Source organism: Candidatus Rokuibacteriota bacterium, from assembly GCA_030647435.1.
GTDB lineage: Bacteria > Methylomirabilota > Methylomirabilia > Rokubacteriales > CSP1-6 > AR37.
Genome location: JAUSJX010000065.1, coordinates 56,151 through 106,674, shown reverse-complemented (window position 1 = coordinate 106,674; position 50,524 = coordinate 56,151). Strand labels below are relative to the sequence as shown.

At 69.4% G+C, this 50,524-nt stretch carries 55 protein-coding genes and 2 riboswitches (1 of these 57 running past the window's edge); of the genes, 17 read left to right on the top strand and 38 right to left on the bottom strand.

The genetic code is table 11. The features are described from left to right. The 3 genes from Q7W02_12290 to Q7W02_12280 all read right to left on the bottom strand — a co-directional run. A partial coding sequence (locus Q7W02_12290; GenBank protein MDO8476946.1) for a methyltransferase type 11 occupies nt 1-221 on the bottom strand: 221 nt, incomplete at its 3' end. A gap of 133 nt (nt 222-354) precedes the next feature. Continuing rightward, the gene (locus Q7W02_12285; GenBank protein ID MDO8476945.1) at nt 355-768 is read right to left on the bottom strand and encodes a hypothetical protein; all 414 of its coding nucleotides are present in this window, start codon (nt 766-768) and stop codon (nt 355-357) included. Then, nucleotides 768-1,931, bottom strand: coding sequence for an acyl-CoA dehydrogenase family protein (locus Q7W02_12280; GenBank protein MDO8476944.1), 1,164 nt, complete (start codon nt 1,929-1,931; stop codon nt 768-770). The genes Q7W02_12285 and Q7W02_12280 overlap by 1 nt, the downstream gene beginning before the upstream one ends. 83 nt (nt 1,932-2,014) lie before the next feature. Here Q7W02_12280 and Q7W02_12275 point away from each other — a divergent pair, with 83 nt between their 5' ends. The 3 genes from Q7W02_12275 to Q7W02_12265 are packed head-to-tail and all read left to right on the top strand — an operon-like array spanning nt 2,015 to nt 4,791. Next, nucleotides 2,015-2,737: a metal-dependent transcriptional regulator gene (locus Q7W02_12275; protein MDO8476943.1), complete on the top strand. Its 723-nt coding sequence runs from the start codon at nt 2,015-2,017 to the stop codon at nt 2,735-2,737. Continuing rightward, on the top strand, nt 2,738-3,670 hold the full coding sequence (locus tag Q7W02_12270; protein ID MDO8476942.1) for an N-acyl homoserine lactonase family protein: 933 nt from the start codon (nt 2,738-2,740) through the stop codon (nt 3,668-3,670). It abuts the gene before it with no gap. Further along, nucleotides 3,601-4,791 carry a CaiB/BaiF CoA-transferase family protein gene (locus tag Q7W02_12265; GenBank protein ID MDO8476941.1) on the top strand — a complete coding sequence of 397 codons (1,191 nt, stop codon included), beginning with the start codon at nt 3,601-3,603 and terminating at the stop codon, nt 4,789-4,791. Before Q7W02_12270 ends, Q7W02_12265 begins: the two co-directional genes overlap by 70 nt. 182 nt (nt 4,792-4,973) lie before the next feature. Here the strand turns inward: Q7W02_12265 and Q7W02_12260 are convergent, their stop codons facing one another. Together Q7W02_12260 and Q7W02_12255 are read right to left on the bottom strand one after the other, a co-directional pair. Continuing rightward, nucleotides 4,974-6,029, bottom strand: a complete 1,056-nt coding sequence (locus tag Q7W02_12260) for a YncE family protein (protein MDO8476940.1) — start codon at nt 6,027-6,029, stop codon at nt 4,974-4,976. Nucleotides 6,030-6,197: 168 nt separating this feature from the next. After that, a complete protein-coding gene (locus Q7W02_12255; GenBank protein MDO8476939.1) occupies nt 6,198-7,007 on the bottom strand; it encodes a creatininase family protein in 810 nt (269 codons plus the stop codon). Between the two features lie 83 nt (nt 7,008-7,090). Between Q7W02_12255 and Q7W02_12250 the strand changes: the two genes are divergently transcribed. From Q7W02_12250 to ccrA, 8 genes are all read left to right on the top strand, one after another. Beyond that, nucleotides 7,091-7,852, top strand: coding sequence for an SDR family oxidoreductase (locus tag Q7W02_12250; protein ID MDO8476938.1), 762 nt, complete (start codon nt 7,091-7,093; stop codon nt 7,850-7,852). A gap of 37 nt (nt 7,853-7,889) precedes the next feature. After that, complete coding sequence (locus tag Q7W02_12245; GenBank protein MDO8476937.1) at nt 7,890-8,678, top strand: methyltransferase domain-containing protein; 789 nt, start codon at nt 7,890-7,892, stop codon at nt 8,676-8,678. Between the two features lie 3 nt (nt 8,679-8,681). Further along, nucleotides 8,682-8,858, top strand: coding sequence for a hypothetical protein (locus tag Q7W02_12240; GenBank protein ID MDO8476936.1), 177 nt, complete (start codon nt 8,682-8,684; stop codon nt 8,856-8,858). Beyond that, a complete protein-coding gene (locus Q7W02_12235) occupies nt 8,855-10,048 on the top strand; it encodes a CoA transferase (GenBank protein MDO8476935.1) in 1,194 nt (397 codons plus the stop codon). The genes Q7W02_12240 and Q7W02_12235 overlap by 4 nt, the downstream gene beginning before the upstream one ends. Nucleotides 10,049-10,090: 42 nt before the next feature. Next, nucleotides 10,091-12,040: an AMP-binding protein gene (locus tag Q7W02_12230; GenBank protein MDO8476934.1), complete on the top strand. Its 1,950-nt coding sequence runs from the start codon at nt 10,091-10,093 to the stop codon at nt 12,038-12,040. Continuing rightward, complete coding sequence (locus tag Q7W02_12225) at nt 12,037-13,053, top strand: TIGR03617 family F420-dependent LLM class oxidoreductase (GenBank protein ID MDO8476933.1); 1,017 nt, start codon at nt 12,037-12,039, stop codon at nt 13,051-13,053. The genes Q7W02_12230 and Q7W02_12225 overlap by 4 nt, the downstream gene beginning before the upstream one ends. Before the next feature lie 114 nt (nt 13,054-13,167). Further along, entirely contained in the window at nt 13,168-13,974 is an 807-nt protein-coding gene (locus Q7W02_12220) for an enoyl-CoA hydratase/isomerase family protein (GenBank protein MDO8476932.1), read from the top strand. A gap of 19 nt (nt 13,975-13,993) precedes the next feature. Continuing rightward, nucleotides 13,994-15,232, top strand: coding sequence for a crotonyl-CoA carboxylase/reductase (ccrA, locus tag Q7W02_12215; GenBank protein ID MDO8476931.1), 1,239 nt, complete (start codon nt 13,994-13,996; stop codon nt 15,230-15,232). A gap of 16 nt (nt 15,233-15,248) precedes the next feature. Here the strand turns inward: ccrA and Q7W02_12210 are convergent, their stop codons facing one another. Next, nucleotides 15,249-16,049 (bottom strand): NUDIX domain-containing protein, encoded by an 801-nt coding sequence (locus tag Q7W02_12210; protein ID MDO8476930.1) that lies wholly within the window; start codon nt 16,047-16,049, stop codon nt 15,249-15,251. A 335-nt stretch (nt 16,050-16,384) separates the two neighbouring features. Here Q7W02_12210 and Q7W02_12205 point away from each other — a divergent pair, with 335 nt between their 5' ends. Together Q7W02_12205 and Q7W02_12200 are read left to right on the top strand one after the other, a co-directional pair. Beyond that, on the top strand, nt 16,385-16,711 hold the full coding sequence (locus Q7W02_12205) for a PilZ domain-containing protein (GenBank protein MDO8476929.1): 327 nt from the start codon (nt 16,385-16,387) through the stop codon (nt 16,709-16,711). Nucleotides 16,712-16,779: 68 nt separating this feature from the next. Then, on the top strand, nt 16,780-17,241 hold the full coding sequence (locus tag Q7W02_12200; protein MDO8476928.1) for a RidA family protein: 462 nt from the start codon (nt 16,780-16,782) through the stop codon (nt 17,239-17,241). Nucleotides 17,242-17,276: 35 nt separating this feature from the next. Here Q7W02_12200 and Q7W02_12195 read toward each other — a convergent pair whose 3' ends face one another. After that, nucleotides 17,277-18,086, bottom strand: coding sequence for a cobalamin-binding protein (locus Q7W02_12195; protein MDO8476927.1), 810 nt, complete (start codon nt 18,084-18,086; stop codon nt 17,277-17,279). 18 nt (nt 18,087-18,104) lie between these two features. Between Q7W02_12195 and Q7W02_12190 the strand changes: the two genes are divergently transcribed. Together Q7W02_12190 and Q7W02_12185 are read left to right on the top strand one after the other, a co-directional pair. Then, nucleotides 18,105-19,109, top strand: coding sequence for a hypothetical protein (locus Q7W02_12190; protein MDO8476926.1), 1,005 nt, complete (start codon nt 18,105-18,107; stop codon nt 19,107-19,109). 293 nt (nt 19,110-19,402) lie between these two features. Beyond that, entirely contained in the window at nt 19,403-19,645 is a 243-nt protein-coding gene (locus Q7W02_12185; GenBank protein ID MDO8476925.1) for a hypothetical protein, read from the top strand. A gap of 151 nt (nt 19,646-19,796) precedes the next feature. On the opposite strand, the gene Q7W02_12180 is transcribed toward Q7W02_12185, so the two are convergent. The 24 genes from Q7W02_12180 to Q7W02_12065 form a co-directional block, all read right to left on the bottom strand. Further along, complete coding sequence (locus tag Q7W02_12180; GenBank protein MDO8476924.1) at nt 19,797-20,240, bottom strand: VOC family protein; 444 nt, start codon at nt 20,238-20,240, stop codon at nt 19,797-19,799. Continuing rightward, nucleotides 20,237-20,923 carry a DNA repair protein RadC gene (gene radC, locus Q7W02_12175; protein ID MDO8476923.1) on the bottom strand — a complete coding sequence of 229 codons (687 nt, stop codon included), beginning with the start codon at nt 20,921-20,923 and terminating at the stop codon, nt 20,237-20,239. Before radC ends, Q7W02_12180 begins: the two co-directional genes overlap by 4 nt. A 47-nt stretch (nt 20,924-20,970) precedes the next feature. Next, on the bottom strand, nt 20,971-21,405 hold the full coding sequence (gene tsaE / locus Q7W02_12170) for a tRNA (adenosine(37)-N6)-threonylcarbamoyltransferase complex ATPase subunit type 1 TsaE (protein ID MDO8476922.1): 435 nt from the start codon (nt 21,403-21,405) through the stop codon (nt 20,971-20,973). Further along, nucleotides 21,402-22,955 carry an NAD(P)H-hydrate dehydratase gene (locus Q7W02_12165; GenBank protein ID MDO8476921.1) on the bottom strand — a complete coding sequence of 518 codons (1,554 nt, stop codon included), beginning with the start codon at nt 22,953-22,955 and terminating at the stop codon, nt 21,402-21,404. Before Q7W02_12165 ends, tsaE begins: the two co-directional genes overlap by 4 nt. Before the next feature lie 2 nt (nt 22,956-22,957). Continuing rightward, complete coding sequence (locus tag Q7W02_12160) at nt 22,958-23,749, bottom strand: hypothetical protein (protein MDO8476920.1); 792 nt, start codon at nt 23,747-23,749, stop codon at nt 22,958-22,960. Continuing rightward, nucleotides 23,724-24,140 carry a holo-ACP synthase gene (gene acpS / locus Q7W02_12155; GenBank protein MDO8476919.1) on the bottom strand — a complete coding sequence of 139 codons (417 nt, stop codon included), beginning with the start codon at nt 24,138-24,140 and terminating at the stop codon, nt 23,724-23,726. Before acpS ends, Q7W02_12160 begins: the two co-directional genes overlap by 26 nt. Further along, entirely contained in the window at nt 24,137-25,486 is a 1,350-nt protein-coding gene (gene glmM / locus Q7W02_12150; protein ID MDO8476918.1) for a phosphoglucosamine mutase, read from the bottom strand. The genes acpS and glmM overlap by 4 nt, the downstream gene beginning before the upstream one ends. Then, nucleotides 25,486-25,860, bottom strand: a complete 375-nt coding sequence (locus tag Q7W02_12145) for a CdaR family protein (protein MDO8476917.1) — start codon at nt 25,858-25,860, stop codon at nt 25,486-25,488. Before Q7W02_12145 ends, glmM begins: the two co-directional genes overlap by 1 nt. A gap of 157 nt (nt 25,861-26,017) precedes the next feature. After that, nucleotides 26,018-26,842 carry a diadenylate cyclase CdaA gene (gene cdaA, locus Q7W02_12140; protein MDO8476916.1) on the bottom strand — a complete coding sequence of 275 codons (825 nt, stop codon included), beginning with the start codon at nt 26,840-26,842 and terminating at the stop codon, nt 26,018-26,020. A 2-nt stretch (nt 26,843-26,844) separates the two neighbouring features. Then, on the bottom strand, nt 26,845-27,705 hold the full coding sequence (folP, locus tag Q7W02_12135) for a dihydropteroate synthase (protein ID MDO8476915.1): 861 nt from the start codon (nt 27,703-27,705) through the stop codon (nt 26,845-26,847). A gap of 64 nt (nt 27,706-27,769) precedes the next feature. Then, the gene (gene ftsH / locus Q7W02_12130) at nt 27,770-29,584 is read right to left on the bottom strand and encodes an ATP-dependent zinc metalloprotease FtsH (GenBank protein ID MDO8476914.1); all 1,815 of its coding nucleotides are present in this window, start codon (nt 29,582-29,584) and stop codon (nt 27,770-27,772) included. 129 nt (nt 29,585-29,713) lie between these two features. After that, the gene (hpt, locus tag Q7W02_12125) at nt 29,714-30,259 is read right to left on the bottom strand and encodes a hypoxanthine phosphoribosyltransferase (GenBank protein ID MDO8476913.1); all 546 of its coding nucleotides are present in this window, start codon (nt 30,257-30,259) and stop codon (nt 29,714-29,716) included. A 23-nt stretch (nt 30,260-30,282) separates the two neighbouring features. After that, nucleotides 30,283-30,966: an SPOR domain-containing protein gene (locus tag Q7W02_12120; protein ID MDO8476912.1), complete on the bottom strand. Its 684-nt coding sequence runs from the start codon at nt 30,964-30,966 to the stop codon at nt 30,283-30,285. 156 nt (nt 30,967-31,122) lie between these two features. Further along, nucleotides 31,123-32,796: an arginine--tRNA ligase gene (gene argS / locus Q7W02_12115; GenBank protein MDO8476911.1), complete on the bottom strand. Its 1,674-nt coding sequence runs from the start codon at nt 32,794-32,796 to the stop codon at nt 31,123-31,125. Nucleotides 32,797-32,976: 180 nt separating this feature from the next. Next, nucleotides 32,977-33,891 (bottom strand): adenosylcobinamide-phosphate synthase CbiB, encoded by a 915-nt coding sequence (gene cbiB / locus Q7W02_12110; GenBank protein MDO8476910.1) that lies wholly within the window; start codon nt 33,889-33,891, stop codon nt 32,977-32,979. Between the two features lie 5 nt (nt 33,892-33,896). Then, nucleotides 33,897-34,670 (bottom strand): energy transducer TonB, encoded by a 774-nt coding sequence (locus tag Q7W02_12105; protein ID MDO8476909.1) that lies wholly within the window; start codon nt 34,668-34,670, stop codon nt 33,897-33,899. After that, on the bottom strand, nt 34,667-35,320 hold the full coding sequence (locus tag Q7W02_12100) for an adenosylcobinamide amidohydrolase (GenBank protein MDO8476908.1): 654 nt from the start codon (nt 35,318-35,320) through the stop codon (nt 34,667-34,669). The genes Q7W02_12105 and Q7W02_12100 overlap by 4 nt, the downstream gene beginning before the upstream one ends. A gap of 10 nt (nt 35,321-35,330) precedes the next feature. Next, nucleotides 35,331-37,208: a TonB-dependent receptor gene (locus tag Q7W02_12095; GenBank protein ID MDO8476907.1), complete on the bottom strand. Its 1,878-nt coding sequence runs from the start codon at nt 37,206-37,208 to the stop codon at nt 35,331-35,333. A gap of 49 nt (nt 37,209-37,257) precedes the next feature. Further along, a riboswitch (cobalamin riboswitch) is annotated at nt 37,258-37,391 on the bottom strand. Between the two features lie 33 nt (nt 37,392-37,424). Continuing rightward, complete coding sequence (locus Q7W02_12090) at nt 37,425-38,234, bottom strand: ABC transporter ATP-binding protein (GenBank protein MDO8476906.1); 810 nt, start codon at nt 38,232-38,234, stop codon at nt 37,425-37,427. Then, complete coding sequence (locus Q7W02_12085) at nt 38,231-39,250, bottom strand: iron ABC transporter permease (protein ID MDO8476905.1); 1,020 nt, start codon at nt 39,248-39,250, stop codon at nt 38,231-38,233. The genes Q7W02_12090 and Q7W02_12085 overlap by 4 nt, the downstream gene beginning before the upstream one ends. Further along, nucleotides 39,247-40,164 carry a cobalamin-binding protein gene (locus Q7W02_12080; GenBank protein MDO8476904.1) on the bottom strand — a complete coding sequence of 306 codons (918 nt, stop codon included), beginning with the start codon at nt 40,162-40,164 and terminating at the stop codon, nt 39,247-39,249. The genes Q7W02_12085 and Q7W02_12080 overlap by 4 nt, the downstream gene beginning before the upstream one ends. Then, entirely contained in the window at nt 40,161-41,219 is a 1,059-nt protein-coding gene (cobT, locus tag Q7W02_12075) for a nicotinate-nucleotide--dimethylbenzimidazole phosphoribosyltransferase (protein ID MDO8476903.1), read from the bottom strand. The genes Q7W02_12080 and cobT overlap by 4 nt, the downstream gene beginning before the upstream one ends. Then, nucleotides 41,194-41,775: a bifunctional adenosylcobinamide kinase/adenosylcobinamide-phosphate guanylyltransferase gene (cobU, locus tag Q7W02_12070; protein MDO8476902.1), complete on the bottom strand. Its 582-nt coding sequence runs from the start codon at nt 41,773-41,775 to the stop codon at nt 41,194-41,196. Before cobU ends, cobT begins: the two co-directional genes overlap by 26 nt. A 44-nt stretch (nt 41,776-41,819) precedes the next feature. Further along, nucleotides 41,820-41,953, bottom strand: a riboswitch (cobalamin riboswitch). Nucleotides 41,954-42,077: 124 nt separating this feature from the next. Then, entirely contained in the window at nt 42,078-42,443 is a 366-nt protein-coding gene (locus Q7W02_12065) for an RNA-binding S4 domain-containing protein (protein MDO8476901.1), read from the bottom strand. 115 nt (nt 42,444-42,558) lie between these two features. Here Q7W02_12065 and Q7W02_12060 point away from each other — a divergent pair, with 115 nt between their 5' ends. Both Q7W02_12060 and Q7W02_12055 read left to right on the top strand, forming a co-directional pair. After that, a complete protein-coding gene (locus Q7W02_12060; GenBank protein ID MDO8476900.1) occupies nt 42,559-43,230 on the top strand; it encodes a DUF3047 domain-containing protein in 672 nt (223 codons plus the stop codon). Between the two features lie 28 nt (nt 43,231-43,258). Next, nucleotides 43,259-43,657 (top strand): DoxX family membrane protein, encoded by a 399-nt coding sequence (locus tag Q7W02_12055; GenBank protein MDO8476899.1) that lies wholly within the window; start codon nt 43,259-43,261, stop codon nt 43,655-43,657. Between the two features lie 2 nt (nt 43,658-43,659). Here the strand turns inward: Q7W02_12055 and Q7W02_12050 are convergent, their stop codons facing one another. The 7 genes from Q7W02_12050 to Q7W02_12020 form a co-directional block, all read right to left on the bottom strand. Then, nucleotides 43,660-44,631, bottom strand: a complete 972-nt coding sequence (locus tag Q7W02_12050; GenBank protein ID MDO8476898.1) for an alpha-ketoacid dehydrogenase subunit beta — start codon at nt 44,629-44,631, stop codon at nt 43,660-43,662. Then, nucleotides 44,631-45,578, bottom strand: a complete 948-nt coding sequence (locus tag Q7W02_12045; GenBank protein ID MDO8476897.1) for a thiamine pyrophosphate-dependent dehydrogenase E1 component subunit alpha — start codon at nt 45,576-45,578, stop codon at nt 44,631-44,633. The genes Q7W02_12050 and Q7W02_12045 overlap by 1 nt, the downstream gene beginning before the upstream one ends. Before the next feature lie 78 nt (nt 45,579-45,656). Further along, the gene (locus tag Q7W02_12040) at nt 45,657-46,412 is read right to left on the bottom strand and encodes a tetratricopeptide repeat protein (protein MDO8476896.1); all 756 of its coding nucleotides are present in this window, start codon (nt 46,410-46,412) and stop codon (nt 45,657-45,659) included. Nucleotide 46,413: 1 nt separating this feature from the next. Beyond that, complete coding sequence (locus Q7W02_12035) at nt 46,414-47,907, bottom strand: hypothetical protein (protein MDO8476895.1); 1,494 nt, start codon at nt 47,905-47,907, stop codon at nt 46,414-46,416. A 98-nt stretch (nt 47,908-48,005) separates the two neighbouring features. Further along, the gene (locus tag Q7W02_12030; protein ID MDO8476894.1) at nt 48,006-49,499 is read right to left on the bottom strand and encodes a hypothetical protein; all 1,494 of its coding nucleotides are present in this window, start codon (nt 49,497-49,499) and stop codon (nt 48,006-48,008) included. A 10-nt stretch (nt 49,500-49,509) separates the two neighbouring features. Further along, nucleotides 49,510-50,160 (bottom strand): prepilin-type N-terminal cleavage/methylation domain-containing protein, encoded by a 651-nt coding sequence (locus tag Q7W02_12025; GenBank protein MDO8476893.1) that lies wholly within the window; start codon nt 50,158-50,160, stop codon nt 49,510-49,512. Further along, nucleotides 50,157-50,524, bottom strand: partial view of a prepilin-type N-terminal cleavage/methylation domain-containing protein gene (locus tag Q7W02_12020; protein MDO8476892.1) — the 3' portion only. 100 nt of this gene lie beyond the right edge of the window; 368 of the gene's 468 nt are visible here — the last part of the coding sequence; its start codon lies beyond the right edge, outside the window — the gene reads right to left on this strand; it ends in the stop codon at nt 50,157-50,159. The genes Q7W02_12025 and Q7W02_12020 overlap by 4 nt, the downstream gene beginning before the upstream one ends.

Below are 50,524 nucleotides of genomic sequence, written 5' to 3'. Positions count from 1 at the left end.
GCGCCGGGCGGGAGAGAGGCGAAGACGGCCACGTTGGAGACTCCGGCAAAGGCCTCGACCGCCATGGCCGGCAAGCTGTCCAGAAGTTCGGCTGGGTATCCGAGTCGCTCGGCCAGGACTCGTCCAACGGGGAAGGCGTGTTTTTCCTCGGGTCGTGCCGCGGCTGCGGAATAGGCCCGCTGGACGGCGCTTCGCAACCGCAGGCCCCGATCAGCCGGCATTCGGACCACAGGGCCACCCCCCTACCCATGGGAAACGGCGGCGCGCCCACTACCAAGCTATCGGACAGAACGATACATTGATCTCCTATGGATGGCAACTCCCTATAGGTTCGTTACTGGCAGCAACCGGCAGCTACCACCAACCCCGCCACCAGACGAAGAAACCGGTGATCACGAGCAGCGCCACGAGGTAGATCCACCAGCTCTCGTACCAGGTCGTGACCTCGAGCCTCTCCCGATCCTCTTCCCAGCGGAGACCCTCGCGCCAGCCCGGCTCGCCGCGAAAATACTGGTGAAAGGCCTGGCTCACCCGCGCGAGCGGCAGCGTCGTCTCGGCGCTCCGGTAGCGGTGCTCGAGTGAGCCGTCCTGGTAGACGAGCGTGAAGCCCGTCGCGGCGCTGCCGCTGGCCTGGAGATACGTCGCCTCCTCGCGCGCCAGCGTCGCGACGAGGTTGCGCTTCCCGTCGAGGCCGGCCAGCACCTTGCTGATCGTACTGCCGTCGGGCGCGTCGTCGGCGTAGTCGAGGGTGCTGAGCGTAAAGGACATCAGTACGAGCGGGGCAGGCCCAGCACGTGCTCGCTGAGATAGTTCAGCGCCATCTGCTGAGAGATGGGCGCGATCTTGTAGAGGCGGATCTCGCGCCACAGGCGCTCGACGTAGAACTCCTTGGCGTAGCCGTAGCCGCCGAAGGTCTGCAGCGCGGCGTCGCAGGCCTGGAAGCCCGCCTCGGCGGCAAGGAGCTTGGCCGCGTTGGCCTCGCGGCCGCAGGGCCGGCCCGAGTCGAAAAGCCACGCGGCCTTGAGGCACATCAGCTCGGCGGCGTCGAGCTGGGCCATCGCCAGGGCCAGTGGATGGGCGATCGCCTGGTTCTTGCCGATGGGCCGGTCGAAGACGATGCGCTCCTTGGCGTACTGGACGGCGCGCTCGAGGGCCGCTCGCCCGATACCGACGGCCTCGATGCCGACCACGATGCGCTCCGGATTGAGCGAGTCGATCAAGTGGTAGAAGCCGTCCCCCACGGTGCCTACGACATCCGCCTCGGGCACTTCCATGTTGTCGATGAAGATCTCGTTGGAGTCCACGGCCGCCCGCCCGAGCTTCTCGATCTCGCGCACCGTGATCGCCTTGCGATTGAACTCGGTGAAGAACAGCGTCATGCCCTTCAGCGGCTTGGCGGGGTCGCGGTCGCTCGTGCGCGTGAGAAGCAGGATGCGGTTGGCGTGCTGGGCGTTGGTGGTCCAGACCTTGCGGCCGTTGACGACCCAGCGATCGCCCTTCTTCTCGGCGCGCGTCTGGATGCGGGAGGTGTCGGTGCCCGAGTTCGGCTCGGTGACGCCGAAGGACATGATGGTCTCGCCCGTCACGATCTTCGGCAGCTCGCGCCGCTTCAACTCCTCCGTGCCGTAGCGCACGACCGGCTCGGGCGGAAAGCAGTAGAAGTGGATGGGCGAGGCGCCGGAGGTGCCGGCGCCCGACGCGCAGATCTCGTGGAGCATGATGGCGGCCTCGGTGACGCCGAGCCCGGCCCCGCCGTAGGCCTCGGGGATCATGAGCCCGAGCCAGCCGTTGTCCGCAAAAGCCTTGACGAACTCGTCCGGGTACTCGTGCTTCCTGTCCTTCTCGAGCCAGTAATTTAGCGAGAAGTTCCGCGCCAGCGCGGCGACCTCTTTGCGGATCAGCTCCTGCTGCTCGGTGAGCGCGAAGTCCATCGTGGCCTCCCTGTGCGTCTAAGGGCTGGCGGAAGGATAGCACGGACTTGCTCGCGCGAGAGCCTCGGGGGTATCCTCCAGGCGTGGAAACGACCCACGCCATCCAGGACTACCTGGGCGCCATCTACGATCTGGCCGGCAGCGACAAACCGGTGATCGGCGCGCGCCTCGCGCGGCACATGCGCCTCTCGGCGCCCTCCATCACCGAGGCGCTCCGGCGCATGCAGCGCGAGGGCTACGTCAAGGTGGCGGGCAAGAAGGAGATCCGCCTCACCACCAAGGGTCTCGACATCGCGCGCACGATGGCGCGTCGCCACCGCCTGCTCGAGCGCTGGCTGACCGACGTCCTCGGGCTCGACTGGTCGCGCGCCCACGACGAGGCGCACCGGCTCGAGCACGCGCTCTCCCCCGTCGTCGAGGAGCGCCTGGCCGTGATGCTCGGGATGCCCTCGACCTGCCCGCACGGCAACCCGATACCCGGTATGCCCCAGCCCGAGGCGCACAACCCGATCCCGCTCTCGCAGGCCACGAAGGGCCAGGCGCTCGTGGTGGAGCGCATCACGGAGGAGGCCGAGGCCGACCGCCAGCTGCTCAACTTCCTGTGGGAGAGCGGCGTCCGGCCCGGCAGCCGTCTGACCGTGTCCGAGGTGGCGCCCTACGCCGGCACCATCTCCGTGCTGCTCGACGGGCGGACCGTCACGATGGGGCTCGCCGCCTCGCACAAGATCTGGGTCTACGACCCGCAGCAGCTCACGCCCCCGCGCAAGCCCGTGCGCGCCCAGAAAGCGCGAAAGGTTGCCCCGTAGATGGCCGTCAAGGGGCTCTACGCCCTCCAGAACGGCTTCATGGGGTTCGAGAAGACCGGCCTCTTCTTCGGCGAGCGATCGGCCGACAAGGTGCGCATCCCCGTCACGTGCTATTTCGTCCGCACGGGGGACACGACGATCCTCTTCGACACGGGCGTCTCCCCCCGCGCCGTGCCGGGGCTCCTGCGCACCGATCCCATGGCGGGCTTCACGGAGGCCGACCTCCTCGTCCACCGCCTCGATTCGATCGGGATCGAGCCCAAGGACGTGGACCTGGTGGTGCTCTCGCACCTGCACTACGACCACGCCGGCGGCGCCTTCCTCTTCCAGAACTCGGAGCTGGCCGTCCAGCAGGACGAGTACTCGTACGCGAACTACCCCGCGGGCTTCTTCGCGGGCTTCTACTACAAGAAGAACTTCGACCTGCCCGGCTACCGCTGGCGGCTCCTCGACGGCGACGCGGAGATCGTCCCGGGCGTGACCGTGCTTCGGAGCGACGGCCACACGCCGGGGCACCAGTCGCTGCTGGTCGAGCTGCCGCAGACGGGCCCCGTGATACTCGCGGGCGACTGCTGCTACTGGCAGGAATCGATCGACAAGGAGATCCCGCCCGGCGTCGTGTGGGATCCGACGCGGGCCATGCACTCGATCAAGCGGCTCAAGACCGTCGCCCGGCTCATGGGCGGCCGAATTTTCCCGAGCCACGACCCCGTGTTCTGGGCGTCCGCCGTCAAGGCGCCCGACGCGTCCAGGGAACCACCCCTCCCCCTGCCCTCTCCCCTGAGGGGAGAGGGGTCCGAATCTTCCCTCTCCCCCACCGGGGGAGAGGGTAGGGTGAGGGGGCATCGTCCAAGGAGGAACACATGGGAGTCCTCGACGGCATCAAGATTCTGGAGCTCGCCCGCGTGCCGCCGGCCGAGCTGCCCGGCATGATGTTCGCGGACATGGGCGCCGACGTCCTCAAGATCGAGACACCGTCCGAGACGCAGGAGGACCCCGACTGGCAGCGGCGCTCGGCCTTCGTCTACGTCAACCGCAACAAGCGCTCGCTGGCGCTCAACATGAAGGCGCCCGAAGGGCAGGCGCTCTTCAAGAAGCTCGCGGCCGGGGCCGACGTGATCATCGAGGGATTCCGCCCCGGCGTGATGAAGCGGCTCGGCGCCGACTACGAGGCGATCCGCGCAATCAACCCGCGCATCGTCTACTGCTCCCTCTCGGGCTTCGGCCAGAACGGCCCCTACCGCGACTACCCGGCGCACGACATGAACTACCTCTCGCTGGCCGGCATCCTCGCGCTGATCGGCGAGCCCGACCGCAAGCCCGCGATCCCGCTCAACCTCGTCGCCGACTACGCGGGCGCGAGCATGCACGGCGCCCTCGGCGTCATGTACGCGCTCTTCGCCCGCGAGCGCACGGGCAAGGGCCAGCACGTGGACGTCTCCTACCTCGACACCTCGGTCGCGCTCCTGGCCGCCACGCCCAACATGCGCTTCTTCTTCAGCGACGGCCTGGCGCCCAAGCGCGGCGAGGGCTTCCTCGGCGGCTCGTATCCCTACTACGCGATCTACGAGACCAAGGACGCCAAGCTCCTCACCATCGGCTGCACCGAGCCCTGGCTGTGGGAGAACTTCTGCAAGGCGCTCGGCCGCCCCGACTTCGTGCGCTTCGCGCGCAAGCACGACCAGTTCGTCCGCGCGGCCAACGCGGAGGAGGTCAAGGCGCGCGACGAGATCGAGGCCATCATCCGCACCAGGAACCGCGACGAGTGGTACGAGCTCCTCGTCAAGGCCGACGTCTGCGTGGGCAAGGTCTACGACCCCGAGGAGATGGTCGCCGACCCGCAGGTGCAGGCCCGCGAGATGGTGGTCGAGGTCAAGCACCCGACCCTCGGCACCATCAAGGAGTTCGGCATCCCCATCAAGCTGTCGGCGACGCCCGGCACCGTGCGCACCGCGGCGCCGCACGCCGGCGAGCACACCGAGGCCGTCCTGCGCGAGCTGGGGCTCTCCGCCGCGGACATCAAGGCGCTGCGGGAGAAGAAGATCGTCGGCTGACCCCGACGAATCCTCGCGCGAGCCGGGTGGGGGCGGGGGCACCTCCCGTGGACCCGTATCTTCTGCGCGCTGCCGAAGCCGGAGACCTCAATCTCGTGGCTCCATCGAGACGTCGCCACGCGCCCGCGAGTCAGCGTGGTCCGCGGGAGGTGCCCCCGCCCCCACCCGGCGTCAGCCGCCAGCTAGCGCATGTTGCCGGTGTGGCCGAGGGAGTAGCGGCCGGGCTGGGGCCAGACCGTGAGGCCGTGGGGCTCCTTGCCAACGGCGATCTTCCGCACCTCGCCTGAGGTGGTATCGATCGCATAGACGACGTCGTCGTACCGGCCTGAGAGCCACAAGACCTTTCCGTCCGCGCTCACATTGCCCATGTCCGGGCTTCCCCCGCCGTGTATGGGCCACGTGGCCACGATGTCCCGGGTGGCGAAATCGACGACGGAGACGCTCCCCTTCCCGTTCGGCTTGCCGCGGATATGGTTCGAGCCGCGGTTGGTGACGTAGAGCTTCGTGCCGTCGCGGCTCGGGTACAGCCCATGCGTGCCGATACCGGTTTGGATGAAGCCGATCTCCTTGAAGCTCTCGCCATCTACCACAAAGACGCCGTCCGCCTTCATGTCGGCCACGTAGAAGGTCTTCCCGTCCGGAGAGACGCGGATGTCCTGCGGCATGCCGCCCCTCGAGAGCTTGAGATAGCCCAGGACCTTGCGCCCGACCAGGTCGATCTTCGCCAGGCTGCCCTGGAACTCGCAGGTAAAGATGACGAAGCGGCCGTCGATGGAGAAATCCGCGTGGTTGATCCCACCGCACTGCGGCACCGGAAGCGAGCTCTGCAGGGCCATGGTATGGGGATCGCGGAAGTCGAGCCGCTTGAGCGCCTCCGCGACCACGATGGCCGAGCGCCCGTCGGGCGAGAAGTACATGTTGTAGGGGTCGTCGACGGCGATAGACTTGCCCGGCTTGCCGGTCGCCGGATCGATCGGCGTCAGGCTCCCGTCGGTGCGCCCCTCGGCGTTGTTGGTGACCCAGAGCGTCTTGAGGTCATACGACGGCACGATGTGCTGCGGGTTGATGCCCACCCGGAACCGATCGACGACCTTGAGCGTCGCCGGATCGATCACGTAGACGTCATTGGATTTTAGATTCGGGACATAGACTCGCGGCAGCGCGTTCGCGACGGCGGGGCTCAGCTTGTCCGGCCGCGTCTCGCTGTAGAGGTTGCTGCGATCGACCACCGGGGGCATACCGGGGATCGTCTCGATGGGAGGGGTGCCCTGCTGAGCGCCGGCGGGGCAAGGCGAAAAACCTACCGTCACCGCGAGCCCGAGTGTGAGACCGGCACGCGCGACGGCAAGACGACGAGCACGATTCGCTACCTGCACCGAAGCCTCCCGGGAATGGGGTTTGCTGCGTCAGCGGCGGGCGATTGACTTTCTGATCGCCTCGGCCGTGCGGGTCACGATCATCTCGACGCCGAGCCGCCCCAGCTCGGCGCTGGCCCGGGTCGGGTCGCCCGACACGCCGCTCGCGCCCGGCGGCCAAGAATCGGGCCGCAGGCGCCCGGGCCGCACCACGCGCGGATCGACGGCGAGCATCAAGGAGGTATCGGTGAGCCCGGCGTGGAGCCCCAACTCCTCTTTCCGATAACCCCGCTCGCTGAGGAGACGCGGAAACTCCACGTCGGCTGCCAGGTAATACTCATCGATCGCGTGGACCCTGACGGGCGCCGCGGCCCACTCGCGATTCAGCCGGCCGGCGACCGTCTTCTGGTCCGCCTGGGTGCCTCCGTGGTCGCCCAGGAAGACGATGTCCCGGAACCCGTGGGCCTTGAAGCTCCGCGCCGCGTACTCGAGGACCTTCTGGAAGGTCTCGTCCGGAACAGTCACCGTGCCGGGAAACCGCATGTGTCCCGTGGCAGGGCTGAGCCGCCCCTCCGGCACGTACGAGATGACCGGCGCCACGAGCGTGCTGCCGAGCGCGCGCGCGACCTTCTCCGACAGAACCTTCACCCGCGCGTTGTGCTTGCCGAGCGTCATGTGGGGACCGTTCTGCTCCGTGCCGCCGACGGGCACGAGGATCGTCGTGCTCTTGGCCCCGATCAGGTCGCGGAGCTCCGTCCAGGTCAATTCCTCGAGGAGCACGGTGTCAGGCGCCTGGGCCCACACTCGACCCGCGCAGATCAGGATCAGGCACACGGCCGCCGCCAGCGCTCTCGATCTCATCGCCACAGCCTAGGTTCGCCCTCGCGTCAAGTCAAGCAGCGCCCGGCCCCCTCTGCTACGCTTGGCGTCCAAAGGAGACACGCATGCGTCTCACGGGCAAGGTGGCGATCGTCACGGGCGCGGGGACGGGCTTGGGCCGCGCCATCGCGATCATGTTCGCCCGAGAGGGCGCGAAGGTGACGCTCAACGGGCGGCGCGCCGAGCCGCTGGAGAAGGCGGCGGCCGAGATCGCGCAGGCCGGTGGCACGGCGCTCGCGTGCGCGGGCGACGTGACCAAGGCGGCCGACGTCAAGAGGATGGTCGAGGCGACGGTGAAAACGTTCGGAAGGCTCGACATCCTCGTCAACAACGTGGGCGGCATCCCCGAGCGCGGTCCGGTCCTGGCCCTGAGCGAAGAGGGCTTCAGGAAGACGCTCGAGGTCAACCTCACGAGCGCCTTCCTCTGCTCCAAGCAGGCGCTGCCCGAGCTCATCAAGACCAAGGGCAATATCGTCAACGTCGCCTCGCTGGCGGGCCTCCGCGGCGCGCCGAACAACACCGCGTACGGCGCGGCCAAGGGCGGCATGGTCATCCTGACCAAGGATATGGCCGTGGACTACGCGCCCCAGGGCGTGCGCATCAACGCCATCTGCCCCGCCTACGTCGAGACGGACCTCAACCGCGATCTCCTGGCGAACATGAAGAAGACGGGCGAGTACGAGGCGCTCGTGAGGATGCACCCGCTCGGCCGCCTGGGCGAGCCCGATGACGTCGCCTACGCAGCGGTTTATCTCGCCTCCGACGAGGCCAAGTGGATCACCGGCCTGCCGCTCTCCGTGGACGGAGGAATCAGCGCGATCCGGTAGCCTTGACTGGGCCCGGCCCGGCTGTTAGCGTGCCCGCGTGGCGACCTTCAGCGCTCCCCTCCTCGAGCGGACCTACTCCACGGCCGATGTGGTGGAGCAGCGCGCCCGCGTCCGGGCCAAGGTGGTGCCCAAGCGCAGCGAGCACGGGCTCGATATCGGCTGCGGCCCCGGCCTCCTGGCCTGCGAGCTGGCGCGCGACGTCGGCCCAACGGGCCGCATGGTCGGCATCGACCAGAGCTCCGATATGGTCTCGATGTCGGGCGAGCGCGCCCGCCGCTCGGCGCTGGCCGGGCGCACGGAGTTCGCCGTCGGCGACGCGGTGGAGCTCCACTTCCCCGCACAGAACTTCGACTTCCTGACGGCGGTCCAGGTCTACGAGTACGTCGCCGACCTGCCGCGGGCTCTCAGCGAGGCGTACCGCGTGCTGAGACCGGGCGGGCGTCTCATCGTGATGGACAGCGACTGGGACTCCTGCGTCTGGCAGGCGGATGACGGCGACCGGCACGCGCGCGTGCTGCGGGCGTGGGAGGCGCACTTCGTCCACCCGCACTTGCCCGCGCTGCTGCCGCGGCTCCTGGGCCAGGCCGGCTTCGCGTTCAAGAGCCTCTCCGTGGTGCCGATGGTCAACCTCCACCCGGACGACACGACCTACAGCGGCAGTCTGATCGACGTGGTCGCGCGCTTCGTGAGCCGCAAGTCGGGCATCTCCAAGGACATGGCGCAGGCCTGGGCGGACGACGTTCGAGGGCAGGATCTCCACGGGCGCTACTTCTTCAGCCTCTCGCGCTTCCTCTTCCTGGCCGAGCGGCCGATGACGGGAGGCTAGCCGGTGCGCATCGAAGTGGACCTGGTCCAGGAGGAGGACGGCCTCTTTCGCGCCACGGCCGTCGCCTACCCGAGTGTCACCGTCACCGGGCGCATCGAGAAGGAGGCGCTTGGCCTGCTCGTCCAGGCGATGGAAAAGCACTTGAAGGAGGAGGCCCGGAAGGCCGCTTCCGGCGCATGAGCGAGCCCGCGCGAGCGCTCTCCGACCTCCGCGTGGTGGACTGCTCGCGCCTCATCGCCGGCGGGGTGCTGGCCACGATCCTGGCCGACCTCGGCGCCGACGTCATCAAGGTCGAGAACCCCAAGGGCGGCGACCCGCTGCGCACTTGGTCCAAATCGCTCGGCGAGCTCTGGTGGAAAGTCTACGCGCGCGGCAAGCGCGCGATCACGCTCAACCTGACCACGCCCGAAGGCCAGGCCCTTCTCCGCCGCCTCGTCACAACCGCCGACGTCCTGATCGAGAACTACGTCCCCGGCACGTTCGAGAAGTGGGGCCTCGGCTGGGACGCGCTCTCGAAGGAGAACCCGCGCCTCGTCATGGTGCGCGTCTCCGGCTGGGGACAGGACGGCCCCTACCGCGACCGCCCGGGCTTCGGCACCATGGTCGAGGCCATGTCGGGCTTCGCCGCGACGACGGGCCCGGCGGAGTCGCCCACCCTGCCCTCCTTCCCCATGGCCGACATGGTCGCCGCGCAGGCGGGCGCCGTCGCGGTGCTCGCGGCGCTCCACCACCGCGACCGCGTCTCGGGACGCGGGCAGATGATCGACGTGCCGCTCTACGAGCCGCTGCTGGCCATCCTCGGTCCAAACGCGCTCGAGTACCGCGCGCATGGAATCGTCCGCGAGCGCATCGGCAACCGCTCCCACAACGCGAGCCCGCGCGGCACGTACAAGACGCAGGAAGGGAAATGGGTCGCGCTCTCGGCCTCGACTCCTGCCTCCGCAGAAGCGTTGTTCAAGGCACTGGGTCTCGAAGGCCTCCTCGCGGACCCGCGCTTCGCCACCAACGACGCGCGCATCGCCAACGGCGAGGCCGTCGACCATGCGATCGCCGAGGCCATCGGCAGGCGCTCGCGCGAAGAAATCGTCCGGCTCTTCGAGACTGAAGGGCTGACCGCGGCGCCCGTCTACGACATTGCCGACATCATGGAAGACCCGCACTTCAAGGCGCGGCGCACCTTCGTGGAGCTGCCGGATCCCGAGCTCGGCACGGTCACCATGAGCGCCCCCACGCCGCGCCTGTCCGAGACGCCGGGCTCCATCCGCTGGGCGGGCCCGGCGCTGGGCGCCCACAACCGCGAGGTCTTTGCTCACGAGCTGGGCCTCTCGGACGCCGAACTCGAGAAGCTGAAGGCCAACGGAATCATCTGACGTCGAGCCCGTAGGGCGAGCCGGAGTGCTAGCATGAGGCCCATGCGGCCGAAGGCGGGCCCCAATCCCTATCTCGACGCGACGGCGGGCCAGATGCTGGCCCGCGTCGCCGCCCGCTACCCCGACCGCGAGGCCATGGTCGCCGCCGCCCGGCGCATCACGTACAAGGAGCTGCTGCGCGAGAGCGAGCGCGTCGCGCGCGGGCTACTGGCGCTCGGTATCGCGAAGGACGACAAGGTCGCGCTGTGGCTGCCCAACCGCCCGGCGTGGCTCTTCGTCCAGCAGGCCTGCGCGATGATCGGCGCCGTCGCGGTCGCGCTCAACACGCGGTACAAGGCGCACGAGCTCGCGTACATCCTCGGCCAGTCGGATGCGACGACGCTGATCCTTGCCGATCACCTCGGGCGGGTAGATTTCCTCGAGACGCTGAACGAAGTGCTGCCGGGCCTGCGCGACGGCGAGCCGGGCGATCTCGCGGTGCGAGAATTCCCGACGCTCAAGCGCGTGATCGTGGACGCGGAGGATCCCTACCCCGGCTGTCTGCGCCTCAGCGACATCCTCGAGGCGGGCGACGAGCCCGAGTGGCAGGCCGCGCTCGAGCGGGCGCGCGCGAGCGTGACGCCGGACGACCCGTGGACCATCCTCTACACCTCGGGCACCACGTCGTTCCCGAAGGGCGCGCTGATCAGCCACCGGAACGCGGTGCCTCACGGCTGGTACTCGGGCGAGGCGCTCCGCGTCACGCCCACCGACCGCGTGCTCCACGCCCTGCCGATGACGGGCACCTGGGGCGGACTCTGCATACCGCTCTCGACCTTCTCCCATGGCGCCTGTCTGGTCGTGATGGAGAGCTTCGACGCGGCGGTGGCCCTCCACCTGATCGAGCGCGAGGGCATCACGATCTGGAACGCGGTGGACGCCATGGCCATCGCGGTCCTGGACCACCCGGACCTCGCCCGCCGCAAGCGCTCGACGCTCCGCACCGGCGGCTTCGGCATGACGGGCGGCGGGCGCGACGGCCTCTTCGAGGAGATCCTGCGCACGCTCGGAGTTCCTCAGGCCTACCAGCCCTACGGCATGACGGAGCTGAACGCGCTCTCCATGCTCCACGACCTCGACGAGAGCGACGCATCCCGCGCGCTGCCCGGCGTCTGGCCCGCCGACGGACTCGACGTGCGCGTCGTGGATCCCGAGACGGGCGAGGACATGCCCGTGGGGCGCGAGGGCGAGCTGTGGTTCCACGGCCGGCTCGTGACGCGCGGCTACTACAAGAAGCCCGAGGAGACGGCCAAGGCCTTCACTCCTGACGGCTGGTTCAAGTCAGGCGACCTCGCCGTGCGCGACGTCGAGGGCCGCACCATCTTCAAGGGCCGCCTGCGCGAGGTCCTGCGGATCAGCCACTTCATGGTGGCGCCGGCCGAGATCGAGGCCTTCATCATGACGCACCCGAAAGTGCTCCAGGCCTTTGTCATCGGCGTCCCCGACCCCAAGCTGAACGAGGCCGCCGTCGCCTACGTCATCCCGAAGCCCGGCGAGCGCCTCACCGAAACCGACATCATCACCCACTGCAAAGGCAAGATCGCCTCCTACGAAGGTCCCCCGCCACGTCCGCATCGTCGCCGACGTCCCCCGCACCCCAGGCCCCCACGGCGACAAAGTCCAAAAAACCAAGCTCCGCGATCTCTTCCTCGCCGAGCACAAGTAGGCCCCTCACCCTACCCTCTCCCCAGAGGGGCGAGGGAAGAGGGAATCGAGAAGCGAACGGGGAGGCGGGGGTGGGGCGTCGGGGATGCCCCCCGAACCCCCGTGCTGTTGGGGGTCGCAGTTCGAGCTGAGCGACCCAGTCGCGAGGCGAGGGCTGGGTGGATCGGCACCCCGAGGCCCCGCCCCCGCCGGCGCATCCCGGCTCCACCACGGTTGAAGCCCCCTCGCGCGTCGCGTATGCTTCGGGGGCACCGCAACCCAGCGCCGAGACAAGGAGACCCACCGTGAAGCTCGACATCGGCATGCTCACCCACGACCTCAAGACCCTCCCCGACTACGCCCGCAAGGTCGAAGCCATGGGCTACGACTGTCTCTGGTCGGCGGAGACCCAGCACGACCCCTTCCTGCCACTGGCCGTCGCCGCCACCGTCACGTCCACGATCAAGCTCGGCACCAACATCGCGACGGTCTTCTCGCGCAGCCCCATGATCACGGCCATGATCGCGTGGGATCTCCAGAAGGCCTCGGGCGGCCGCTTCATGCTCGGGCTCGGCAGCCAGGTCAAGGCGCACAACGAGCGGCGCTTCTCCGTCAAGTTCGAATCCCCCGGGCCCAAGATGGCCGAGGCCGTCCGCGCCATTCGCGCCATCTGGGATTGCTGGCAGACCGGCACGAAACTAAATTTCAAGGGCCAGTTCTACACCTTCGACGTGATGACGCCGTTCTTTAACCCGGGACCCATCGAGCACCCGAAGATCCCGATCATGATCGCCGCGGTCAACGCCTACATGTGCGGCGTGGCGGGCGAGTTCTGCGACGGCATGCACGTCCACCCGTTCAACAGTCCGAAGTATCTTCGGGAGGTTGTGCACCCCACGGTTGAAGCGGGCCTGAAGAAGTCCGGGCGCGCCCGGAAGGACTTCACCTACGCGACCGCCACCTTCGTCGTCGTGGGCGACACTTCGAGCGAACGGAACGAGCAGGCCCAGATGGTCAAGCAGCAGATCGCCTTCTACGCGTCTACGCGCACCTACCAGCCGGTCCTGGATGTCCACGGCTGGGGCGGCCTGACGGGTCAGCTTCACAAGAAGAGCGTCGAGGGGGACTGGAAGGGCATGGCCGAGCTCATCACCGACGAGATGCTCGACACCTACGCGGTGACGGCGACCTACGACAAGCTCCACGACAAGATCATGGAGCGCTACAAGGGACTGCTCGACCGCACGTCCCTCTACCAGCCCTACCAGCCCAACGTCGGCGACCCGCGGCTCCCCTCGCTGGTCAAGCAGTTCAATGGGTAACTCGCGACCCCTCACCCTACCCTCTCCCCGGAGGGGAGAGGGATTCTTGGGATTCCCTCGCCCCCGAAGGGGGAGAGGGTAGGGTGAGGGGGAGATGGACCCAAGGAGGAGCAGATGACAAGCAAGGTGCAGGTCGAGATCAAGGCGCCCGTCGCCACGATTACGCTGAACAAGCCCGAGCGGCTGAACGCGCTCGACATCGAAGTCTGGGAGGGCATACGCGACGCGGCCGAGGCAGTGGACGGGGCCGCGGGCGTGCGCGCCGTGATCCTCCAGGGCGCGGGCGGGGCCTTCTGCGCGGGGCTCGACGTCAAGGCGGGCTCGACGCTCGGCGCGGTCTACGAGGCGCCGCCGGCCGTGGCCATGCAGCAGATCCGCGCGCACATCGAGCACCTCCAGGAGTGCTTCACTCGCCTCGAGCGCGTCCGCGTGCCCGTGATCGCCGCCATAGAGCGCGTTTGCATGGGCGCGGGCATGGAACTGGCGCTCTGCTGCGACATCCGGATCGCCGCCGAGGGCACGCTGTTCTCGATCCCTGAAGTCCAGCTCGGCATCATCCCCGACATGGGCGGCACGCAGCGGCTGCCGCGCACGATCGGCGTCGGCATGGCGAAGGAGCTGATCTACTCCGCCCGGCGCTTCGACGCGGCCGAGGCGCTCAGGATCGGCTTCGTGAACCACGTCTACCCGGCCGGCGAAATCGGGACGCGGGCGGCGGAGCTGGCCGCGGAGATCGCGGCCAACGGGCCGCTCGCGGTGCAGGCGGCCAAGCAGTCCATCGACGGAACCTACTGGCGCGAGCGCGAGGCCTGGCTTCTCTGGGAAGCCGAGCGGGCCGTCGGCCCCCTGCTGTCCGAGGACCGCAAGGCGGGCATGCGGGCCGCGGCAGAGCGCAAGCGCGCCGATTTTCAAGGCAAGTAAGCCCCAACCGGAGGCCTTCATGGCTGATCTTTTCGACCTGGGTGACAAGCCGCCGCTTGGGGAAATCCCGGCACGGATGCACGCGTACCTCGTCCGGCAGAACCGCTTCGGCCAGCCGCGGGACGCGTGGAAGCGCGAGGTCATTCCCACGCCCACGATCGGGCCCGACGAGGTGCTGATCTACGTGATGGCCTCGGGCATCAACTTCAACAACGTCTGGGCCGCCCTCGGCCAGCCGCTCGACGTCATCGCCGAGCGGCAGAAGCTGGGCGAGCCCGAGGATTTCCACGCGGGCGGCAGCGACTGCTCGGGCATCGTGTGGGCCGTCGGCAAGGGCGTAAAGAGCGTCAAGGTCGGCGACGAGGTCATCGTCCACAGCGGCTGGTGGCGGCCCGACGACCCGTGGGTCCTTTCCGGCAAGGACCCGATGCTGGCCGAGAGCACGCGCATCTGGGGCTATCAGACCAACTACGGTAGCTACTGCCAGTTTGCGCGCGCCCAGGCGCATCAATGCGTCCCGAAGCCGAAACGCCTGTCCTGGGAAGCCGCGGGCTGCTTCCTCCTCTGCGCCTCGACCGCCTACCGGATGCTCATGGGCTGGGCGCCGCACACGGTGGAGCGCGGCGACGTGGTGCTGGTCTGGGGCGCGACGGGCGGGCTCGGCAGCATGGCACTCGAGATCACGCGGGCCCAGGGCGGGCGGGTCGTCGCCGTCGTCTCCGACGAGGCCAAGCGCAAGTTCTGCGCCGAGCACGGCGCCGCCGGCGTCATCAACCGAACGCAGTTCGATCACTGGGGACCCATGCCCGACACCAAGGACGCCAAGACCTACGGCACCTGGGCCAAGGGCGCCCGCGGCTTCGGCAAGGCCATCTGGGACGCGCTCGGGGAGAAGACGAGCCCGCGCATCGTCTTCGAGCACCCGGGCGAGGCGACGCTGCCGACCTCGGAATTCGTCTGCGCCACGGGCGGGATGATCGTGATCTGCGCCGGCACCACGGGCTACAACGTCACGCTCGACCTGCGCTACCACTGGATGCGGCAGAAGCGCTTCCAGGGCAGCCATCTCTCGAACGACCAGCAGGCCGCGGCCGTCACCAAGCTCGTCGCCGAGGGCAAGGTGGATCCGTGTCTCTCGCACACCTACGTCTTCGACGACATCGCCCTTTGCCACCAGCTCATGCTGGAGAACAAGCACCCGTACGGAAACATGGGCGTGCTGGTCAACGCGCCCAAGCCGGGGCTCGGCGCGTCGTAGACCTCCTAGGGCGCCCTCAGTACCAGCGCGGGTCGCCCGGCAGGACCGCGAGAGGCTTACCGTCCACCTGGAGGACGCGGGGCCTGATCGTCTGCACCTCGCGCTTGCCCAGGGACTCCACCACGCTCGAGGCTGGAGAGCCTCCTCCCGCCACGAGCTCCAGATTCTTTATGGTCGGGAAGCGCAGGCCGATCTCCTTTCGCTTGAGGGCAGCCGTGGCTTCGGCCGGGGTCAGCCATTTGAGGTCCACGATCTCGTGGCCATCCACGGCGGGCTCCTGCCCGGGCGGCATGAGGGCGGCGAAGAAGCGCGTATCGAAGCGGAGCGGCTGCTCCTCGGGCGTGATCCAGTGGGCGAAGTACGCCAGCCGGTCTGTTGCCAGCGTCAGCTGCTCGGCCCTCAGCATGTCAAAAAAGGCCGGGTTGGCGCCCTGGCACGCGGTCCGGTAGGCCTCGTAGCGGAGCTTGGCCTCCGACGCAATGCGGAGCAGGCGGCCGTCGGCCTCATAGGCCAGAAGCACCCCCACCTCCTCGAAGGCTTCGCGAATGGCTCCTACCCAGTATGAGAGAGCGTCTCGGGGCGCGAGCCCGCCGCCGAGCCGAGCCGCCGCCTGCCCGGCCGTGAGCCCACAGCAGAAGCCTTCGCCGTCGGGGGGCATGTCGTCGGCTTCGACCTTGCCTCCCGCGAAAACGTAGTCTCCGGCTGCAAACTTGCTCTTGGCATGGCGCTGGAGCAGCAGGGCCTCGACATCCGTGGGTGGCCGGTCTCGAAGGAGGACGAGGGTGGCGGCCGGGGACGGGATAACGGGCTGGGTCATGGGGCGAGTCAGTTGGATTGTCACACAGGAGGCCGGGGGCTGTCCAAGCGCATGCTAACCTTTGGGCATCCGCATGAAACCACTCGCTCTGCTAATGGTCGTGGCCCTGGGGCTCCTCCTAGGGGGCTGCGCTTCGAGCCCTCCGCCGGCTCGCCGGGACGCGCCCCCGATCCGCACCCGCTGCCTCAATGACCGGGGCGAGGGATCCACGCGGCCCTTTATCTTCCTGTTCTGCGCGGAGTCGCCCTGAGTCCCCGGCCCGGCCGGGGCCGAAAGAGGCTTGCCAGGGCCCCCGCTCCGGTGAGAGAATTACCAACTAATAGAGGGGGTTGGGCATGAACGAACGCAGGGCCGATCTCAGGCGATACCCCAGGGCCAAGGTAGCTTGGCCGGTAGTCCTCGAGGTCGGAGACCGCCACTTCAACATCCAGACCGTGAACCTGAGCCCCATGGGCACCAAGGTCGGGCTGGTGGAGGCCCCCCTCGAGATCGGTAGCCAGGCCAAGCTCCGCATCCGCCCCCCGAACGGTCGCACCCTCGACGTCAATGCCATCGTCTGGCGCTCGGACCGAGACGGCTCGGCCTTCTTCTTCATCAGCGTGGACGGGGACGACGACGTGTACTCCGAGACCGCTCCACGGCCTGTGCCGCTGCCGTCCTGACCGCTCGGCCCCCAGCAGCCACTCTTCCGCTTCACGCTACCTACCACCGTCACCAGCGAGGATCCCTCATGAGCGCGGAAGCCAGGATCAAGGAGCTCGGCCTCGCCCTGCCCCAGCCGGCCAAGGCCTTGGGTAACTACGTCCCGGGTGTGCGCGTCGGCAACCTCCTCTTCCTGTCGGGCCACGGGCCCATTCGGGTGGACGGCGTGCCGACGGTGCGCGGCAAGGTCGGGCGCGACCTCTCGCTCGAGGACGGCTACAAGGTCGCGCGGGAGGTGGGCATCAACCTGCTGGGCTCGGCCAGGACACTCCTGGGCAGCCTCGACAAGGTCAAACGGGTCGTCAAGGTGCTGGGCATGGTCAACTCCGCCGAGGGCTTCGGCGACCAGCCCAAGGTGATCAACGGCTTCTCGGACCTGATGGTCGAGGTATTCGGCGAGAACGGCCGCCACGCCCGCTCGGCGGTCGGCATGGCCGAGCTGCCCATGGGCATCCCCGTCGAGATCGAGATGATCCTCGAAGTCGAGTAGCGCGGCGACACCGGGCGCGGACACCGTACCCGCGTTTACTCGCGGGCGATGAGACGTGGCAGGACGCGGAACGCCTCGGCGATGCGGGGGCCGTACCAGGTGGCGAGCTTGCCGTCAACCAGGTGGACGCGGCGGTCTCGCACCGCGGGGATGTCGGGATACGCGTCGAAATCCGCGAGGTGGACCTGGCGGAACCGGTACGGCTCGTCGGGCAGCAGGATAATCTCCGGCGCCGTGCGGGCGACATCCTCCAGCGTCACCTCCGGGTAGCGCGTCGCTGACTGGCCGAAGACGTTGTCGCCTCCGCACAGCGCGAGCATGTCGTGGGCGTACGTGTCGCGGTTGATGGTCATCCAGGGCCCGCGCCAGATCGGGTAGAACACGCGGCGTGCGGGCTTTCCCGCGCAGGCGCTGCGCACGTCATCCAGCGCGGCCTCGAGGTCCGCGGCCATCTCTCCCCCCCGCTCCGGCAGCCCCACCACCGCGCCGAGATCGCTCACGAGCCGAATGCCCGCGGCGACGGTCCGGGGATACGTGACGTAGACCGGGATGCCCCAACCGCGCAGGGTCTCGACGTGCTCGCGGACGTTCTCTTCGACGTTGGCGACCACCAGGTCGGCGCCCAGCTCGCGGATCACGTCCAGCTTCGGGTTCTTCTGGCCGCCCACGCGCGTCTTGGTCGCGACACCCTCCGGAGGCTCGGTGCAGTACACCGTGCAGCCCGCCACCGAGGGGCCGGCGCCGAGGGCGAAGAGAATTTCCGTGACGCTCGGAATGAGGGAGACGATGCGTCGGGGCGACGCCGGCAGGACAACGGCAGCTCCCGTTGCGTCGTGGAACTCCATCACGCGCTAGGATACCATGTGGGCGGGACGACCATGGAGCGCACCGCCGATCTCCTCTACCGCCTGCTCTACGGCGGCCTGCTCTCGCGGCTTCCGGAGCGGATCGCCGTGCCGCTCGGCCAGTGGGCGCTGCGACTCGTCCCGCTCGACATGCTGCCGGTGTTCCGCAACGAGGATCCTCGCCTTGCGATCACGCTGGGCGGCGTGAGGCTGCCGAACCCGCTGATCTTGTCCTCCATGTACTACGACACGACCATTCTCAGACGGGCGATGGGGCTCGGGTTCGGCGCCGTCACCGCCAAGAGCATCACACCGAAGCCGCGCCCGGGGCATCCGCAGCCGAACCTCGTGCGCGTCACCACGCCGGAGGGGCCCGGGCTCGTCAACTGCAACGGCTTTCACAATCCCGGCCTCGAGGCCTATCGCATCGCGCTGGCGTCACTTCCCCACCGCGTCCCGCTCATCGTCGCCGCGGCTGGCGAGTCGGCGGAGGACTACGTCGCAGTGGTCGAGGGCTTGGCACCCTTCGGCGATCTCGTCGAGATCAACATCTCCTCGCCCAATACCAAGCTCGTGTACGGTTGGTCCGAGCGGCCCCAGGAGCTGGCGAAAGTATTTCGCGCGGTCCGAAAGGCGACGGACAAGCCGGTCATCGTCAAAGTGTCGCCGGATTTTCGCCAGATCAATGAAGAGACGACGATCCCCTCCGCACGTGACGCGGGCATCACCATCGTCAACTGCGGCAATGCGCACCGCGTGGAGGAGCCGCGCCTCTCGCAGAAGGCCGGAGGACTCTCGGGGCCCGCGCTCTTCACACACACGCTCGAAAACGTGCGACGCCTGCGTGAGAAATTCGGCGACGGCATCGAGATCATCGCCACCGGCGGCATCGACGCGCCCGACAAGGCCCTCCAGACGCTCCAGGCCGGCGCGACGGCGTGCGGCTACTTCACCGGATTCATCACGCGCGGCCCGCTCCTGGCGCGAAGAATCCTCAATGCGCTTGTCAAGGCCCTTCGGTAACCCACACCTTATCCACTTATCCACAGACATCCACACCATGAAAAAATGCACGGTCCGATGCGGTTCTGCGGTCACGTATCGAATATATGACGCTCCGACCGTCCACCGCTTCGATAGGTGGAAAGACACACAGCATTCACGCGTGTCCCACGCTCGAAGAGCGAGAAAACCCGCATCTGGCGCGGCGAAACGAAGCCTTGACATGGTTTGTGCGCGTACCTAAGGTGGACATCTGCGCGGCATTTACGAGGTAGAAAACAGGACGTGAACACGCAGCTGAGGGGACGGTGAGTATGGAGGCCAGCCGGAAGCCACTGGCGAAGGTCGAAGGCAGGAAGCGGATGCGGCTCAGCGGGCTGACAGTGGTGTGGAGGGGGACGCCGAGCCTGGATGACTGGGTCGCCTACATCGCCAACGGTACGAAGTCGAAGAAGCTGATCCTGGCCGATCACACCTCGGAGCGGAAGGTAAAGGGTCTCCTGACGCGCATCCAGGGCCTCTCCAAGAAGGAAGTCGAAAAGCTGGCCAAGGGCTAGGAGACCTCCGTGCCGGCCGGCGCGACGGACTCTCTCACCGTGAATGGCGACGAGATGAGCGGCGCCATTGCGGGCATGAGCGGCGCGAAGGTCACACTCCGGCGGCAGAAGTAACCTCGGCCGCCGCGCGCCTCAGCCGCGCGGGAAGAGGCTAGTCCAAGGTCAGCGGCTTGACGGTGGCCACGGTCGAGGGATCCTCGGCCCAGATGGCCGGATCACCGTCCACGAAGAGCTCGACGGTATTGCCATCGGGATCCTCGCAGTAAATCGATTGGCTCACCCGATGGTCCCGTGTGCCCCGAATCGGCACGTGGTGGGCGTCGAGTTGGGCTTTCGCCTCGCGCAGCAGGTCCAGGGAGTCTCCGATCTTGAGGGCGACGTGGGCCAGCCCCACCGCGTGGTCAGGTGGCGAGGGGGCATCGGCACCCACGGCCATGACCGCCAGGTCATGGTGGTTGCTGCCCGCCGAGAAGAAAACCATCCGCCCCGGAAAGCGCGCGACCTCCTTGAGCCCCAGCACGCCCTCGTAAAAAGCCTTCGAGCGCTCGAGGTCCCTCACCTTCAGCACCACGTGCCCGACTCCCTGGATTTTCATAGCGCTCCCCGTTGGGCCAGGCTGATGAACCGCTCCCGACCGATAATAACGTGGTCGTGGATGCGCAGGTCGAGGAGCTTTGAACACTCCACCAGCTGGCGGGTGAGTCTCAGGTCCTCGCGGCTCGGCGTGGGGTCTCCGCTCGGGTGGTTGTGGAGCAGGATGATGGAGGCTGCGGATTCGAGGATGGCAGGCTTGAAGACCTCCCGCGGGTGGACGAGGCTGGCCGACAGGGTCCCCTCGGAGACGACCACGTCCTTGAGCAGGCCGTTCTGGGCGTCGAGGAGGGCCAGCCTGAAGACCTCCTTCTTGAGGTCTTCCATCAGCGGCCCGTAGCGCGCGAAGACCTGCTCGGGGCTGGACAGCACCGGGCGCGCGTGGCCGTTGCGCGATCGAAGCCGCCGCGTGATCTCGAAGGCGGCCGCCAGCCGGACAGCCTTGGCCCGCCCCACACCTCGCACGCCTGCCACCTCGGCCACTTCGCGCCCCGCCAGCTCCTGGAGCGTGCCGAACTGCGTCAGGAGCCCGTGCCCCACGTCGAGGGCGCTCATCCCCCGGATGCCCGTGCCGAGCTGTATCGCCAGGAGCTCGGCGTCGGACAAGGCCGCCGCGCCTTTGTGATACAAGCGCTCCCTGGGCCGCTCCTCGGCCGGCCACTCCGAGATCCGAAGCTCACGCGCCATGCCGTTCTCGTAGCATGGAGCTCGTCGCGGGAACAATGTCCACTCTCTCAGACGCCCGCCAGGACCTCCGCGGGCCCGACGAGCTCGATCTGGCGGGGCTCGTCGCCCAATCCCGCGATCGTCACGGTGACGGTACGGGGCGGCAGGAGAGGCAAGAGCTTGTCGGCCCACTCGACGACCGTGACGCCCTCCCCGTGGAGCATCTCCTCGAGGCCCAAGTCCACGAGCTCGGTCAGGCTTCCGGTGCGGTACGCGTCAACGTGATAGAGCGTCAGCCTGCCCCGGTACTGGTTGACCAGGACGAAGGTCGGGCTCGTGACATCCGTCATGACGCCCAGGCCGCGCGCGAGGCCCTGGAGGAAGCAGGTCTTCCCCGCCCCGAGCGGGCCGATGCAGCCTACGACGTCGCCCCTGCCGAGCCTCCGCCCAAGCCGGGCACCAAGGGCCTGCGTCTCCTGGGCGCTTCGTGAGACGACCTTCATCGGACGGCCGGGTTGAGCGCCCCCGGAATCGCCTCGATGATGTCGGACGCGATGAGGCCTTCCTCGCCGCGATCGGCTGCGGCAAGGTCCCCAGCCAGCCCGTGGAGGACGCAACCGGCCTGGAGCGCGGCGAGCGGGTCGAAGCGGCGCGCGAGGAAGGCGCCGATCATGCCCGTCAGCACGTCGCCGCTGCCGCCCGTGGCCATGCCGGGATTGCCCGTGTGGTTGATGAAGACGCGCCCGTCGGGGCCACCGAGCACACTGCGCGCCCCCTTGAGCACGAGATGGACGCGGTGGCGGGCGCAGAATTCCCGCACGGTCTCGATCCGATCGGCCTGGACCTCGGCGATCGAGGTCCCGAGCATCCGCGCCATCTCGCCCGGATGCGGCGTGAGGACGCGAGGCGCCGGCGCCTCGTCGAGCAGATCGAGATGGCCCGCCAAAGCCGACAGCGCGTCCGCGTCGACTACCATGGGCCGGTCGAGCTCGGCGACGAGCGCGCGCGCGAGGGCCTGGCTCTCGGGGTCCAGGGAGAGCCCGGGCCCAAGCGCCACGGCGTCGCGCTGGGACGCGAGCTCGAGGACCCGGTCCTTGGCCCTGAACGAGATGGACTGGGCCGCGGTCTCCGGCAGCGCCTCGGTCATGACCTCCATGCTGAAGCCGGCGACGATAGGCTGCTGGGACACCGCGGTCGCCACGGTGCAGAGGCCGACACCGCTCCTGAGCGCCGCGCGGCCCGCCAGCGCCGCGGCGCCGCTCTTGCCGATCGATCCCGCTACGACCAGGAGGTGGCCGTACGTGCCTTTGTGGGCATCGGGCTTTCGCTTGGGGAAGAATCCGCTCACCGAGGTCGGGTCGAGCAGGAAGGTGGTGATGCCGCGCCCGACCTCCGCCTCGGGGATGCCGATGGGGACGACGACCACGCGGCCGGCATGCTCGGCGGCGGGATAGAGGAGGAGGGAGCGCTTGTAGCCCGCGAAGGTCGCCGTAAGCGCGGCACGCACCGCGGGACCGCGGAGAGCGCTGCCGTCCGAGCCCAGCCCCGAGGGCAGGTCGAGCGCGACCACGACACATCCTGCCCGTGCCGCCGACTCGTTCAGCCGTCCGATGACGTGAGCGACAAGCCCGCGGGCCGGCGCGGTGAGCCCGGTGCCGAGGAGCGCATCCACGGTGAGGTCGGTTCCGTCGAGGGCGCTCGGGATCGTCGCGGCCTCCGCTTCGGTGCGGATCTCCTCGACGCGCCCTCGCCATTGGGCGAGCGCGTGGGCCGCGTCCCCCTTCACCTCCGCGCGCGAGCCGAGCAGAAAGACACGGACCTTCGCCCCCTTGGCCTTCAGGTGCCGGGCGACCACGAAGCCGTCGCCGCCATTGTTGCCCTTGCCGCAGAGGACGAGGACCCGCTTCCCCCTGAGCGGCGCCCACTCGCGGGCGATCAGCGCCGCGGCGCCGCGGCCGGCATTCTCCATGAGCCGGGGGCCGGAGATGCCGAGCGTCCCGATCGCGCGGGCGTCCAGGGCGCGCATCTCGGTGGCCGTGAAGACCGGCCACATCGCTACTTGCCTCGCGTGGAGGCCGGGAGATCGGCCCACTGAGTCAGGAAGTCCCCGAGCACGGCCGTGTAGGCGTCCCGGTAGGTCGTGCGCGCCGACTTCGGCAGCTCGATGTGCAGAGACCTCTCCGAGCGGCCGAGGAGGCCGCCCGATTTGGAGGCCGATGCGCTGTAGCGCAGTGTATCCACGGGCTCGACGAAGATCTCGAGCTTCGGCGCTTCGGGCTGGCTGCGCAGATGGGCGTCCCGCACGAGCTCGAGGAGGGTCTTGAGCCGCCAGGCCTCCTCCATGGTGAGGCCGACCGTGGCGATCTCGACGCGCCCCGCCGTATCCTGGTGACCGTTGCCGTGGATCTCGACGTAGAAGCGCAGCGGCCCCTGGGCAGCCTCGGCGACCGAGCGGCCGTAGCTGTCGTAGACGCGCCGGGCGGCCTCGGTCTCCCCTTCCGAGCGCGGCGGATCGCCCGCCACGCTCTCAGTCGGGCGGTTGACGTTGTAGCGGCGCCCCTGGGCGTCGAGCGAGCCCTCGCCCGTGGCGACCACGGCGCCGAAGCCGGTGCTGCGCGCGAGCTCGAGGCCGATCAGGTCGGTGGCGGTGTCGGTGGTGCCGTGAGGGGCCCCGATGACGTAGCCCGGGCGGCCCTTCTGGACGTTGAAGCTGCCCTGCCCCGGCAGGGTCGGGCGCGGCGTATCGCCGACGGACACGGGCTGTTTCCCTCCGATGAGCCCCGCGCAGCCGGACAGGCAGAGCGCGAGGCCGAGTACGACGCTAGGTGCTGTGGCCCGCCCCGGCATCCGGCAGGTCTCCCACGAGCATGGCTTGGGCCATGGCGTAGTCACCGTCGTGGGTAAGCGAGAGCAGCACGCGCGAGGCGCCCTTGGCGCGCGCGATGGCCTCCGAGCGCCCCGTCAGCACCATGGTCGGCGCCTGGCCGCGCTCGCGGCGGACCTCCAGCTCGCGCCAGTTGACACCCATGCGCAGGCCGGTGCCGAGCGCCTTGAGCGTCGCCTCCTTCGCCGCAAACCGCGCTGCCAGGTGGGGAATGGGGTCGCGGCGCCTGCGACAGTAGGCGATCTCCGCCTCGGTGAAGACGCGCCGAAGGAAGCGATCGCTCCAGCGCTCGACGACGCGGCGGAAGCGCGGGATCTGCGCCAGGTCGACACCGATCCCCTTGACGTCCGTCATGCTCCGACCGCCTTTTTGATGATGGTCGACAGCTCCGAGGCGATGCTCTCGATGCGCGCCCTGTCCTCGCCCTCGATCATGACGCGAGCCAGGTTTTCCGTGCCCGAGTAGCGGAGAAGGATGCGCCCCGCCGCGCCCAGCTCGCGCTCGCGGGCCGCGTGGCGATCGGCGAGGCCCGGGATGGATTCGAGCGGAGGCTTCTCGCGCACCCGGACATTGACCAGCACCTGCGGAAACTTGGTCATGCAGGATGCCAGCGCCGAGAGCGGCTGCCCCGTCTCGCGCATCACGGCCAGGAGCTGGAGCGCCGAGACGATGCCATCGCCCGTGGGCGTGTGGTCGAGGAACAGGAGGTGCCCGGACTGCTCGCCTCCCAGGTTGGCGCCGGTCTTGACCATCTCCTCGAGGACGTAGCGGTCGCCCACCTGCGTCTTCACCGTCCGGATGCCCGCCTCGGCCAGCGCCTTGTCGAGACCCAAGTTGGCCATGACCGTGGTCACCACGGTGCCGGTCTTGAGCCGGCCACTCGCCGCCAGGTGCCGGCCGCAGATGGCGAGGGCGTAGTCGCCGTCGCGGATCTCCCCCGTCTCGTCCACGGCGATCAGCCTGTCGCCGTCGCCGTCGAACGCCAGCCCCAGGTCCGCGCCCGCGGCCCGCACTCGGCGCTGGAGCCGCTCGGGGTGCAGCGCACCCGACTTTCGGTTGATGTTGAGGCCGTCGGGCTTCGCGGCCAGGACAGAGACCTTGGCGCCGAGGGCGCGGAAGAGCCGCGGGGCGACGCGGCTGGTGGCGCCGTGGGCACAATCGAGAGCCAGCGTGACGTTGGCCAGGTCGAAGGGGAAGGTCTGGCGCGCGTGAGCAATGTACTCGGCCTCGGCCCGATCGTAGCGGACCAGGCGTCCGACCGAGGCGCCCGTGGGCTTTGGGGCGACGTCCGGGCCGCCCAGGCGCGCCTCGATCTCATCCTCCCAGCTGTCGGGAAACTTGGCGCCCTCGGAAGAGAAGATCTTGATGCCGTTGTCCTGGAAGGCGTTGTGGGACGCCGAGAGCACCACGCCGCCGTGGGCCTCGAGGCTTCGCGTGAGATACGCGATGCCGGGCGTCGGCAGCACGCTCACCTCGAAGACATCCGCCCCCGCCGACAGCGCCCCCGAGACGAGCGCTCCCTCGAGCATGGGCCCAGACAGCCGCGTGTCTCGCCCCACGACGAGGCGGACCTTCGCCACACCGTGATGCTCGAGAAGCGTCGCCACGAGCTGGCGCCCGAGGCGGAAGGCCAGCTCTGTCGTCAGCGGCTCCTCGTTGGCGACGCCGCGGATGCCGTCGGTGCCGAAGAGGCGGCCCATCAGCGCCTGCGGGCCAGCGCCACGCGCACGACGGCAGGATTCACGCGCAGCACGCTCACACCGGGGGGCACGACGATCTGCTCAGCTCCCAGGCTGACCACGAGGTCACCGGGGCCGGCGCCGGCCAGGCTCACCCTCACCCGGAGGGACTCGGGCGACACCCGAGAGAGCACGGATCTCAACCCGTGCAGCTGCACCTCGACGCTCTCGGACCTCTCGCCAGTCACGACGAGCCCCGGCGGCACCGAGTCGAGCTCGAGCGGCAGGGAGACGACGAGATTGGTCTTCTCGGAGGTCATGACGAAGACCCAGAGCCCCGCGGAGAAGGCCAGGGCCAGGAGCTTGAGCTCCCAGTGGCGCGTCAGGATCGCCATTGTCCGGTCCTGGGGGGGAGCGGCGCCGTTTGTTCGTCTTTGCTCGCCTCGGAACTGGCGGGGCCCAGCCCACCGAAGTTCCTCGGCTCGCCCATCGGCCCAGACCCCCCCACCGCATTGATCATGTGGTTTTCTGCGTGGCGAGCTCCGTGCACGGTCATTTGCGGAGCCATCCGCGGGCCGGCTCCCACCAGGGCTGGTCGGCCGGCAGCGGAGGGGCGTCGAGGGAGAAGAACGCGGCCAGGCGCCGGCGGAGGGCATCGGAGTCCAGAGGGCTCTCCATGCGGCCCTCGACCGCCAGCGAGATCCGGCCGCTCTCCTCAGAGACCACCAGCACGACGGCGTCGGTCTCCTCGCTGAGCCCGAGCGCCGCGCGGTGCCGCGTGCCCATCGCGCGCCCGAGCTGCGCGTTGCGGGAGAGCGGCAGGAAGCCGCCCGCCGCGGCGATGCGCCCGCCGCGGATGAAGACGGCGCCGTCGTGCAGCGGCGAGTACGGAAGGAAGAGGCTCTCGAGCAGATCGGCCGAAACGAGCGCGTCGAGCGGCACGCCGAGCTCGACGTAGTTGCGCAGCCCCGTCGCCCGCTCCAGGACCACGAGGCCGCCGATGCGCTTGCCGGCCAGGGACTGGGCGGCCTTGACCACCTCGTCGAGCAGGTGGCTCTGCTGCTCCCGTCCCGCTCGCGTCACCACGCGGAAGAACGGGTTCTGGCCGACCTGCGCCAGCGCGCGGCGCAGCTCGGGCTGGAAGAGCACGATGAGGGCGAGCACCCAGAAGGACCAGAAGTTGTCGAGGATCCAGCTGGTGCCGTACAGCTCGAACCGGTGGGCGAGGAACGAGGCGGCCATGAGGGCGGCGAGCCCGAGCAGCATCTGGACGGCCCGCGTCTCCTTGAACATGACGAAGACACGGTAAAGGACGAGCGCGACCAGGAAGATGTCGATCGCGTCCCGCACCCGGAAGGCCTGCAGCGCCGGCCACATGCTCAGGCGTCCCCGCGGGAGCGGCGTATGGCTTCGGCCACGCGCACGGCCTGGACGGTATCTGCAACGTCGTGGGCGCGGATCAGGTGGGCGCCGCCCAGCACCGCCGCCGCCGCGGCGGCCAGCGAGCCGGGGAGGCGCCGGCCGGGATCGGCCTCGCCGGCAATCTCTCCCACGAAGGACTTGCGCGAGACGCCGATGCAGATCGGCCGACCGAGGTCGCGCAGCCGCCCGAGGCCGGCCAGGATCTCGCAGTCCCACTCGTGCCAGGCGAGACCGCGCCGCCTGAAGAAGCCGATGCCGGGATCCACCACGATGCGTTCTTCGGGGATACCCGCCTGGGTGGCGATGCGCAGGCTCTCCTCAAGAAGGTCCATGACGGCGTCTACAGGGCCCAGCCCCTCGGCGCCGCCCCGCTCCGACGCCATGAGGATGACGCCCGCCCCCGCCCTGGCGACCAGGGGGGCGAGAGCGGGATCGGCAGTGAGACCGCGGACATCGTTGATGATCGCGGCCCCTGCCTCGAGAGCGGCCCGCGCCGGCTCCGCGCGGCTCGTGTCCGCCGAGACGGGCACGTCGAGCTTCGAGGCCAGGATCCCCACCGCCCAACCGAGGCGCTCGGCCTCCTCGGAGGCGGAGATGGAGCCCGACAGGTAGGGGGCCGTGGACATGGCCCCCACGTCGAGGAGAGCCGCGCCTTCGCGCGCCATGCGCTCGGCAGCACGCAAGAGGTCGTCGCCCCCCGTGACCACCGAGCCCGCGTAGAAGGAGCCGGGGCTGACGTTGAGCGCGCCCATCACGGCCACGGAGACGCCGTCGCCGAGATGCACCCCTGCCAGAGCCGCTCGGATGGGGGTGGTCACGCCAATAAAAATACCATTGACGCCGAGGCCAATGGTATCGAAATGCTGAGGAAAAAAGCGTGAATCAGGCGGGCGTCGGGGCTTCCTGGAACGGCCGGGCGAGCAGCAGCCGGTTGATCTCCTCGCCGTCGAGGGTCTCGCGCTCGAGGAGCGCGCGCGCCAGCACGTGGAGCTTTTCGAGGTTCGACTCGAGGAGCTGCCGCGCGCGCGACGCGCAGTCCGTCACGATGCGCTTGATCTCCGAGTCGATGAGGACGGCCGTCTCCTCGCTGTAGTCCTTCGGGCGCGACATCTCGCGGCCCAGAAAGACGTGCTCCTCGGCCTTGCCGAAGGTGAGGGGCCCCATCTTGTCGGACATGCCCCATTCGCAGACCATCTTGCGCGCCATCTCGGTCGCCTTCTCGAGATCATTGCCGGCGCCGGTGGTCTGCTGCTGGAACACCAGCTCCTCGGCGGAGCGCCCGCCCAGGAGGATAATGACCTGGTTGACCAGGAACTCCTTGGAGTAGCTGTAGCGGTCGTCGGTCGGCAGCTGCATCGTGAGGCCGAGCGCCCGCCCGCGCGGGATGATCGTCACTTTGTGCAGCGGGTCGGCACCCGGCAGGAGGTAGGCCACGAGGGCGTGGCCGCCCTCGTGATAGGCGGTGGTCCGCTTCTCGGCCTCTGGGATGATCATGGAGCGCCGCTCCACGCCCATCAGCACCTTGTCCTTGGCGTTCTCGAAGTCGATCATCTCGACGGACTTCTTGTCCTGCCGCGCCCCCAGCAGCGCCGCCTCGTTGACGAGGTTTGCCAGGTCGGCACCCGAGAAGCCCGACGTGCCACGCGCGAGGACGGTCAGGTCCACGTTCGGCGCGAGCGGGACGCGGCGCGTGTGGACCTTGAGGATCTCCTCCCTGCCCTTGACGTCGGGCCGCGCCACCACCACATGGCGGTCGAAGCGGCCGGGACGGAGCAGCGCGGGGTCGAGGACATCCGGGCGGTTGGTCGCGGCGATCAGGATCACGCCCTCGTTGGTCTCGAAGCCATCCATCTCGACCAGGAGCTGGTTCAGCGTCTGCTCCCGCTCGTCGTGGCCGCCGCCCAGACCCGCGCCACGGTGACGGCCCACGGCGTCGATCTCGTCCATGAAGATGATGCAGGGCGCGTGCTTCTTGCCTTGTTCGAAGAGGTCGCGCACGCGGGAGGCGCCGACACCGACGAACATCTCTACGAAATCGGACCCCGAGATCGAGAAGAACGGGACGTTGGCTTCACCCGCGATCGCCTTCGCGAGAAGGGTCTTGCCCGTGCCGGGAGGGCCGACCAGCAGCACGCCCTTCGGGATCTTGCCGCCGAGCTTCTGGAACTTGGGCGGATCCTTGAGGAACTCGATGATCTCGCGCAGCTCTTCCTTGGCCTCTTCCACACCCGCCACGTCCTGGAAGGTGATCTTGTTCTGCTTCTCCGAGATGAGCCGCGCGCGCGCCTTGCCGAAGGACAGCGCCTTGGCGCCGCCGCCCTGCATCTGCCGCATGAAGAAGATCCAGACCCCTATGAAGAGCAGCATGGGCACCCACTGGAGCAGGTAGGCGTACCAGGGGTTGCTGTCCTCGGGCTCGACGGCGATCTTGACGCCCTTGTCCTTGAGCACCTTGATCAGGTCGGGATAGTCGGCCGTGAAAGTGCGGAACGTGTTGCCGTCGGCAAGCTTGCCGGTGACGGACTTGCCGCGGATCAGAACTTCCCTGACTTCACCCTGCTCGACGCGCTTGAGGAAGTCGGAGAAGACAAGCTTGTCGCGCGAGGGCTGGCTCGCCTGAAAAACGTTGAACAGGACAATGACGATGAGGCCGATCACCATCCAGAGGGCGAGGTTCTTGTAGAACGGCGAATTCATAGCGTTTTGAGTATAGCACAGGGGTCCAGCGGGCTACCCGCCAGAGGGCTATCCGGACCCCCGGGCATGGCTAGGCCCCCGATGGTTCTCCAAAACGTGCCGGAAGGTCATCCAGGACGTGCCAAGTGGTCATCCAGGACGTGCCAAGTGGTCCTCCAGGACATGAATGTCCGGCAGGCCGCGGTAGAGGCCACCCAGGTCGAAGCCGTAGCCGAGCACGAACCTGTCCGGGATGGCGAACCCCACGTAGTCGAGCGACACGTCGACCTGGCGGCATTCGACCTTGTCGAGCAGGGCGCAGACCCGGAGGCTGCGTGGGTGCCGCGTCTCCAGGTTGCGCCGCAGATAGTCGAGCGTCCGGCCGCTGTCCACGACATCCTCCACGATGACGACATCCCGCCCCTCGATGGACACCGACAGGTCCGCCGTCAGGCGCACGGCGCCGGACGAGCGCGTGCCGGGGCCGTAGTACGAGGCTACGCCCATGAAGTCCATGGCAACGGGCGCGGGGATGGCGCGGATGAGGTCAGCCATGAACACTGCCGCGCCCTTGAGCACCCCCACCAGCAGCGGGACGTGCCCGGCGTGCTCGCGGGCGATGGCATGGCCGAGCTCGCAAACCCGGACGGCGATCTCCTCGCGGGAGATGAGCACCCGGCCGGGGCCCTGGGGCATTGGGTCACCTACCTTGGAGCGGCCTACCTGGGAGTGATGAAAGCGGCCAGGGAACGCTCGCCGCGCACCCGCTCGACCATACGCTGGGCCTCGGCCTTGCTCTTGAAGGTGCCGACACGGACGCGGTAATTCGTCTGGCCTTCGCTCGCGACGGCGGGCGCGATGTAGGCGTCGAAACCCGCCTCCCTGAGCAGCTTGTGGAGCGAGGCCGCCTGCCCTTGCGTCTTGAAGGCCGCGACCTGCACTGACCAGAGGCCGGACCAGAGGCCAGCCGCGTCCGCCTGCGCCCGCACGGGCGCCGCCTCGGCCTCCGGCGCCGCGGGCTTCTCGACGAGGGTCTCCCCGCGACTCGTGTACGGATAGGGCGGCGGTGACGGCTCGGCACGCACGGGCTCAGGAGCGGGCTGCGCCTTGGCCTCGGGGTGCTGCGAGGCGTCGGCGGAGCTGCGGCCCAGCGGCGCGGTGAGCGTCTGGTAGAAGGTGAGCTTCTGGTCGACCTGGGGCGGCGGCTCGACGTCGGCGGCCGACAGGCCGCCCCGCTTGCCGGGCGGCACGGTCTTCCTTGCGCCGCTGTCAGCGCTGGCCGCGGCGGCAGGACGGCTCCACTGGCGTCCCACGAGCACGCCCAGCGTGAACGTCAGCCCCATGATGACGGCGCCCGCCGTGAGGAGGGCGATCCACTGGAGTGAACCGGGCCCGCTCTTCACGCGGCCTCGTGGTGACGCCGGGCGCGCCGGGCTCATCTAGAGAAGTCCTCGAAAGATTTCACCGCTCACCTCGTCGTGCTCCTCGGCCAGGCGGAATTGACTCAGCCCTCGCCTCGCAACGCTCGGCTCGAACAGCGGGCCACGCCTCTGCTCGCACTACATGGCCTCCGGAGCCGAGACGCCCAAAAGGCCGAGGCCGTTGCGCACCACCTGCCCCACGGCCGCTGCGAGGCCGAGCCTCGCCAGGGTGAGCGCCCGGTCCTCGATGATCACACGATGCGCCTTGTAGTACGGGTGGAAGAGCCCGGCCAGTTCGCTGAGATAGTAGGCGACGCGGTGAGGCTCGCGGGAGCGCGCGGCGCCGGCCACGAGATTCGGGTACTGGAGCAGCCGTTTGATCAGGCTCTGCTCCTCGGGGAGCCTGAGCAGCCGGAAATCCACCTGGTCCCACGGCGGCAGCGGAACCTTCTGCTCCGCGGCCATCCGGAACAGGCTCGCGACACGCGCATGCGCGTACTGGACGTAGAAGACCGGGTTGTCGGCGGACTGCCGCGTCGCCACGGCCAGGTCGAAGTCGAGCGGGCTGTCGTGCCGGCGCGTGAGGAAGGTGAAGCGCGCGGCGTCCGTGCCGACCTCTTCGATCAGCTCCTCCATCAACACGAACTCGCCGCGCCGCTTCGACATGCGCACGGGCTGGCCGTCGCGGAGCAGGGTCACGAGCTGGACGATCAGCACCTCGAAGCTCTCGGGAGCGTGCCCGAGGGCCTGCATGGCCGCCTTCATCCGGGCGACGTGGCCGTGGTGGTCGGGTCCCAGAAAGTCGATGACGACCCCGGCGCGAGGCTCCTTGAACTTCAGGAAGTGATGAAAGCCGATGTCCACGGCGAAGTACGTCAGCTCGCCGTCCGACTTCCGCAGCACGCGGTCCTTGTCGTCGCCGAAGGCCGTCGAGCGGAACCAGAGGGCCCCGTCCTCCTCGAAGGTGTGGCCGGCCGCCGCGAGCGCCGCGATGGCCTTGTCCGGCAGCTTCGCGCGCCGCACGTCATCCTGCTCATGCGTCCAGCTGTCGAACTTCGTCCCGTAGGCTTCGAGGACTTGGCGCTGTCGCGCCACCATGGCCGCGACGGCCTTGCGTCCGAGCAGCTCCACGCGCTCGGCCTCCGGCGTCTTTACCATGGCGCGCATGCCCTCGGCGTCCGTCGCCATCCAGTCCTTGACAAGGTCCACAAGGTACTCGCCCGGATACGAGTTCTCCGGCAGCTCGGCCGACTCGCCCAGGGACTGGCGTAGCCGCACGTCCACCGAGCGAGCAAGCGCTTCGAACTGGTTGCCGGCGTCGTTGACGTAGAACTGGCGTAGGACGCCATGGCCCTGCGAGCGGAGGATGCGCGCGAGCGCATCGCCCACCGCCGCGGCCCGGGCGTTGACGATGACGAGGGGGCCCGTCGGATTGGCCGACACGAACTCGAGGAGGAAGCGCGTGTCCCGGCCCGCCGCGCTCGTGCCGTAGGTGTCACCGGCCGCGAGAATGCCCTTAAGCGACTCGGCGCACCAGTCGGGCGCGAGGAAGACATTCAAAAAGCCCGGCCCCGCGATCTCGAGCCGGTCCACGATCCCGCTCTTGGGAAAGTGGCTCGCGATGGCTTCCGCGATCTGTCGCGGCGCCTTCTTCGCGGAGCGCGCCAGCGTCATGGCGACGTTGGTGGCGTAGTCGCCGTGGGTTTCCTCTCTGGGCACCTCCCATACAACGTCGTCCGGAACGGGCAGGCCCGCGCCGGTGAGCGCTTCTCTCAACGCTGTCGCCAAGTGGTCGGTGATGGTGTCATGCATTCCCGGCTCGTTAAGACACGAATCGCCGCACGTGGCGGCGTCGATTAATGATACGCCCCGGCTCTCGCGGAGCCGCAAAAATTAGACGCGCCATGCGCCTGAACCGAGCGGGAAAAGTTAACGCGCCGCGTGATGCTGTGGGTCGCGCGCGCGACGACCCTACATCTGGTGGGCGCCGCGTCAGCGGAAGGCGCGGAGCAGGACGAGCGCCGCGACCAAGGCCACGCCGGCGGCCGCGGCGAAGACCCCCACCGCGCGATCGATGACCGCGACGTCCGGCGCCGGCCCATCGCCGAGCCGGTAGTGTGAGCACTTCTCGAGCGTCACGCCGAGCGCCCCCGCCATGGCGGCCATGGTCTGCCCGGCGTTGGGGCTCGCGGTCGAGCCTCCATCACGGCGCCAGACGTCCCACGCCCGCGATCCGGACTCGCCCCCGAGTCGCGCCCCGGCGGCGAGCGCGAGCGCAGCGAGGCGCGACGGGACGAGGTTCAGCAGGTCGTCGAGTCGCGCCGAGGCGCCACCGAGCTGCTCGAGCATGCCCTCGCGGTAGCCGATCATCGCGTCTGCCGTGTTGATCGCGCGGTACGCCCACGCGCCCGGCAGCCCGCCCACGAGGTAGAAGCAGAGCGGCGCCACCCAGCTATCGTTCAGGTTCTCGGCCAGCGACTCGACGGCGGCGGATGCCGTCGCCCCCTCCTCGAGTTCCTCGACCTGCCGGCTGACCAGATGATGCCCCACCGCCTCGCGCGCCCCGGCGAGGTCACCGGTCTCGAGCCTGTCGCGGACTTCCCACACCGCCGCCACGAGGCTACGGAGCGAGAAGCTGCATTTCAGCAGCCACGCCTGCGCGAGCAGGCTCCCAGGCCACGGGAGCCAGCCCGCGGCGGCCTGGAGCGCCAGCCCTCCCATGACGGCCGTGATCGTGACGACAACGATGAGGAGGGCGCCGTACAGGACGAGAAGATCGGTCGGCACGGAAGCGGCCCAGCGCCGGCCGAGAGCGATCAGCCGCCCGATCCAGGCGACAGGATGGTAGCGGTTCGGCGGATCTCCCAGCAGGAGATCGAGCGCCACCGCCAGGAACAGGACCTCCACGCCCTTCAGCGGAGCTCGAACACGATCGGCAGCCGCACCCGCAGCGGCCGGTGCGGCAGGTGTTCGGGCAGCGGCTGAGGCTCGAGCGACCTGACGGCCTCGACGGCGGCCTCGTCGAGCAGCGCGTGGGAGGACGACGCGACCACGGCGACGTCGCGCACGCGGCCGGAGGGCTCGAGGAGCAGCTCGATCTCGACGCGGCCGGCGAGCCCGCGCCGCCGTGCAGCCAGCGGGTAGACCACCAGCTCCTGAATGCGCTCGCGGAAGCGGGCGAGATAGGGCCCGAACTCAGCCGGTACCTCACCGCGCCCCGTGCCTGGGCCGGCGAGAGCGAGCCGGGAGCCGCCTCCACCGATGACGCCGGACGGCTGTCCCGCGTGCGCGGGCGCGTCGCTCGAGACTCCCCTGACCCCGCCGCCATCCATATCACTGGCGGTCGGGGCGCCTCCCTGGTCGGCGGTCGCCACCTCCCGGGAGGCGGAGACCGACGGCGCGGAGGCCGACGTCGTCTCGGCAGGCTCTGCCGGCAAGGAGGGAGCGGAGGCTCGAGGAGCGCGCGCGCGCGGAGCTTCGCGCGCTCGCGGGACCACTATCTCCCGTCCAAGAGGAGGAGCGGCCGCCGCCTCGCGCCCGTCGCCGGCGGGGACGCCGCCGGTCAGATCGACGAAGAGCGGCTCAGGCTGGCGGAGGCTGGCGGCGAGCGATAGGACGGCCGCGAGGGCGCCCAGATGGAGCGCGGCAGAACCCAAGAGCGCCAGCGCTCGGCCCCGGCGAATCATCCGTTCCGCTCCTGCCAGCCGCGGATGCCCGCCCAGAGGGCCCTGCGCGCGGCCTGGGCGATGCTCCAGCCAAGCTCGCTGGCCGGCCCACCGAAGCGGGCGCGGGCGCCGCGCCCCGTTGCCGCGATGACGACGGCGTCGGTCGAGGTGCCGGTGCAGGGCCCGCCGGCGGCGTCACGGACGCCCGCTTCATGGAGCAGGAGCGTCTTGACCTCGGTGACCGTGATGACCGCGTTGACGAGGGCCGAAGGCTCGGGGTCGGCGTCCACCACAACGACCGTGTTGATGGTGCCGTGCGTCCAGCCGCTCACGGGCGTCCGCCCGGCGGCGATGCCGTTGCTCAGGCCGACCGTGGCGACGGCGAGCGTCCGGATGCCCGCGCCGTCCTCCTCGCCGATCGTCGCGGCTTCCGTCCACGCCCCGGTGAGAAGACCGACAAAGGGCTCCGACACGCCCGCGCGCCGCGCGTAGGCCGCCAGCATCGCGGGCGGGTCCGCGCACGGGTCGTCCTTGCCGACGTGGAGGTTGACGACGGCGCGTGCTGACGCGAACCCGCCGTTGTGGACGGCCGAGGAGAGCACGCGAAGCGGCTGGGCGGCCACGACGACGACCGCCTCCCGCCCTATCCGCACCCCGAGCCCCTCGATCATGGCGTCGGCGTCAGAACCCGGCCCGCAGGCCGATCAGGAAGTTAGCGCCGAGCGCCGGGAAGCCGTGCACCTCGGCGTACTTCTCGTTGATGATGTTCTGCGCGCGCGCGACCAGCTCGAGGCGCTGGAGCCAGCCGAGCTGGTTGACGATGCGGTACGTCCCGCCGGCGTCCACCCGCGTGTGGCCGCTGTTGTAGATGTCGCCGTAGCTGTCGAACTGCCTGCTGACGACGTAGACCTGGGCGAAGAGGGAGAGACGGGAGATGGGCTCCCAAGTCAGCCCGGCGCTGCCGGCGTTCCGCGGGATGCGCGCCAGGGGCCGGTTGGTGGAGAGGTTGTCCGTGTCGGTGTACGTGTAGGTGAACGAGGCCACCAGGTTCGGCAGGATGTCCACCTCGCCGCCCGCCTCGACGCCCTTCGACCGCGCCCGTCCGGCGTTGACGGGACCGCCGAAGGGGGCCGTCGGCAGCGGGACGCAGCAGGTGATGGCGTTGGACAAGTTGGTGACGAAGTAGCTCAGCTTGAGCCGGACGCGGTTCTGCCAGAGATTCTGGTCCACGCCCACGTCCCAGGACTGGCCGCGCTCGGGCAGCAGATCCGGGTTGCCGAAATCCGGGAAGAAGAGATCGTTGAACGTCGGAGCGCGGAAGCCCGTCCCGGCGCTCCCGCGCAGCCGCGTGCCGGTCTCCTTGATGACGAAGAGGACCGACCCCTGCCCCGTGGTGGCCTGGCCGAACACGCTGTCGTCCTCGATCCGGAAGCCGCCCGTGATGAAGAGCCGGTCGAAGAAGCGCAGCTGCTCCTCGAAGAGCACCCACGGCACGTGGCGCGCGGTGCGGAACACGCCCTTGTTGTCGCCCTCCTCGTGGCGGTAGCCGAACCCGACCGTGGTCGTGCTCCACTTCCCGAGGAAGATCGAGTTGAGCCACTCGGCTTCCCGGCGCTCCACGTCCACCTGCGACCGGAAGGGAGAGTCGAAGTCGAAGCCGGGGTCGACCGGGTCCTGGAAGCCCTGGTTGTTCGTGTAGCGCGAGATGCGGGCGCGGCTCTCCCACCACGCGACCGGCCGTGATTTGCCCTCGAGGCTCATCACCGTGGTCTCGGTCTGCTGCTTGGCGTTGGGGTTGATGATGGGGTCGACCGGCTGGGGAGGCGGGAAGACGCTCTTGATCGGCACCCCGGTGTCGGTCTTGTTGTAGCGGTAGACGAAGGCGAGCGAGCTGTCGAAGGGCAGCGAGACGCCGATCCGCCCGCCCACCGAGTTGACGTTCGAGTTGTCGTTCTGGAACTGCCCGTTGCTCTCGAGGTGCGAACCCGACAGCGCGTAGTTGAAGATCTTGTACGCGCCGCTGAGCGAGATCCGGCTGTGGAGGGTGTCGTAGTTGCCGCCCATGTTCTCGACGGTGGCGGAGAAGGGACCGGTGCCCTTCTTGGTGATGATGTTGACCACGCCGCCGATGGCGTCGGCGGCGTAGATCGTGGACTGGGGGCCGCGGATGACCTCGATGCGCTCGATCAGGTCGGGGGAGATGTCGGAGAGGTCCGTCTGGCCGACCGTCGGGCTCGACACGCGGACCCCGTCGACGAGAATCAGCACCTGGTTCGCGTTGGCGCCGCGGATGCTGAGCGTCGACAGCTTACCGTAGCTGCCCTGCTGGACGACATTGACGCCCGGGATGTTCCGGAAGGCGTCGTCGAGCGTCGAGTAGTGGTGGGTCTTGAAGTCCTCTCCCGTCACCACGGTCAGGGCCACGCCCAGCTGCTCGGCGGGCGTGTCGACCGTCGTCGCCGTCACCACGACCGGATCCACCCTCTTCGTCTCCTGCCCGTCCACCGGGGCTGCCGCCACCAGCATCGCCACCAACACGGTTCCAAGAACCTGTCGCATGAGCGCTCCTTTTCTCTCGAAAGGGGGTGCCTGCTCCCATGTCGCGGACAGGTCTCCTGACTCGTGGATCGTCGCCGTCGCCCGGCCTTCCCGGGATCGCTCCCAGTGGCTTCCGTAGCGGATACGGGCGTGGCTCCCCACTCACAGTGGCGGGACCGTGCCGGCTTCTCACCGGCTTCCCTTGGACCGCGACTCGTCACTTCGCGCGCGCCGGTATCACCTCCCGTCGGGCCAGACGACGTTGACCGTCGGCCGCCGCGTCGCGGGGTGCTTGTCCACCACCACGGGGCAACCGTAGACGGCCTCGAGCACCGACTCCTGCATGACGTCTTCCGGCGTCCCGGCGCTCACGGCGGCACCTCCGGCCATGAGGAGCAGCCGGTCCGAGACTTCGGCGGCCAGGTTGAGATCGTGCGAGACGAGGAGGATGCCCAGCCCTTCGTCCTTGTGGAGCCGCCTCAGCAGCGCCACGCACTCCGCCTGGTAGCGAAGGTCCAGGTGCGCCGTCGGCTCGTCGAGCACGAGGAGCCGCGGACGCTGAGCGAGCGCGCGGGCGAGAAGGGCGCGCTGGCGCTCCCCGCCCGAGATCCGGTCGAGTGACTCGGCAGCGAGCGTCTCGACCCCGGTGATCGCCATCGCCTCGCGGGCGATCTCGAGATCTTCCCGGTTCTCGAAGAAGCGGCCCGGCGCGTGCGGGAAGCGGCCCATCAGGACGAGCTGTTCGACGGTGTACGGGAATCCCTGCGGCACGTCCTGCGGCACGACGGCAACCTGCCGGGCGACCGCCGCCCTGCCGAGCCGTGACGCCGACCGGCCGGCCAGGAAGATCTCGCCGCGCGACGGGTCCAGCACCCGCGACAGCAGGCGGATCACCGTGGTCTTGCCCGCAGCATTCGGGCCGATGAGCCCCAGCACCTCGCCCGGCGCCAGCGAGAAGCTCAAATCGCGGATCTCGAAGGGCGGACGCCCGTGGGCGCCGGCCGGGTAGGCGAAGCCCACGCGGCGGAACTCGCAGAGCGGCGTCACGGCGCCGCCCGCCCCGCGCGCGAGCGCAGGAGCCAGATGAAGACGGGCGCGCCGCAGAAGGACGTCAGCACGCCCACCGACAGCTCGGCGGGCGCCACCACGGTGCGCGCCAGCGTGTCGGCCGCTAAGAGGAAGGCGCCGCCCGCGAGCACGGCCGCGGGGACGAGGACGCGGGTGTCGGGGCCGAGCAGCATCCGGAGCGCCTGCGGCACGATGAGGCCGACGAAGCCGATAGGCCCGACGAAGGCGACGACGGTGCCCGTGAGAAGCGCCGCGCCGGCGAAGACGCGCCGCTTCACACGCAGCGCGTCCACGCCCAGCTCGAGGGCGCCCTCGTCGCCCAGCGCCAGGAGGTTGAGCGCGCGAGCCTGGCCCAGGACCAGCCAGAGGCCCGCCGCGGTCGCGAGGGCGAACACGCCGAGCGAGCCCGGCGGAATGGGCGCCACGCTGCCGAGGAGCCAGTGGATGACGCCGCCGAGGCGGTTGGTGTCCACGATCGAGATCAGCACCGTGATCGCGGCCGAAAAGAAGATGCCGACGATCACGCCCGCCAGGAGGAGCGTGTGCACCGGGAGCCCGCCCGCCGTGGACGCGATCAGGTACACGGCCACGCCCGCGACGAGAGCGCCCGCGAAGCCGAGGGCGGTGAGCCCCAGCGCCTCCACGATCCCCTGGCCGAGCCCCGACACCTGGCCCAGCACCACGCCGAACGCAGCGCCGCTCGAGACGCCCAGGATCGAGGGCTCCGCCAGCGGATTGCGCGTGAGGCCTTGGAAACCCGCGCCCGCGACGGCCAGCGCGGCGCCGGCCAGCACCGCGGCGGCGATGCGCGGAAGCCTGATAGCGAGGACCACGGTGCGCTCGGTACCCTGGCCCGGACCGCGGCCGGTGATGAGGTCGAAGACCGTTCCAGGCGCGACCGGCGCGGCGCCGACGAGGAGCGAGCCGAGAGCCACGACGGACAAGATGACAAATAGGCCGCCGCAGATCCATGCCAGCCTGGCCGCGCCCGTCATTTGACTGCCTCCGGATGGGTGACTGCCTCCGGATGGGTGAATGCCTCCGGATGAATGAGGCGCGCGAGGAGCTCGAGCCCGTCCACGACGCGGGGACCGTAGCGGTGCAGGAGGTCGCCGTCGGCCGCGTACAGCCGCCCGCTCCTGATGGCCGGCAGGCTCTCGAGCCGCTGCCACTGCTCGCGCGCCGCGGGCCCCGTACCGGCACCGTGACGCGCCAGGATGATGACCTCCGGCGCGCGCCCCACCGCGGCCTCCAGGCTCATGCGCGGATAGCCCTGGCCCTGGTCCGCGGTGACCGACTCGCCGCCCGCCGACGCGATCAGCTCGGAGACGAGCGAGCCGCGCCCGGGCACGATGAGGGGCTCGGGCCACAGGACGTAGAGCACGCGCGGGTGCGGCCGACCGGCGACACGCTCCCGCACGGCCGTGATGCGCCGCTCGAGGCCGGCCGCGACCGCCGCGGCGGCGTCGCGCCGGCCGGTCAGCTGGCCCAGGCCGCCCACCAGCCGCAGCACGTCGGCGATGGAGGGCGGCTCGTCCACGAGATAGACCGGCAGGCCCAGCCGCTTGAGCTGGTCGAAGGTTTCCTCGCGGTTGCCCGACCGGGTCGCCACCACGAGGTCGGGCCTGAGGCTGACCAGGGTCTCGAGGTTCGGCGCGAGCATGTCTCCCACGCGGGCCTTGCGCCTGGCGTCCGGCGGGTAGTCGCAGAAATCGGTGACGCCGACGAGGGCGTCCTGGGCGCCGATGGCGAAGAGAATCTCGGTCACGCCCGGCACCAGCGACACGATGCGGCGAGGCGCGGCCGGCAGGGTCACCGCGTGACCCGTCTGGTCCACGACAGTCAGCGCCTGCGCGATCCCGGGCAGGAAGCAGAGCGCGAGGATGAGGGACCGGCAGAGCGCCGTCACAACCCGCGCTCGGTCACGCCTGCCGACTTGAAGGTCGCCATTTCGCCTAAGATCTTCGTGGCGGCCTTGGCGAGACCGATGCAGAGGGCCGAGCCCGTACCCTCGCCCAGGCGCATCTGGAGGTCGAGGTACGGCTCGAGCCCGAGAGCGTTCAGCACGTAGCTGTGGCCGGGCTCGGTGGAGCGGTGGGAGGCGATGAGGTAGTGGCGCGCGTCGGGCTTGAGGCGCACCGCGGCCATCGCCGCGGCGCCGGCGATGAACCCGTCGAGGATGACCGGGATACGCCAAGCCGCGCCCGCCAGGATGACGCCGCAGAGCCCCGCGATCTCGAAGCCGCCCACCTTGGCCAGCACGTCGACGCCGTCGCCGGGATCGGGGCGGTTGACGGCGAGCGCCCGCTTGATGACGGCGATCTTGCGCAGGCGCCCCTCGTCGTCCACGCCCGTGCCTGTCCCCGTGACCGATGCGGCCGGCGCGCCGGTGAGAGCGGCCACCACGGCGCTCGCCGCCGTGGTGTTGCCGATGCCCATCTCCCCCGTGCCGATCACGTCGAGCCCGTTGCCGCGCTCCGCGTAGACGAGCCCGATGCCCACCTCGATCGCCGCCAAGGCCTCCTCGCGCGTCATGGCCGGGCCCTTCGCCATGTTGCGCGTGCCGGGGCCGATTCTACGGCTGACGAGCCCCGGGTGCGCGGGCAGCGGCGACACCACGCCCAGGTCGGCCACGACCACGGGGGCGCCCACGTGGCGCGCCAGCACGTTGACCGCCGCGCCGCCCTGGAGAAAGTTCTCGACCATCTGGGTCGTGACGATCTGCGGGTAGGCGCTGACCCCTTCGGCGACCACGCCGTGATCGGCCGCGAGCGTGAAGATCACGCAGCGCCGCGCCTGGGGCGGGAACTGGCCCGACATCTCGCTGAGCCGCCGGGCCAGCTCCTCGAGACGGCCGAGGCTGCCCGCCGGCTTGGTCAGCTGGTCGAGCGCCCACTGGGCCTGGAGCCCCGCGGCGCCGTCGGGCGCCACGATGCGGTCAAGGAGCTTCGGGAGGACGTTCACGGTGATCCTCAGGCAGTGGGAGCTCCTTGATGACCATGGGCAGGCCCGCGACCATGTAACTGACGCGGTCCGCGACGGCGGCGATGCGCTGGTTGACGCTTCCGAGCGCGTCGCGGAACTGCAGGCCCACCTCCGTGGGCGGATGCACGCCGGCGCCGACCTCATTGGACACGATGATGAGCGAGAAGCGCCGCTCGGCGAGGAAATCCGCCAGCGCGTCGGCCGCGGCCAGGATGCTCTTCTCTTCGTCGCCCCGCAGGAGGAGGTTGGCGACCCAGAGCGTCAGGCAGTCGAGGACGACCACGTCCACCCTGCCCGCGAGGCTTTCGCAGGCCGCCACCACGTCGTACGGCTCCTCGAGCGTGGCCCAGCCCGCGGGTCGCTCGGCGCGGTGGCGCGCGATCCGTGCTTCCATGTCGCCGTCGAGAGCCTGGGCCGTGGCGAGGAAAGCGCCGCGCGAGCCCCGGGGCATCGCGGCGGCCAGCCGCAGGGCTAGGCGGCTCTTGCCGCTGCGGACACCTCCCAGGATGAGATCGGAGCGATGGACGAGGCTCACCCGGGTCCTCCCGCGAAGACCGGTTGGAGTGGTGGTGCCCGGGCAGGTCTCCTGGCTCTCGGATCGTCCTACTCCCCACGCCTTCCCGGCCCCCGAACCGCTCGGGCCAGTGGCACTGCCGTGGGTTTCGTCCCCGATTACAGTGACGGGGTCGCGGCGGATTCGCACCGCCTTCCCTGGGGCCCGCACCCGGCGGGCCGCCCGGACATCGTTGACGCCGAAACCGTAGCAGACCCGAGGCGACGGGTCAACCGGCCGGCGTCGCCCCGGGCCCGGGCCGAGCCCAGGCCGGGCGAAAGCGGTCAGGAGCGCTGGAGGCGGTCGATCTGGCGGCGCTCCCGCTTCGTCGGGCGGCCGGCCCCGGGCGGCCGCATCGCTGGCGGCGGGACGCGCGCCTCGCGCGGGGCTGGTGGCGGGGTCAGGTCCTCGTAGAGGAGCTTCGCCTGTGCGCCCGGGCCCCGGCGGTCCGACAGCGCCGCCACGCGGACGATCTTCTTCGCCCGCGGCAGCGTGATGCGCAAGAGATCGCCCTCGCGCACGGCGCGCGAAGGCTTCGCCGCCTGGTCGTTGACGTCCACCTTGCCGCCGTCGCACGCCGCGGTCGCCAGCGTCCTGCTCTTGAAGAAGCGCGCAGCCCAGAGCCATTTGTCGAGCCGCAGATCGGGCATGACGCGCTTACCGTAGCACAGGCGCTGGGCTATACTCGCGGGGCCGACGCAATCAAGCAGCCTTGAGTTGGAGGCGGCGCGCGACCGTGAGAGACTCACGAAGATGAGGGAGACGATGCGGAAAGGCTCGATCCTGGCCGTGCTCCTGCTGGCGGCGGCTTCCGCCGTCTCGGCGCAGGGCTCCCAGGTCGTCGTCGAGGACTGGTCCAAGACGCCGGTCGGGCAGAAGGGCGTGCCCAACGGCTGGCGCACCCAGAGCTGGGGCAACCCCAAGTACGAGTTCGAGGTCGTGAGCGAGAGCCCGACCCGAGTCCTCCACCTCGTCAGCAACGGCGACAGCTCGACCATCAACAAGGACATCAAGATCGACTGCAAGGACTACCAGGTCCTCCAGTGGCGCTGGAAGGTGGTGGAGCTGCCCAAGGGCGGCGACGCCCGCAAGAAGGCGACGGACGACCAGGCGCTTCAGCTCTACGTCACCTTCCCGCGCTTCCCGAACGCCGTGCGCTCGCGCGTGATCGGCTACATCTGGGACACGACCGCCCCGGCCGGGACGATCGTCAAGAGCCAGAAGACGGGGCTCGTGACCTACGTCGTCATGCGCTCCGGCGACGCCGACATCGGCAAGTGGGTGACGGAGACGCGCAACGTCTGCGAAGACTACAAGAAGATCTACGGCGAGGAGCCAGAGGAGAAGGTCGAGGCGCTCTCCATCGGCATCGACTCGGACGACACGCGCTCGCGGGCCGAGGGCTACGTCGGCGAGATCCTCTTCCGGAAGCCGTGAACGCCAACCTGGACAGAGAGGACTGACTGTGGGGAGAGGCGGGCTCGAGCCGTACGGCGCGCTCGTGCTGCGGGTGGTCCTCGGCGTGGTTTACATCGCCCACGCCTACCTGGCACTCGTCGTGATGGGCCTCGCCAAGGCGGTCGAGTACCAGCGCGCGATGCACATCCCCCTACCCGAGATCGGCGTCTGGTACCTGATCGTGGCGCACGGCCTGGGCGGGATCCTGCTCATCCTGGGCCTCCTGGTGCGTTGGGCCGCCCTGGCGAACATCCCGGTCATTGCGGGCGCCCTCTGGTTCGTGCACCTGCAGCAGGGCTTCTTCATCTTCGGCAGCAAGATCGGCTACGAGTACGTGCTCGTCCTACTGGGCGCGACCATCGCCCAGGCGCTGCTGGGCGCGGGCGCCTTCACGCTCCGGAAGTAGCGCTACTTCACGACCCGCCGGATCGCGTCGACGACGTCCGCGGCCCCCGGAGTCGCGAAGGCCTCGAGCGGCGGGCTGAAGGGAATGGGGATGTTCGGGCCCGCCACGCGCGCGATGGGCGCGTCGAGGTCGTCGAAGCAGGCCTCCATGATCACCCACGCGAGCCAGGCCCCGACGCTGCCGCGCATGGGCCCCTCCTCGGCGATGACCACGCGGTGGGTCTTCCGCACGGACGCGGCCAGGCCCTCGCGGTCGAGCGGCACGAGGCTCCGCGGGTCGACGACTTCGACCGAGATCCCCTCGCCCGCCAGCCGGTCGGCCGCCGCCAGGCTCTCGCCCACCATGCGCGCTGTCGCGATCACGGTGACGTCGATGCCGCGGCGCTTCACATCGGCCAGTCCGAGCGGCACCAGGGTCTCGGCCTCCGGCACCTCGCCCGTCACGCGGTACAGCCCCCTGTGCTCGAAGATCAGCACGGGATCGGGATCGCGGATGGCCGTCTTAAGCAGGCCGCGCGCATCCGCCGGAGTGGACGGGATGCACACCTTGAGGCCGGGGATGTTGACGAACCAGGCCTCGACGGAGTTCGAATGGTGCCCGCCGGCAGACTTCCCAATTCCGTAGGGCATGCGGAGCGTGAGCGGGCACGAGATCTGGCCGCCGAACATGTAGCGGCTCTTGGCGATCTGGTTGGCGACCTCGTCCATCGCGCAGGTAACGAAGTCGGCGAAGTGCATGTCCACCACCGGCACGAGACCCGTGATGGCCGCGCCCATGGCCGAGCCCACGATGGCCGCCTCGGAGATCGGGGCGTTCCGGACGCGCGCCGGGCCGAACTCCTCGGCCAGGCCCTTGGTGACGCCGAAGGGCACGCCGAGGACGATGTCCTCGCCGATGCAGTAGACGCGCGGGTCGCGCCGCATCTCTTCGCGCAGTGCGAGGTTCAGGGCGTCACCGAAATCGAGAACCGGCATCAATCGCTCCAGGGATAGTGGACGAAGAGATCCTGGAGCGCGTCCTCCGGCGCGGGCAGCGGGCTCGACTCGGCGAAGTCCACGGCGTCCTGGACTTCCGCCTCGACGGCCGCCGCCACGCGGGCCGCGTGCGCGGCGTCGAGGAGCTTTGCCTCCTCGAGGTGGGCCCGCAGCCGCGCGATGGGATCGCGCTGGCGGCCGCCTTCGACCTCACCGCGCGAGCGGTAGCCCTGAGGGTCGCCTTCGAAGTGACCCATGAAGCGGACGGTGCGTGCCTCGATCAGGCTCGGCCCCTCCCCGGCTCGGGCGCGAGCAACCGCGCTTTCCATTGCAAGGTAGACGGCGAGCGCGTCGTTGCCGTCCACGGTCGCGCCCGGGATGCCGTAGCCCGCCGCCCGCGCCGCGATGCTGCCGCCGGCGGTCGACAGGTCATGGGCGGTCGTCGACGCCCAGAAGTTGTTCTCGCAGACGAAGACCACCGGCACCTTCCACAGGGCCGCAAGGTTGACGCCCTCGTGGAAGGGCCCCCGGTTGGCGGCGCCGTCGCCGAAGATCGTCACGGCGACCTGGTCTGTCCCGCGCATCTGGATCGACTGCCCCACGCCGGGCGCCAGCACGCAGCCCGAAGTCAGGACGCCGTTGGCGCCCAGGTAACCCACGGACGCGTCGGCGATGTGCATAGAGCCACCCTTGCCCTTGCAGCAGCCGGTGGCCTTGCCGTAGAGCTCCGCCATGAAACCGCGCAGCGAGCCGCCCTTGGCGATGAGGTGCCCGTGGCCGCGGTGGGTCGAGAGCAGATAGTCGTCGCGCTGGAGCGGCGCGCAGACGCCGGCGGCGACGGCTTCCTGGCCGATCGAGAGGTGGATGAACCCCGGGATGCGCCCCGCCGCGTAGAGCTCACGCGCGCGCTCCTCGGCGCGGCGGATGCGCAGCATGGTCGCGTACATCTGGAGGAGCAGATCGGGGCCGGGACGAGGGCTCACGGGGCCCGATCTTAGCCCCGGCCCACCGGAAGGGCAATCTCGCTACTTCGGCGCGGGCCCCGGGAACTGGTCGGGCGTGACCTTGCTGTTGGTCGCCGAGAGCGGCAGCTGGGTCACCTGCCCAGCCTCGACGGTCACGTTCTGGTTCCACAACTCCAGGGCGGGAGCGCCGTCCTCGGCCTTGGCGACGAGCCGGTACTTACCGGGCGCCAAGTCGCGGAACTCGTAGCGCTCGCCCAGTCGGAATGGTCGCGAGAGGTTCACGGACTTCGTGGCATCGTCGTCACCGGTGAGCGTGACGCGCACCTTGATCAGCCGCTCCCGCGAGTTCACGCCGGGCCACTCGAGAGGGCCCGCGACCTTGCCCTTGGTCGGCTGCTGCGCCTGGCTCTCGCCGGCGCCATCCGTCCCCGTGGACGCGGTCCGCCCGTCCGGGAGCATACCGGCGCTGACCAGCCACTGGCGCGCGGCGCGGTGGTAGTCTTGGCCAGGATCGCCGCGCTTCGCCACCCACTGGAACTGCTCGGCCGCCTCGGCGCGCCTGCCGAGATGGGAGTACGCGGTGCCGAGGGCGAAGCGCAGCGCCATGTCGTCGGGCTCGAGAGCGACGGCATCCTGGTACTTGCCGGCCGCCTTCCCGTATTCGCCGCGCTCCATGAGCTGGTCGGCTTCCCCACGCGCGACCGCCGCCGGCGACACCTGCGGCGTCGCGGCCGGCCGCTGGGGCGCCGGAGCCTGCTGGCAGCCGACGATCAGACCGAGCGCGGCAAGACCGAAGAGGAGCGAGTAGTCGCGCATGTCAGTTCTCGCGCCAGCTGATGATGCGCTGGTTGTACGCCGCCCGGAGGGCGGTGTTGATGTTCTGGGTGCTGTTCCGGAGCGCCAGGGTGTTGGCCTGGGTCAGGAACTCAAAGTAGCCGTTGGTCTCGTTCCAGATCGCCTCGTTGGCCACGAAGGCGCCGCGGATCTCGACGTTGCTCCCGGCGCGGAAGCCGGTGCCGATGTAGCGCCCCGTCACGATCACGATGCCGTCCCAATAGAAGTCCACGTTGCGGCCCTGGATGCTGAGACCGCCGCCCGAGGTATTGATCGACAGGTCGCCGTCCTCGACGACGAGGATGCCCGCGCCCCTGACCGTGCCGTTGAGGCGGAGCCCCGTGAAGGTCGAGGAAGTGTCCAGCTGGCCGCGGAAGTAGATGAGCTTGGGGTCGGCAGGCGAGCCCAGGTTGAGCGTCTGCCCTATCGGCGGGTTTCCCGGACACCCACTGCCGGCCGTCGAGAGCGTCGGAGCGCTGGGCGAGCCCACGGCGCCGGTCAGGACCAGCGGGCAGGTCATGCTGCTCTGGATGACCGTCGTGGCCGGGTTGGCTGCCAGCTTGTTGAGGAAGTTCTGCATGGCGGTCGGGGTGAGGGAGCCGTCCGGGGCGATGGCGGGCAGCCCCGTGGTGAGCAAGCCGTCGACCTGGCTCTTGCCCTGCACGGTGTTCTGCTTGGCCACGGTGTCGAAGGCGCTCTCGACCCGTGACTCGTAGGTGACGCCGAGGTTCGTCTGAACGCCGGGCTGGGTGGCGATCCCGAAGCGCATCGGCCCGATCCCGGCCGGGGCGGCGCTGTTGTTGTCGGTCCGGAGCCAGTCGCGGCCGTCGATGGTCTGGTTGCCGACGGTCTGCATGTAGGTGTCGGCCTGGTATCCCGGCAAGGATACCGGGGCGTTGATCGACAAGCTGTTGCGGCTTACCACCGCCGTGACCTGGCGCGTGGCCGTCCCGAAAGTGCCCGTCGCCATGAGAATGACGATGCCGTTGGTGTCGGCGTACGTGCCGCCGCCGTCGATCGCCTGGCCCGTCAGGATCTGGTCGCCCGCGTAGAGCCCTTGGGCGGCGATCGAGTCGTTACGAATCGTCACCGCGAACGTGCCGGCGGAGGTCGTGAGGCCGGGAAGCGCACCGGGAGGCGGCGAGTTGGGACAGAAGGTGGCGTCCATCCGGGCGGCCACGTTTTGTCCCGCCACCGGCGTCGCCAGCTGGTCGTCGGTGTTGCCCTGGATGCCGTCGGGGCCGGCGAAGAACGCATTCAGGTCCTGGTCGGCGAGGCAGTCGAAGGCCCACTCGATGCCGGCCTCGGCCATGTGCCGCGCCCGCGCCGTGTCCGAGAGGTTCTTGGATATCTGCGGCTCGACGGCGCCCAAGTTGAGCACCGTCAGCACCAGCATGGTCAGAATGAGCAGCGCGATCAGGGCGAGCGGCAGGGCCACCCCTCGCTGGTCGCGCAGCACGGTTCCCGGATGGGTCATGATCAGATCCTCACGAGGTCGGGCGGTTGCGCAGCCGCACGCGGTGCACCATCAAACCCAGGGCGGCCAGACCGAAGAGGAGCGAGTAGTCGCGCACGTCAGTTCTCGCGCCAGCTGATGATGCGCTGGTTGTAGGCGGCACGCAGCGCCATGTTGATGTTCTGGGTGCTGTTCCTGAGCGCGAGGCTATTCGCCTGGGTCAGGAACTCGAAGTAGCCATTGGCCTCGGTCCCGACGGTCTCGTTGGCGATGAAGGCCCCGCGGATCTCGGTCTTGCTGCCGGGCCGGAAGCCCGTGCCGACATAGCGCCCCGTCACGATCACGATGCCGTCCCAGTAGAAGTTCACGTTGCGCCCGTTGATGTTGAGCCCGCCGCCCGAGGTATTGACCGACAGGTCGCCGTCCTCGACGACGAGGATGCCCGCGCCCCTGACCGTGCCGTTGAGGCGGAGCCCCGTGAAGGTCGAGGAGGTGTCCAGCTGGCCGCGGAAGTAGACGAGCTTGGGGTCGGCGGGCGAGCCCAGGTTGAGCGTCTGCCCTACCGGCGGGTTCCCCGGGCACCCACTGCCGGCCGTCGAGAGCGTCGGAGCGCTGGGCGAGCCCACGGCGCCGGTCAGGACCAGCGGGCAGGCCATGCTGCTCTGGATGACCGTCGTGGCCGGGTTGGCCGCCAGCTTGGTGAGGAAGTTCTGCATGGCGGTCGGGGTGAGGGAGCCGTCCGGGGCGATGGCGCTCAGCCCCGTGGTGAGCAAGCCGTTGACCTGGCTCTTGCCCTGCACTGTTTCCTGCTTGGGCACGTTGTTGAAGGCGCTCTCGGCCCGTGACTCGTAGGTGACGCCGAGGTTCGCCTGAACGCCGGGCTGCGTGACGATCCCGAAGCGCATCGGCCCGGTCCCGGTCGGGGCGTCGTCGTCGTCGTCGGTCCGGAGCCAGTCGCGGCCGTCGATGGTCTGGTTGCCGACGCTCTGGATGTAGGTGTCGGCCTGGAAGCCCGGCAAGGTTACCGCGGCGTTGATCGACAGCGTATTGCGCTGGATCACCGCCGTGACCTGGCGCGTGGCCGTTCCAAAAGTGCCGGTCGCCGTAAGAATGACGATGCCGTTGGTGTCGGCGTACTTGCCGCCGCCGTCGACCGCCTGGCCCGTCAGGATCTGGTCGCCCGCGTAGGGCCCTTGGGCGGCGATCGAGTCATTGCGAATCGCCACCGCGAACGTGCCGGCGGCGGTCGTGAGCCCGGGGAGCGCGCCGGGAGGCGGCGAGTTGAGACAGAAGGTGGCGTCCATCCGGGCGGCCACGTTTTGTCCCGCCACCGGCGTCGCCAGCTGGTCGTCGGTGTTGTCCTGGATGCCGTCGGGGCCGGCGAAGAACGCATTCGGGTCCTGGTCGGCGAGGCAGTCGAAGGCCCACTCGATGCCGGCCTCGGCCATGTGCCGCGCCCGCGCCGTGTCCGAGAGGTTCTTGGATATCTGCGGCTCGACGGCGCCCAGGTTGAGCACCGTCAGCACCAGCATGGTCAGGATGAGCAGCGAGATCAGGGCGAGCGGCAGGGCCACCCCTCGCTGGTCGCGCAGCACGGTTCCCGGATGGGTCATGGTCAGGTCCTCACGAGGTCGGGCGGTTGCGCAGGCGCACGCGGTGCACCATCGTCACCTGCGGCTGGCCCGCGCTCTGCTGGGTCGTCAGCGTGATCGTCACGGTGCGTATGTTGGCGGCCGTGGCCGTGACGGCGTTGTTCTGGTCGAGATAGGTGTAGGTCAGGCCGATGATGCCGGCCGCCAGCGGGACGGCCGCGCCATCGACGCCGATCTCCTGCCGGCGCAGCTGGCCCGAGGCGAAGGAATAGACGACCTGCTCCCCCCGCGTCGCCCCGCTGATCGGATCGGTCACGGCGGCCGCCTGGATCACATTGTCGGCGTTCCAGTCGTTCTGGACGGTCAGCGCCGTGGCGGTCTGGGCGGTGATCGCGGGGAAGGCGTAGTTGTAGGGGGGGCAGGGCGTCGTCGGCGCCGTGGGGCACTGAGGCCCCTGCGGCAGATAGCCGGCCTCGCGAATCTCTCCGATGATGCGCTCGATGCCCATGCGCGCGTTCGCCTGCGCGTCGACCTTGTTCGCGGTGGCCGTGGCGCTCTGCTGGCCGACCATCACGAGGCTCAGCACGCCGGCCATCACGGTCCCGAGGAGGGCGCAGACCACGAGCATCTCGGCCAGGGTGAAGCCACGCTCGTCCCGCAAGACCGCGACGCGGGGGCTCATGTGTGGTTCGCGACGAGAGTGGACAGGCGCACGCTGCGCTCGGCGGTGAGCACGCCCCAGGCCACGATCGGCCGGTAGAAGACCTCGACGTCCACCCGCTTGCGCGCGATATTGCCGTTGACGATGTAGTCGGTGATCGTGACGGTTGAGCGGTAGCCGGGCGCGTTGGTGATGCTGGCGTACGCCTGGGCGGGGAAGCACGCCGCCGTGATGTTCGCGAAGCCCATGCACGCGACCAGCGAGTTGCCGAGGGCCGTCGCGCGGACCTGCTCGAGGCGCTGCTCGGCCAGGAAGGTCGCCGTCGTCTGCTGGCGGCTCGTCTCGACGCCCTGGATGGCCGTGGCGAAGCCCGCCCCGACCGCCA

Bases quoted from the DNA above. Each gene is read 5' to 3' on its own strand.
- argS (MDO8476911.1), bottom strand. From the start codon at position 32,796: ATGCATGACACCATCACCGACCACTTGGCGACAGCGTTGAGAGAAGCG.
- ftsH (MDO8476914.1), bottom strand. From the start codon at position 29,584: ATGAATTCGCCGTTCTACAAGAACCTCGCCCTCTGGATGGTGATCGGC.
- Q7W02_12145 (MDO8476917.1), bottom strand. From the start codon at position 25,860: ATGGCGATCCTGACGCGCCACTGGGAGCTCAAGCTCCTGGCCCTGGCC.
- acpS (MDO8476919.1), bottom strand. From the start codon at position 24,140: ATGACGGACGTCAAGGGGATCGGTGTCGACCTGGCGCAGATCCCGCGC.
- Q7W02_12280 (MDO8476944.1), bottom strand. From the start codon at position 1,931: ATGGACTTCGCGCTCACCGAGCAGCAGGAGCTGATCCGCAAAGAGGTC.
- ccrA (MDO8476931.1), top strand. From the start codon at position 13,994: ATGGCTGATCTTTTCGACCTGGGTGACAAGCCGCCGCTTGGGGAAATC.
- Q7W02_12185 (MDO8476925.1), top strand. From the start codon at position 19,403: ATGGAGGCCAGCCGGAAGCCACTGGCGAAGGTCGAAGGCAGGAAGCGG.
- Q7W02_12040 (MDO8476896.1), bottom strand. From the start codon at position 46,412: ATGCGCGACTACTCGCTCCTCTTCGGTCTTGCCGCGCTCGGTCTGATC.
- Q7W02_12235 (MDO8476935.1), top strand. From the start codon at position 8,855: ATGAGCGAGCCCGCGCGAGCGCTCTCCGACCTCCGCGTGGTGGACTGC.
- Q7W02_12210 (MDO8476930.1), bottom strand. From the start codon at position 16,049: ATGACCCAGCCCGTTATCCCGTCCCCGGCCGCCACCCTCGTCCTCCTT.
- Q7W02_12060 (MDO8476900.1), top strand. From the start codon at position 42,559: ATGCGGAAAGGCTCGATCCTGGCCGTGCTCCTGCTGGCGGCGGCTTCC.
- Q7W02_12030 (MDO8476894.1), bottom strand. From the start codon at position 49,499: ATGACCCATCCGGGAACCGTGCTGCGCGACCAGCGAGGGGTGGCCCTG.
- Q7W02_12195 (MDO8476927.1), bottom strand. From the start codon at position 18,086: ATGGAGTTCCACGACGCAACGGGAGCTGCCGTTGTCCTGCCGGCGTCG.
- Q7W02_12180 (MDO8476924.1), bottom strand. From the start codon at position 20,240: ATGAAAATCCAGGGAGTCGGGCACGTGGTGCTGAAGGTGAGGGACCTC.
- tsaE (MDO8476922.1), bottom strand. From the start codon at position 21,405: ATGAAGGTCGTCTCACGAAGCGCCCAGGAGACGCAGGCCCTTGGTGCC.
- Q7W02_12205 (MDO8476929.1), top strand. From the start codon at position 16,385: ATGAACGAACGCAGGGCCGATCTCAGGCGATACCCCAGGGCCAAGGTA.
- Q7W02_12270 (MDO8476942.1), top strand. From the start codon at position 2,738: ATGGCCGTCAAGGGGCTCTACGCCCTCCAGAACGGCTTCATGGGGTTC.
- Q7W02_12065 (MDO8476901.1), bottom strand. From the start codon at position 42,443: ATGCCCGATCTGCGGCTCGACAAATGGCTCTGGGCTGCGCGCTTCTTC.
- Q7W02_12025 (MDO8476893.1), bottom strand. From the start codon at position 50,160: ATGAGCCCCCGCGTCGCGGTCTTGCGGGACGAGCGTGGCTTCACCCTG.
- Q7W02_12250 (MDO8476938.1), top strand. From the start codon at position 7,091: ATGCGTCTCACGGGCAAGGTGGCGATCGTCACGGGCGCGGGGACGGGC.
- hpt (MDO8476913.1), bottom strand. From the start codon at position 30,259: ATGCCCCAGGGCCCCGGCCGGGTGCTCATCTCCCGCGAGGAGATCGCC.
- Q7W02_12265 (MDO8476941.1), top strand. From the start codon at position 3,601: ATGGGAGTCCTCGACGGCATCAAGATTCTGGAGCTCGCCCGCGTGCCG.
- Q7W02_12255 (MDO8476939.1), bottom strand. From the start codon at position 7,007: ATGAGATCGAGAGCGCTGGCGGCGGCCGTGTGCCTGATCCTGATCTGC.
- Q7W02_12105 (MDO8476909.1), bottom strand. From the start codon at position 34,670: ATGATTCGCCGGGGCCGAGCGCTGGCGCTCTTGGGTTCTGCCGCGCTC.
- Q7W02_12220 (MDO8476932.1), top strand. From the start codon at position 13,168: ATGACAAGCAAGGTGCAGGTCGAGATCAAGGCGCCCGTCGCCACGATT.
- Q7W02_12165 (MDO8476921.1), bottom strand. From the start codon at position 22,955: ATGTGGCCGGTCTTCACGGCCACCGAGATGCGCGCCCTGGACGCCCGC.
- Q7W02_12160 (MDO8476920.1), bottom strand. From the start codon at position 23,749: ATGCCGGGGCGGGCCACAGCACCTAGCGTCGTACTCGGCCTCGCGCTC.
- Q7W02_12050 (MDO8476898.1), bottom strand. From the start codon at position 44,631: ATGCCGGTTCTCGATTTCGGTGACGCCCTGAACCTCGCACTGCGCGAA.
- Q7W02_12045 (MDO8476897.1), bottom strand. From the start codon at position 45,578: ATGTACGCGACCATGCTGCGCATCCGCCGCGCCGAGGAGCGCGCGCGT.
- glmM (MDO8476918.1), bottom strand. From the start codon at position 25,486: ATGGGCCGCCTCTTCGGCACCGACGGCATCCGCGGCGTCGCCAACGAG.
- Q7W02_12230 (MDO8476934.1), top strand. From the start codon at position 10,091: ATGCGGCCGAAGGCGGGCCCCAATCCCTATCTCGACGCGACGGCGGGC.
- Q7W02_12285 (MDO8476945.1), bottom strand. From the start codon at position 768: ATGTCCTTTACGCTCAGCACCCTCGACTACGCCGACGACGCGCCCGAC.
- Q7W02_12095 (MDO8476907.1), bottom strand. From the start codon at position 37,208: ATGCGACAGGTTCTTGGAACCGTGTTGGTGGCGATGCTGGTGGCGGCA.
- Q7W02_12085 (MDO8476905.1), bottom strand. From the start codon at position 39,250: ATGACGGGCGCGGCCAGGCTGGCATGGATCTGCGGCGGCCTATTTGTC.
- Q7W02_12200 (MDO8476928.1), top strand. From the start codon at position 16,780: ATGAGCGCGGAAGCCAGGATCAAGGAGCTCGGCCTCGCCCTGCCCCAG.
- Q7W02_12260 (MDO8476940.1), bottom strand. From the start codon at position 6,029: ATGCCCCCGGTGGTCGATCGCAGCAACCTCTACAGCGAGACGCGGCCG.
- cdaA (MDO8476916.1), bottom strand. From the start codon at position 26,842: ATGTGGCCGGCGCTGCAGGCCTTCCGGGTGCGGGACGCGATCGACATC.
- Q7W02_12100 (MDO8476908.1), bottom strand. From the start codon at position 35,320: ATGATCGAGGGGCTCGGGGTGCGGATAGGGCGGGAGGCGGTCGTCGTC.
- radC (MDO8476923.1), bottom strand. From the start codon at position 20,923: ATGGCGCGTGAGCTTCGGATCTCGGAGTGGCCGGCCGAGGAGCGGCCC.
- Q7W02_12035 (MDO8476895.1), bottom strand. From the start codon at position 47,907: ATGACCCATCCGGGAACCGTGCTGCGCGACCAGCGAGGGGTGGCCCTG.